The sequence below is a fragment of the Serratia sp. MYb239 genome (assembly GCF_002966855.1).
Taxonomy (GTDB): Bacteria; Pseudomonadota; Gammaproteobacteria; order Enterobacterales; family Enterobacteriaceae; genus Serratia_B; species Serratia_B rhizosphaerae.
Window position 1 is genome coordinate 4,237,789 of record NZ_CP023268.1, and the last position, 57,671, is coordinate 4,295,459.

The following is a 57,671-nucleotide window of genomic DNA, read 5'->3' on the forward strand; positions in this document are numbered from 1 at the left end:
CCAGCAGCGTGGTTTTACCGCAGCCGGCACCGGCAAACACCCCAACCCGCTGGCCGACGCCAAGGGTCAGCAGCCCGTCGATGGCGCGCACGCCGGTAGGCAGCGGCCGGGCAATACGTGGACGCGCGGTCGGCGGCGGCGCATCGCTCACCACCGGCACGGTATCAACCCCCATTCCCGGCAGCGCAAAGGCGCCGACGCTCTGTTCATCCAACGGGCGGCCGAAACCGTCCAGCACGCTGCCGAGCAGCGCATCGGACACACTGATGCTGTGTGGCAGCCACAGCGGCGTCACCCGCGCGCCGCGCGCGATGCCGTCCAGCGGCCCCAGCGCCGACAGCAGCGTATGCTGCGGATTAAAGCCCACCACTTCCGCCAGCACGCTCTCCTGCGCACTGCGCGTGATACGGCACAGATCGCCGATGCGCGCGCGCGGCAGGCTGCACTCCAGCAGGATGCCGCTGATGCCGGTCACCCTGCCGTAGGCCGTTACCGCATCCGCCTGCTGCAGACGCCGCCGTTGACCATCGGCCCAGGCGGCGATCTCGCGAGAAAAATCCGTCATCACCATTTCACCGTCAGTGGATCGCGGCCGCTAAATTCAATCCGATCGTCGGTGATCGCCGCCAGCCGCAGGCCGGCAACCTCATCGCCAATAAATACCCGCTGGCCATCTTCGGTGACGATATTGGCCCGCTGGCCGGTGGTGATTTGTACAATGCGGAACGGCAGTTTCTTCTCCTGCGGCCGTACCGCGGTTTTCACCGGCGCCGCCGCGCCGTAGTGCGCGTAAAAGCGCGCCATCATGCGTTCGAACACCGCCATCTGCGGCTTGCTTAATTCGCCGCTCAGCAGCAGACCATCGCCCTGCTTGCTGATGCGGACCTGTTTGAGCAGTTCGCGTTCGCGCAGCTGTTGCTGCAGCGGCGCGCGCAGCTCCTCCACGCTGTTCCAGCTGGCGGTGCGCCCCTCGCCGGCGGAGGTCTGCGCCATCGTCGGCTGCAGGATCCAGCTGGCGACCGTGATACTCAGCAGCAGAAACAGCCCCAGTACCAGCCCGCGCATCGCGCCGGACAGGCGGCGACGGGCAACGGGCGGTGGCGCGGGGTTTTTCTCCGGCGGGGCGGGCAGCGCCGCCGCCTCATGCCACGGCGTTTCGGCGCGGGCCACGCACAGCCAGACGTCGGCCAGCTGGAACGGCGTATCCGCCTCCAGCGTCCGGCTCTCCTGCGACGCCGGCTCCGCAGCCAACCGCCACTGCTCATCGTCACGGCTCAGGAGGTAACTCAGGCCGGCCAGATCCACGCCGTCAAGGCGCAGATCGGCCTGCGGATCGCCGCCGATGCGCCACAACGCGCCGCTGAGGGGCAAGGCGGCGCCGCAGTGGTAACCGGACAGTACGCGCAGCTCAAACATCCGTTAATCCTCCCAGGGGGTGAGTGAATAAAATGCCGGATCGACATCGAGACGCCCCAGCACTTGAACCGCCAGTGCCGGCTCCAGCTCAGCGAATGAAAGCACCGGCACCGCATGGAAACGCTCCTGGATCAGCGCCCGCAGCGGCCCGCGCAGATCCTGCGCCGCCAGCAGCACCGCCCGCCTGTCCTGCCCCGGCGCGTAGGCCTGCTTCACCTCCTGATGAATCAGCTGGATCTGCTGCTGGCTCAGGGCAAAGAAAATATCGTTCTGGGTCTGGCGCAGGCTGTCGCGCAATGCCTCTTCCAGCTCCGGCGTCAGCAGCCAAGCGTGAATACCGTCCGGCTGGCCGTACTGATGGCAAAGGTGGGTTTTTAGTGTGATACGCACCTGCTCCGTCAGCAGGTTGACGTCGCGTTCGTGCTGGCCGTGTTCGATCAGCGCCTCGCCGATGGCGCGGACGGAGCGCAGCGGGATGCGCTCCGCCACCAGTTTTTGCAGCACGCCGGAAAAACGCGTCAGCGGCATCACCCGCTGCAGCTCCTGCGCCAGCTCCGGCTGTTCGGCATCCAGCCAGCTCATCAGCGCCCGCGTCTCCTGCAGGCCGATAAAGTGCGGGCTGCTGGCGTGGATGGCGTCTTCCATACGCGTAAGCAGCAGCTCACCGGCGCTGTGGCGCGCCAAGTCTTCACGCGCCAGCAGCGGATGGTCTGCCGCCAGCCACAGATAATCTTCCTCACCGCGCGCTTCATCGCCGGGGATCGCCCCTTCGCGCTCCGCCTCGCTCAGACTTTCCAACTGACGCACGTCCAGCGCCGTTAACGCGGTATTGAAGGTGCCGACCACCTTCGGGATCTCATACACCGAAAAGCGAAATTCATCGGTCGGCTGCTTATCGGTAAATTCGATATCAAACGCCGGCAGGGTAAAGCCGAAGTGGTAAACAATGCGGTTGCGCAGCCGGCGGATCTCCTGTACCAGATCCAGCGTCTCCGCCGTACCGCGCCGCGAAGTATGGAACTGGATTAGCCAAGGGCGCGTCGGGTTGAACTGGCGCAGGTCCTCGCGGCCGTTCAGTTCCGGCGGGATCACTTCGTTTTCGATCTGCGGCTTCGCCAGCAGCATTTCCTGCCGCGCGCGCCACACCTGAAAACCGCCGCCGCCGAGGGTGATCAGCGCCAGCAGCGAGAACACCACGCCCGGCATGCCGGGCACCAGCGCAAAGCCGATCATCCCCATCGACGCCAGGATCCACGCCTTGGGCTGGCTGGTCAGCTGCTCGGCGATCTCGCGGCCGACGTTCGGCGTTTCCGTGCTGTCGCTCTCCGAGGAGACGCGGGTAATGATCATGCCGGCGGTCAGGGAGATCAGCAGCGCCGGGATCTGGGCGATCAGGCCGTCGCCGATAGTCAGGATCGAGTAAGTATGCATCGCGTCGCCGGGCGCCATATCCAGCTGCAGCACGCCGATGCTGAAGCCGCCGATCAGGTTGATGCACAGGATCACCAGCCCGGCGATAGCGTCGCCTTTGACAAATTTCATCGCCCCGTCCATCGCCCCGAACAGCTGGCTCTCTTTCGCCAGCTCGTTGCGGCGGTTACGCGCTTGGTGCACATCAATCAATCCGGCGCGCAGATCGCTGTCGATCGACATCTGCTTGCCCGGCATCGCGTCCAGCGTAAAACGCGCCGCTACTTCCGCTACACGCTCCGACCCTTTGGTGATCACCAGAAAGTTCACCACCGTCAGGATCAGAAACATCACCATCCCCACCGCCAGGTTGCCGCCCACCACAAAGTTGCCGAACGCCTCAACGATATGGCCGGCGTCCTGCTGGATCAGGATCTGGCGGGTGACCGAGATCGACAGCGCCAACCGGAACATGGTGGTCAGCAGCAGCACCGCCGGAAAGGTGGAGAACGCCAGCGGTTTGGGCAGATACATCGCCAGCACGATCAGCAATGAAGAGAGACAGATGTTGACGGCGATCAGCATGTCGATCAGCCCCAGCGGCAGCGGGACAATCAGCATAAACACCAGCGCCAGGGCGAACGCCGCGCCGACGATCTCCGAGCGCTGCATCGCGCTGATGGCGATTTTATTGAGGATGGCAAATAGGCTGTTCATCACGCTTCCTTACAGCTTCGACGCGCGTCTGGCCTGCTGACGCTCGTTCTTCAGCAGTTCCGTATTGTGGTTTTCCAGCAGTTTCAGCGCCGTCTGCCGCCCGTCCTTGATTTTCCACAGCCCGATCGGCAAATCGCGCACCAGAGGCAGTACACCGTTAAAGAAAATGGAGAGGTGGCGCGGCTGGGCATCAGTCACCACTTCGTGTCCGAGCTGGCTGAAGTCCTGCTGGAAAGCGCCGTTGTGGCAGATATGCAGCAGACGCCGCGCCAGTTCCACATGGTCCATATCGCCCAACGCCATTTTGCCCGCCATGCGATCCAGCAGCGTCCGGCTCTCTTCCAGGGTGTGATTGACCTGTCCGGCCTCGAACAGCCCGGTCTGAATGTGGCGCAGCGCCCCAGCGCCGATTGACGAGGCCAGCGCGGCGATGTCGTCGGCCAGCGCGCGCTGCAGCGTGCGCAGCCCGATGCTGAAGTCCTGCGGCGCAAAATGCCCCAGCAGCAGATCCACCATCGCCATCGCCGACTGCTGATGCACGATGCTGTCATAGTAAATATTGCGCAGGCTCTGTTTATGCTGCGGATTATCGGTCAGTTCGGCGATCGACCAGGCGGTATTCAGCCCGGCCCGCAGCCGTTCGCCGTGGTGTTGTTCCAGCGCCTCCAGATGCTGCTCCACCGTCTGGCGCAGCTCCTCATCGCCGTCGCTGCGCGCCTCGCGCTCCATCACCCGCAGCAGCAGATCACAGCGCGCCGGATCGTCGTCCAGCATGGCAAGCAGATCGTCGGTTTCCGCCTTGCGCTTCAAGGCGTCCCGCAGCCGCTGCAGCGATGCCTGCTGATGTCCGGCGTCGCGCGCATCAAGCATCGCGTACATTTTATGCAACTCGACCTTGTTCAGCAGATGGCGGTGACGCACGTGGTGCTGGTTCTGACGGCGCTGGTCCGCCTTCTTTTTACTTTCCGCCTTCTCGCCAAACATCAGTCCGGCTTCTTCTTTGATATCGTCGGCGCTGGCCGCGCCCGCAGCGACATGACCGGCGGCCCTGCCGCTGTTTTTATTCTGTCCGACCTCTCCCTGCTTCAGCAGGGCGCGCAGCGGGTTTGGCGTAAAAGCCAGGCTGGAGGATTTCAACATTGCCGGTTCCTCATCAAGATGACTCTCTTTCTGTGGAGCCGGCAGGCTTCAGGTTCCGAAAAAAATAAAAGAATTGAGTTATTGGAAATTCAAATAATCACCAGATGAAATTAGTGCCACTCTTTGCACAAATAATTTTGTTTTTTTGCGGCTTTTTTCTCAGAACATTCTGAACACAAAAATAAAGACAAATAAAAACAACAAATTATTTACAAAATAAGAGTGGCACAGCGCTTGCTATTTAACAGTGAACTCACTGCGATTTTATTTAAGGAGAAATAAAAATGATGAATTCATTCACTGCCAGCGCAATGCCGACCAACGCCATAGATATACCGGTGGACTGGGAAGGTATTTTCAAGCAATCGAACAAAAAGCTGATTAATTTCATTCGAAGGAGAGTCGCCAGTACGGAGGATGTGGAAGATATCGCGCAGATGACCTGCCTGGAAGTGCTGCGCAACCGGCATAAATTTACCGGCGCCTCACTGCCGGAAACCTGGATGTTCGGCATCGCCATCAACCTGATCCGCAACCACTACAAGCGTCAGCAGCACCGTTATCTGTTTGATACGCTGAATGATGAGGTGCTGGAAAATCTGCTGCATGACGACGATCCGAGCGCGCTGACCGAGCATCAGCGGCTGCTCACCACCGCCCTGACCTCGATTGACCGGCTGCCGGAAGAAATTAAACGGATGCTGACGATTTTAATCGACGATGACGGCAGCTATCAGGATATCGCTCAGCAGCTGAATATCCCGATCGGCACCGTGCGCTCCCGTCTGTCGCGCGCCAGAGAAACGCTGAAAAGCCAGGTATTCCGCTGATTGTCGCCGACGCGCCAGGGAAAATAGCCGGTAAAAATAACGTTCAAATAAAAATAATGAAAATCCGAACTAAAATAAATAACCACCGCGCGCCGGTTTAAAAGGGTGTGTATGGCGCGGCAGACCCTATTTTTTCAGAAACTGCTACGTTACTCTGCGTTTTAATACACGGCATTAGCCGCGCTTTCGTCATTACGGCAACGGCGCAATAACAAGGAGATGATCTATTGCAGCGTTTTTTCCACTGGCTCGATCCCTCGCTGACGGCAACGGAGTCTTTATCATCCATCGCGCTTAATCGCATTCACGATGCGATTTACCTGCTCGATCAGGATTTAACCGTAAAATACGTCAATGAACGTGCCTGCAATCTGATGGGATATAGCAAAAAGGCGCTGCTCAGCAGCAACTTTGCCGCCATCGCCCCCGAACTGGCGGATAAAGACGTCGCCGCGCTGTGGTGGAAACTGACGATGCGCCCGGAGGGCATCACCTTTACCTCCCAGCACCGGCATCGCAACGGCGAAATCATCGCCGTCCAGGTCAGTTCCAGCCGCTATCAGCACGGCGGCCGCCCGCATGCGCTGTGCATCGTCAGCGATGTCCGCGAACTGAAGAAGAAGGAGGCGATACAGCACCTGCGGGAGAAGCAGTTCCGCGCGCTGGTCGAGAACTCGCCGGATATGGTGGCGCGCTTCGATCTCTCCTTCCGCTGTATTTACGTCAATCCGCGCGTGCTGACGTGGTTTAACCGCACGGAGAGCCAGATTTCCGGCTGGCAGCTGACCGAAAGCGTGCCGCACCACAACGCCGGCATGGAGCTGCTGCGCCTGATCGCCCACACCATGAGCAGCTCCACCCCGACCGACGGGGAAATCGCGTTAGAGCATCAGAATCAGCAACGCGTGCTGCACGTGCGCAGCGTGCCGGAGTTTAATCTGGAGGGCGAACTGGAGAGCGTGCTGGCCATCGGCCGCGATATCACCGGCATCCGGCTGGCGGAGAAAGAGCTGCGCGACGCACACCAGCAGCTGCGCCTGCTGGCGCGCAATCAGGAGGCGCGGCGCGAGGCGGAACGCAAATATCTGGCCAGCGAAATCCATGACGAACTGGGCCAGCACCTGACCTCGCTGCGGGTCGGGCTGTCGCTGATCCGCATGCAGTCGCCGGAAAATAACGCCGCCGTGCATCTGCAGGTGGAAAATCTGATGCGTCTGGTGGACAGCACCATTCAGGTGGTGCGCGACGTCTCCACCCGCCTGCGGCCGAATATGCTCAATATGGGCCTGCTGCCGGCGCTGGAGTGGCTGCGCGATGAGTTTAACCGCCAGCAGAAGTGCCGCTGCATTCTGATCGCCACCACGGAGAAAAAACTGCAGCTGGATGACCCCAGCACCACCGCCGCCTTCCGCGTGGTGCAGGAGTCGCTGACCAACGTCACCCGCCACGCCAGGGCCAGCAGCGTCTATATCTTTGTGCGCCAGCGCGGCGAAAAGCTGGAGATCGAAGTGGTGGACAACGGCCGCGGCTTCGATCAGCAGCGCGTGCGCTCCAACGCCTGGGGGCTGCCGGGCATGAAAGAGCGTGCGGAAATGCTGCAGGGCTGGCTGACCATCGACAGCAAACCGGGCGAAGGCACCCGCGTACGGCTCAACTTCCCGCTCAACCGACAAAATTTTAATGAATAATAAAGCGAGAAATACATGACCCAGCCAATACGTTTAATGATTGCCGAAGACCACGCCATTATGCGTGAAGGCCTGAAGCAGCTGTTCCTGCTGGACGCCGGCATCAAGGTAGTCGCCGAAGCCGCGGACGGCGGTCGGGTGCTGGAACGCCTGCGCGCCGGCGATGTCGATCTGCTGCTGCTGGATATCTCCATGCCGGGGATCAGCGGCGAGGATCTGATCAACCGCATCAGCAGCCAGCACCCCGGGCTGAAGATCCTGGTGCTCAGTATGTTTAATGAGCCGCAGATCGCCCAGCGCATGCTGGAGCACGGCGCGCTGGGCTATATCACCAAAGATCGCAATCCGGAAGCGCTGCTGAACGCCATCCGCAGCGTCGCCAGCGGCGCGCGCTATATCGATCACGAGCTGGCGCAGAAGATCGTATTCGCCCAGTATCAGAGTAACAGCGCGCCCCACGAGAACCTGACCCTGCGCGAACGGCAGATTATGATTATGCTGGCCCACGGCGAATCAATTAACGCCATCGCCGACACCCTGGCCATCAGCAATAAGACGGTCAGCACCTACAAATCGCGCCTAATGAAGAAGATGGGCTTCACCGCCAATGCCGATATCGTCAAATACGCCATCAGCTACAACCTGGTGCAGTAGGACGCGGCAGAAAAAAATAAGGCACGCTGTCGCCAGCGTGCCTTTTGTTTGCCGTTATTGCCGGGTTCAGTGCCCGTCCGCCTGACGCAGCGGCGGCGTAAAGCGGCGCAGCCGCAGCGCGTTGCTCACCACGAACACGCTGGATAACGCCATGGCGCTGGCGGCAAATACCGGCGACAGCAGGGTGCCGTTCAGCGGATACAGTATGCCCGCCGCCACCGGAATCAACGCCACGTTATAGGCAAAGGCCCAGAACAGGTTCTGTTTGATATTCACCAGCGTGGCTTTCGACAGCGCAATCGCGCTGGAGACGCCGCCCAAATCGCCGGACATCAGCACCACGTCGGCAGCCTCGATGGCGATATCCGTCCCGGTGCCGATGGCGATGCCCACGTGCGCGGCGGCCAGCGCCGGCGCATCGTTGATGCCGTCGCCGACGTAGGCCACCGGCCCATACTCGGCGGCAAGGCGCTCAATGGCCGCGACTTTGCCGTCCGGCAGCACCTCGGCCACCACTTCATCAATCCCCAGCTGACGCGCAATCGCCTGCGCGGTGCGGCGGTTGTCGCCGGTGATCATTGCCACCTTCAGCCCCAGCTCGTGCAGCGCCTTAATCGCCGGCAGGGTGGTGTCTTTGATCGGGTCAGCCACCGCGATCATCGCCGCCAGCCGGCCATCGATGGCGACATACAGCGGCGTTTTGCCCTCATCGCCCAGCCGCGCGGCATCTTCCGCCATCTGCGCCACGTCCAGCCCCAACTGCTGCATATAGCGATCCGCGCCCACCGCGACGGTTATTCCCTCGATATCGGCGTTCACGCCAAAACCGGTAACCGACTCAAAGCGCGTAATGGTCGACAGCGGCACGTTTTCCTGCTGTGCGGCATCGACAATGGCACGGGCGATAGGGTGTTCCGATTTGTTTTCCACGGTCGCCACCAGCCCCAGCACCTGTGCGCGCTCAAAGCCGTTCGCCAACACCAGATCGGTCAGCTCCGGGCGCCCTTTGGTGAGGGTGCCGGTTTTATCTACCGCCACCACGGCCGCATCCCGCAGCGACTGCAGCGCTTCCCCTTTGCGGAACAGCACGCCCAGCTGTGCGGCACGCCCGGTGCCCACCATAATGGAAGTCGGCGTCGCCAGCCCCATGGCGCACGGACAGGCAATAATCAGCACCACCACCGCATTCACCAGCGCAAACGACAGCGCTGGCGACGGCCCGAAGAACAGCCAAACCAGAAACGTCAGCAGCGCCACGGTCATCACCGCCGGCACAAACCACATGGTGATGCGATCCACCAGCGCCTGGATCGGCAGCTTGGCGCCCTGCGCCTGCTCCACCATGCGGATAATCTGCGCCAGCATGGTGTCGCTGCCGACTTTGGTCGCCTTAAACGTCAGCGAGCCATTCTGGTTGACGGTGCCGCCGACCACTTCGGCGCCGCTTTTTTTCTCTACCGGTACCGGTTCGCCGCTGATCATCGACTCGTCGACAAAGCTTTCGCCCTCCAGCACTTCGCCATCCACCGGGATGCGTTCGCCGGGACGGACTTCAATAATGTCCTCACGTTTGACCTCAGCGATATCCACCTCCGCCGCCTTACCGTCACGCAGCACGCGGGCGGTTTTGGCCTGCAGGCCGATCAGCCGTTTAATCGCCTCCGAGGTATTGCCCTTGGCGCGGGCTTCAAAGTAGCGCCCGAGTAAAATCAGCGCGACGATCACCGCCGCAGCTTCGTAGTAGACGTTGACCGTGCCGGCCGGCAGCCACTGCGGCGCAAAGGTAGCCACCAGCGAATAACCGTAAGCGGCGCTGACCCCGGTCGCCACCAGCGAGTTCATGTCGGGCGCACCGCGCAGCAGGGCCGGAATACCCTTCTGGAAGAAACGTAAGCCGGGGCCGAACAGCACGATCGTGGTCAGCACAAACTGCAGGTACCAGCTGTTCTGCGTGCCGATGGTGCGGTCGATCAGGGCATGCATGCCCGGCACCAGATGCGAACCCATCTCCAGGATGAAAACCGGCAGCGCGAAACAGACGGCCACCAGCAACGCCTTTTTCAGCGAGCGCAGTTCTGCCGCCTGACGCACCGCCTGATCGGCGGTATCGCTCTTATCGGCGGCGATCGTCTGCGCCTCGTAACCCGCCTGCGCGACGGCGGCGATCAGGTCGTCGGGATTCACCCCGGCGGCCACCTGCACCTGCGCCCGTTCGGTCGCCAGATTGACCGTGGCCTGCTCCACGCCGTCTACCGCAGCCAGCGCGCGTTCAACCCTGCCTACACACGATGCGCAGGTCATGCCGGTCACCGACAGGTTGATGGTTTCCAGCTCCACCGTGTAGCCCGCGTCATTAACCGCCTTGACCGCCGCCGCCACATCGGGCACGCCGTTAAAGGTGACGAATGCGCGTTCGGTGGCCAGATTGACGCTGGCATCGGCAACGCCGGGCACCGCTTTGAGCGCGCGTTCCACGCGCCCCACGCACGAGGCGCAGGTCATGCCTACGACGGGGAAATTGATTGCCGTTGACGCTTTAGACTGGGATGCCGTCGAATGCGTGTTCATAAAAACTCCTCCTGCGACAGCGCCCTGTCATACCACAGGGCGCTCCTTTTACTGTTCAGTCAGACTCGACGCTGGCGTGGAAACCGGCCGCGGCCAGCTCGGCCATCAGTTCGGCGTCGTCAACGCGGCTTGCGATAATCACCCGCTTCGTCGCCGGATCGGCATCGACCTGCGCCTGCGGATCCCGCGCTTTGACGGTTTTGGCGATCGAGGCGGCGCAGCCGCCGCACTTCATCGTCGGAATATGCAGCTGTAGATGATTCATAAATGGCTCCTTGCGTAAGTTGATCTCCATCGTCAACCTTGACCTAACGTCAAGGTCAATCCTTTTTTACAACGTATTTCTTTTTTTATTTGACGCGGCGGCGCTCAGAGAAATCAGCGCCGCGCGGGAGAGTGGCGTTACCAAACGATCCGTTGTTCGGCCGCAGCGATGTGCTCCTGCACTGCGGCCCATATTATTGAATGGATTAAACGTCAGCGGGCGTTATTCCCGCAGGTACTGCGCGTTTCTCAAGGCAATAATAGCATCTCTGACTCTGGGCAAAGCGTTTTCTATCTGTTCCGGCAGCACGGCGCATACTGCAGCCCTGAACCACCATTCGGCGCGCGTCATGCCAAAATAGCTAAAAGGCACAACCGCCAGGCCCGCATGGTCGATAAGATACCGGCTCACATCCTCAGGCGTGCGCAGTACCTGACCTGCAGGCGTAACCCGGCCCGCCAGGTTAAACTGCATCGACAGATAAATGCCCCCCATCGGCGCCATAGCGTCTACCGGCAGCCCTTCCTCTTTCATCCGTTGCATGCCGCCATGCAGTAACTGCAGAGAGTTAAATATCCGGGTTTTAAACGTTGCCAGGTGATCCTGCAACAGCGCGTGATTATGCAACAATGCCGCCATGGCCAATTGTTCCGCCTTTGGTGCAATAGCGCCGATATGCTCAATCATTAATTTCATTTTATCAATGACGTCCGCCGGCCCCATGCCCCACCCCACGCGCAGCCCCGTCGCGGCGAAGGCCTTGGAACCGCCGTCGACCACGATCGTATACTCTTTTAACTCGGGCCTGAGCTGCGCCGGCTGATAATGCGGCAACGCCTGATAGGTCAGCATCCAGTAGACCTGGTCAAACACCATGTACAGCGGCTTCTGCCGGCCGCGGCGCCGTCGGTTTTCCGCCACCACCAGATCGCAAATCTCCTCCAGCGCCTGCCGGGAGAACATCGTCCCCACCGGGTTTTGCGGCGAACACAGGGCGATCGCCCGCGCATCCTGTATATGGGGCGCAAAATCCTGCGCCGTCGGCAGGAACTGATTTTCCGCCGTGGTTTCCACCGCCACGCCCCGAGCGCCGCACAGGGTCGCATAGTACATATTGTTCCAGGAGGGCGCGGGATAAATCACCGTGTCGCCGGGATCGGCCACCGCCAACAGCGCCAGATACAGTAAAGGACGCGCGCCGCCGGAAATAATAATTTCACTGTCGGGATCATAATCGACCTGGAAACAGCGTTTGGTCAGGCCGGCGATCGCCTCACGCAGCGGCAGTACGCCTTCTAACGGCGGGTAATCATGCTGATTATCCGCGTAGGCCTGATAAATGGCCTGACGCAAGACGCCGGGCAGCGGGAAGCGCGCGGGGTCAAAATCGCCGATAATCAGGTCGCAGATCGGCCGGCCGTCGTCAATCTGCCGCTGCACATAGGACGCCAGCTTGATAATGCCGGAATAGTCCAGCTCCAGCGCCAGACGCGACAGGCGCCCGGCGGACGCTTCGCACAGCCCCTGCCCGCCGGCGACATCGTCAATATTCGCGGGTTGGCTTAATATCTCATTCATAGATATGACCTTTATACTCGTGACAACCAATGACTCTTATTGCCTGATACGGGAGTGTGGAATTAATCGGCATAGGCTGACGACAGCATGCGCAGCGCCTGATTAACCGCCGCCAGAGCGACGTCGATATCTTCGTCCCTGGTAGGCCAGCCCAGACTGAAGCGCAGGGTAGCCTGAGCCAGCTCTTCTGACAGCCCCAGCGCGGTCAGCACATGGCTGGGTGACAGGCTGCTGGATGAACAGGCCGATCCGGTACTGACCGAAACGCTCTTTTTCAGAAGATTAAGCAGCCTGGCGCCGTCCACCTGTTTGAAAGAGATATTCGAGACGTGGGGCAGACGGGGAGAGCTTCCCCCGTTTATCTGGACGTTCTCCCACTGCGCCAGCGCCCTTTCCAGCCGGTCACGCTGGGACTGCGCCTTTGCCATCGCCTGCGGCAGACGCTCGGCCGCCAGTTCCGCCGCCTTGCCAAACCCGACGATGCCCGGCACATTCAGCGTGCCGCCCCGAATACCCTGCTCGCTATTGCCGCCGGTAATCTGCGGATGAAGGTCGACAATTTTTTTGCCGTTTTTCCGCCGCAGATATAACGCGCCGATCCCTTTCGGCCCGTATATCTTGTGCGCGGAACAGGTAAGAATATCGATCGGGCACTGCTGCACATCGATCGGGATTTTGCCCGCGGCCTGCGTCGCATCTGACATAAAGAGAATGTTGTGCCGTTCGGCGATGGTGGCAATGTCTGCTATCGGGTTAATTACCCCCAGCTCATTATTGGCGTACATCACGCCGATCAGGATGGTTTCCGGCGTAATCAATGCCTCGAGCGCAGCGAGGTCGAAACGGCCATCCTGCAAAGGCTTGATTAAAGACACCCGGGCGCCTTCACGCTCCAGATCCTTCAGGGTTGCCAGCGTTGCAGGATGTTCTATCGAGGAGGAAATAATATGATTGCCACGGGATTTGCAGGCCGCATACGCGCCGCGCAGCCCCAGATTATTACTTTCGGTGGCGCCGGAGGTAAAAATAATCTCGTTCGCCCGCGCATGAAGCAATTTCGCAATCTGCTCACGGCTGCGCTCGACCGCCAAGTGCGCTTTAAACCCCTGCTGGCTGGAAATACTGGCGGCGTTGCCAAAGTGATGACAAAAAAACGGCAGCATTTCCGCCAGGACTAACTCATCGCAGGGCGTGGTCGCGTTGTAATCGAGATACAGCGGCATATTCTGTGGGTGTGGTTTGTTTACAGACATCGACGTTTCCTTTTATTGATTATCGGGTGAAACGATCACGCTTCTGCCGCCAGCCGTTCGGCGCAGTGAGACGTCGAGTGGATGATGTAATCGTCGTCATCAAACGATGAAAGGAAGATGTTGGTAATTTTCACCGCTCTGTCGCCGATGCGCTCATTACGCAGAAACAGCTTCATCGCCACGTCTGCGCCGTTGATCACTTTGTTGTAGTCATCGGTTTCCGAAAAATCGATAATATGCAGCGCGTGGGCCTGCGGATGCAGTTTTGCCACGCGGTCATAAACGTCGCTGTAGTGCTGGGCCATGATCACCGGGCACTTTGCCGTCCATACGTCTTTTGATTTCGACTCGGCAAGCAGTACGCGCTGCCCTTCCTGATTAACAAAAAAGATTTTCGTCAGCGATTCCGCCTCTTCTATCTCCAGTTCAGGCAACGGCGTGGTTCGATGAAGATCGAGAATACGCCTTAGCGTCTGTATGCCGCGGTTTTTACAGGTTCTTTCACCCTGTATCATCATCCGTTCACGCTTGACGATTTTAGACTGCGCCAAAATAGCGTCCAATTCCTTGGGTAACTCCCCGCTTTCCTCCGCATCATCCGTATTATTTAACTGCGTCGGGAGTATTTCACATGACTCGGCGCCGCATTGCAGCCCAAGGTCGTCGATTAAAATACCAAGAGAGATCTTCAAATTCTTTTTATGATTGACGATCGCATTACTGGCGATATCTAAAGCATGATGCAATGATTTTTTTGCGAACTCATTAACAGGGTAGCGGGGATCGTAATGGCCGCCTTCGAGATAAAATGCCGGTATTTTCGGCGTATAGTGATTAACTTCACGATGAATAACGCCAAGGATCTTATCTTCTAAATCACTTAATGTAAGATCGTTCATTTTCATTACCTTGCCCTTAATAAATTTAACGACACCCCCTGAGACAGCAAGCATATTGCCGCTGACGAATAATATAAAATCCATATCAAAACAATGATTTCCATTCATATACCAAATAGTAAATGACAGATATATCATTGACATACATATCGCATAGCGAATGTAAGTTTTAGCTTCCCTTTCTACGCGCCAACGTAAACCTTCCCCCTAGTGGAAGGTCAACAGGTTTAATCTTATGGAATCTAATATCATTAACCATTTGAAAGCCAAGGGGATATTAAAAAAATAAAAAATGACTCTTAAAAATATGTGATCAAGGCCAAATTAAATGCGTAATAAATTCATTGGGTCTACAAATTTTTTAACTCACAAAAAATCAAATAAAACCGTTAGTTAGATTAACACTCACCGCATAGCGATTGTTTTTTACCCTTTTATTAGGAATATTCGTAATTTTTATATCTTTAACGATCTTCTATCCATAAATACGGAAAGATCGCCGTCGGATAGATCAGGAATGGGGAGATAATGAAGACGCACAGCAAGACGGGTAAACCAATTCCGACGGGGCATAAATACATTCGGCATACAGAACGCAAACAGCGGGCGACAGCTTCGCCCGCTCACTACAAACGCCGCTCTTCAGGCGCTTCAGGGCAGACCGCTTAGCGGTTGTTAATGATCATCTGCACCGGATAGTGATCTGAATATTGGTCGGTAAACGCATCGCGCAGCACTTTTACCTCCGCCACGTCGTTCTTCAACGCCGGGGAGACGTAAATGTAGTCATAGCGCAGCGGCGTCTTGGCCTGGTCATAGAAAATTTTCGTCGGCGCGGTGGCGATGAACGTATCCGGATACTTCTGCTTCAGCACGTCAATAAAGCCGCGCGACAGGATATTTTGCTGCACGGTGTAGTCCATTTTGCCGTTCACCAGGTTTTGCAGCACCGGCCGTTTGGCCTCTTTGTCCTGCAAATCCTTCACCATCTCGCTCTCGTTATAGCCGCTTTTATCCAGCGGTGAGAAGGCGTTGAGGTCGCCGGCGATAATCCACTTTCCGTTCGGGTCCGCACCGTATTTGATGGAATCCAGAATCAGGTTCATCTCATCAATCCGCTGTGAGGTGCGGAACGGGTTCATATGGGTGACCACAAAGTGATAGTGACCCACATCAGCAAACAGCGCGCCGTGCCAGAGGTTATCCACCACCTTGCGTACGTTGACGATCGGGTATTTGGCGGTGATCGCCGTCGGGAAAAATTCATCGTCGCCCGCCACCTTCGGCTCTTTCAGCAGCACCGCATAGCGGTGCCCGTAGCTCTGGGCGAAGGCTTCCAGCGTCTCGCGGGTAAAGTGGTTCATCTCCTGCCAGGCGATAATATCGGCATCCTGCTGCCTGGCCCATTCGGCAAACTTCTGTTTCCCCTTCGAGGTGTCGGACTTCATCCCCCAGTAGGCGTTATAGCTGATAATTTTCAGCTGCTGTTGCTGCTCCAACGTCTGCGCGGCACAGACCGGCAGTGAGCCGCCGAGTAAACCCAATGCGACCGCTGCGCTGATTATCGTTCTCATACTACGCTCCTTGTTGTTATATCAACATCACATTCCGTTAATGCCCACCTTCAGAAAGGCGATGATTTTCCACTCTATATACCACGCTACGTCTTTTTGTTTTGTGATACGCATTACTCTTGCCGCGTTTCTGCGGCCGTATCCAGCCGCATAAAATCAACAAACGCCCGCATCTGCGGCGTCATAAACCCATTACGCGGGTAGTACAGGTGAAACCCCGCGACCGGTTTACACCACTGCGGCAGCACCCGCACCAGCGTGCCCCGGTGCAGCGACGGCGCCACGCACTGCGCCTCCAGTAACGCCAGCCCCGCGCCCTGCTCGGCGGCAGCCAGCAGCAGATCGATATCGTTGGCCGTCAGGGCGGGGTCAATGTCCACCTCGACGTGCTCGCCGGCGCGACTGAGACGCCAGCGATACTGAGCGCCGTTGCCGCTCCAGCGGTAGTTGATGCAGCGGTGGCGGACAATCTCCTCCGGCGTCGCCGGCGGCGGCTGGGTCTGAAAACAGCCCGGCGCGGCCACCACCACCATCTGCAGATCCGCCGTCAGCCTGACCGCGATCATATCCCTCGGCACCCGGTCGCCCGAACGGATGCCGGCATCGAATCCCGCAGCGACAATATCCTGCAGGTTGTCATCCAGCAGCATCTCCAGCCGGATATCCGGATAGCGCGCCATAAAGCGTTCAATCGCCGGCACGATCGCCAGATGCCCGGCCAGACGCGGCATACTGATGCGCAGCGTACCGCGCGGCGTCAGCTGCGTCTCTCCCGCCCCCTGCACCGCACTTTCCAGCGCCGCCATCGCCGGCTCCAGCTGCGCCATCAGCCGTGAACCGGCCTCCGTCAGCGCGACGCTGCGCGTGGTGCGGTTAAACAGCCTGACGTGCAGCCGCTGTTCCAACGCGCGGATCGCATGGCTCGCCGCCGACGGCGACAGCCCCAGCCGCTGTGCCGCCCGACGGAAACTCCTCTCTTTAGCCACCGCCATAAAGACGGCCAGTTCAGCGTAATCGGCCCCTTTCATATTGCTGTGCCTTATTCATCAGTTCATGCGGATTATAGGGTATTAATTCACCTTTCTGTCTGCGACACAATGAATGCCTCAATCATCAGAGGAGGAAACAACTTGTGAACACTATGCGACGTTGGGAAATGAACGGCTTCGGGCGCCAGTCGCTGACGCTGCAGACGGCGGCAGTGCCCCGCCCTGCAGACGACGAGGTGCTGGTGCAGGTGATGTCGGTCGCCCTGAATCACCGCGATAATTGGGTGATCGGCAGCGGACGCGGCTTACCGCTGCGCTTTCCGTTTACTCCCGGCTCCGACCTTTCGGGGCGCGTGGTGGCGGCCGGCAGCCAGGTCAGCCGCTTCGCGCCGGGGGATGAGGTCATCTCAGTCTTTGCCCCGGAGTGGCTCGACGGCGCTCGCCCCGGCAACGCGCGCGAGCTGGCTTACCGCACTCTGGGCGGCTTTTACCCCGGCGTACTGGCGGAATATGTGGCGATGAAAGCAGACTGGCTGGTGGCTAAACCCGCCTCGCTCAGCCACGCTGCCGCCAGCACGCTGCCCTGCGCGGCGCTGACCGCCTGGTTTGCCCTGGTGGAGCGCGGCAACCTGCAGCCGGGAGACAGCGTGCTGATTGAAGGCAGCGGCGGCGTAGCGCTGTTTGGTCTGCAAATCGCCAACATGCTGGGCGCCAAAACCCTTGTCGCCACCAGCGCCGGCAAAATGGCGGGGGTAAAACAGCTGGGAGCCGATGCGGTTATCGATCGTAACGCGCAGGGCATGGTCGACGCCGTCCTGCAACTGACCGCCGATCGGGGAGTCGATCACATTCTTGAGCTGGCGGGCGGCGCGCATCTGGGACAGGCGGCGGCGATGTGTGCCATCGGCGGAAAAATCCATCTGATCGGCGCGCTGGAAGGCTTTACCGTGTCGTCGCCGCTGGAGCCGATTCTGTTTAAGGATCTGGCGATTTACGGCATCGGCACCGGCCATCGCCGGGCGTTGAGCGAAATGTGCGCCGCCTTCGACGCCAACGGCCTCACGCCGGTTATCGACAGCGTGTACCCGCTGGAAGCATTGCCTCTGGCGCTGGCGCGTGTGGAAAGCGGCGCCTTCGGTAAAGTAGTGGTAAACATTGGTGAGGTGGCGTAGGGCGCCCGTATTTTTCGTCCCTGATGGCCGCGTGCTTAAACATGGCCAATTCAGAAAAACCGCTGCGGTTAATCCTTGAATATATGTCATCGGTAAAAGTCAGCGTAACACTGAAACCGCAGCTCTGCCTGCGGCTTTCATATCCAACAACCAAGATAATTCCCAACTTATAATACAACTAACAATAACACGTTACACAAACTACTCCTTTTTAATGAGTAAGAAATCCCAAACATCATACTTAATAGAAATATGAGATAAATAAAATTAAGAAATAACCAAACAAAAGATCACGCTTTATTCAAAATAAAATCAAATATTTTTTATTTCGACAATGAATTTAAAAGCCAATAAAACAAAAAATCATAAAATATAAAACCAACAAGTGATTGTAACTCAGAATAAAACACTGCATCATCAATAAAATAAAGAACTAACAGCCATTGTTAATATAAAAAATAGCACAATAATTAATAGGGGATATAAATAGAAAAGTAAAAAAAAGGATCGCGCAACCAATTAATAGATATAGGAAAAATGAAAAGACAAAATTATTTTACAAAGAAAAAAAACGTTCAGGTAACAAAACAGGTTAAAAACCGTAAAGTTGCAAGGATAAATCTTAGTCAATATAATCTCGCTCACTCGAAAAAAAGAAAAAAACACAAACAAATATCATGAATACATATAGATAGATAAATAATAAGACAAATACGACAAATCCCACTATCACCATATGGGTATCTAGGAGAAATCTAATTCATCGGTCGATAATTAGATAATGTATAAAACGGCGTTTATAAAAACGACGCAGGGAATTTGTGCCTATCAGCCAGGAATGCATGCTGATGCGCTGCCACAAATAAATATCTCTCTTACCGCTGCCCGGCTGCGAGATATTTACCTGTGGGAGTGCCAACCCGTGCGGTTAGCACATTTATAAAAAGGAAAAGGAAGTTAAACATGAAATTATCACACATCTCTCTGGCTGCTCTGATGGCTGCAGCAACCCTGTCTTTCGGCGCAAACGCTGCTTCTTACGAAGGTAACTCCGGTAAAGTTACGTTCCACGGCCAGGTTGTTGATGCCCCATGTAACCTGGCGCCAGGCCAGGACGGTATGGACGTTAAGGTTGATTTCGGCCAGCTGTCTCAGTCTCAGCTGAACAAAAACGTAACCACCGCTCAGACTTTTGAACTCAAACTGCAGAACTGCAGCCTGGCGAACGATGACGGTTCCAAGAAAACCGCTGAAATTACCTTCAACAGTGCCGACCAGATCGCCAATAAAAACCTGCTGAAAACTAACGGTCTGGCTACCGGTCTGGCCATCGGTATCAACAACATTACCCTCGGCACCCCAGCGGCTATCGCCGGCCTGGTTGACGGCGACAACACCCTGGTTTACACCGCGGTTGCTCAGAAAGCTGACATCGCCACTGACGTTACCCCGGGTGACTTCAGCGCATCAACCAACTTCCTGATTAGCTACAAATAATAGTCAGGTATAGCCGGAGGGCTCGGTCTCCCCTCTGGCTATCTCAAAGGGGGATCCTATGCAACGCTGGTTGGGAAGTTTTGTACTGTTGCTCGCCGCATCCAACGGTTATGCCGATGTGTTGGCGCTAAGCCGGCAGGATGACGGTTACCTCCTGCCTCTGCGCGGGCGGGCAACGCTCAGCGGTACCGTATTGGCTGCAGGATGCACCATTGCATTGGATACCCCATCCCAATCGCTGGATTTAGACCCGCGCCCATTAGACAACCGCCAACGATCGTTAATTTATCATTTATCTATTCGTTTCGATCATTGTGCGCTCCCGGGACAAAACAGTGGGTACGGTGAAGATAAAGCAATCAAAATCAACTTCAAAAACAAATCAGCATCAGGGAATATTTTTATTATTAAAGATGCGGACAATAAAACGCTAAAAAGCGGGGAAGATCACCCGATCAATTATCGCAAAGCGGAGCAAAACAGTGCCCATCCGGCAACCGCAGATTACCGCGTAGAACTGACGCCGAAAGCGCCACCCTATTACGCCATATTGGGGCTGAACATGCGCTACGAATAACGCCGGCCGGGCGCTGAATGGAAGAGTGACGCCCGCTTCAGAAAATCGTGAATGCCTACCGGAATCCCGCTATTCCCCTGCTAACAACGCCCGCGATTTTCGCTTTTTAATCAGGATGATTAATTATGTCTCAGCAACGTTTTATCATCAGTCGCATAGCATCCGCCATCATTGCCGTTTTGGTAAGTTGGGAAGCTAACGCTGTTGAGTTTAATACGGACGTATTAGATCTGGAAGATAGAGCGAATATTGATTTCTCCCGCTTTTCGCAGGCCGGCTATATTATGCCCGGCGTTTATCATATGACGCTGCGAATTAACGGTGAGAGCGTCGGTTATGAGGGGGATATTCCGTTTTATCCACGCGATTACGCACCATCAGACAATAACACCTCCCCCGCACAGCCTGAAGCCTGTCTGCCGCAGGAGGTTGTCGACCGCCTGGGATTAACGGACAAAGCAGCCCAACAGCTGGCCCGCTGGCATAACGGCCAGTGCGTGGATTTCAGCCCGCTGCCCGGAGTGGCGTTAACGCCAAACCTCGGCAGCGCGGCGCTGAATATCAACGTCCCTCAGGCGCTGCTGGAGTATACCGACGCGTCCTGGCTGCCGCCTTCCCGCTGGGATCACGGCCTGCCCGGTTTTCTGCTGGATTACAACATCACCGGCACCTTTACCAGCAACCGTCACTCGGGGCGTCGGCAGACCCTCAGCGCCAACGGCACGCTCGGCATGAACCTGGGCGCCTGGCGCCTGCGCGGGGATTATCAGGGCCGTTTCAGCCGTAGCAGCTCGCAGCAAAAAAGTCGTCATACCCTCGATTTTAGCCGCGTCTATCTGTATCGGCCGATTCCCAGCCTGAGTTCAACGCTGACCATCGGTGAAAACTACGTCAACTCGCCGATGTTCGATTCCTGGCGCTATGCGGGCATCGCCATGGCCAGCGACGAACGTATGCTGCCGCCGCGACTGCGTGGCTACGCGCCGGAGATCATTGGCATCGCCAAAACCAACGCCAAAGTGACCGTTACGCAGCAGGATCGCGTTATCTATGAAACCACCGTCGCAGCCGGGCCGTTCCGCATTCAGAATCTGGACAGCGCTATCCGCGGCACGATGGACGTTAAAGTCACCGAGCAGGACGGCGAAGAGCACACCTTCAGCCTCTCCACCGCGGCGGTGCCTTATCTGACGCGTCCGGGCCAGCTGCGCTACCAGGCGATCGTCGGCCGCCCCACCACCTGGGAACACGATCTGGAAGGGCAGCTGTTTGCCTCGGGCGAAGCCTCCTGGGGGCTGTCCAATATCTGGACGCTGTACGGCGGCTCAACGCTCTCCGCCGATTATCAGGCGCTGGCGCTGGGCAGCGGGCGCGATCTGTTCGGGCTCGGCACCGTGGCCGTCGACGTCACCCAGTCCGTTGCCAAGGTACGCGATAACAGTAAGAAACAGGGGAAGTCCTGGCGTCTGAGCTACTCCAAATTCTTCGACGAGATGAAAGCCGACGTCACCTTCGCCGGCTACCGCTTCTCGGAAAAGAACTATATGAGCATGCAGCAGTTTCTCGACCAGCGCCGTCTCGATTACGACCCTAACCACCAAAAAGAGCGCTACCAGATCAACGTCAACAAGAGCTTTGACAAAGTCTCTCTGGGGCTGAATTACGAGCATCAGACCTACTGGGATCGCGGCAGCACCAAACAGTATGGCGCCAATATCGGCACCACGTTTGATCTGCCGGCGCTGAAAATGCGCAGCGCTTCGCTGACCGCCACGGCCATGCGCAGCCAATACCGCGGGCAAGATGAGAACAGATTCAGCCTGATGCTATCGCTGCCGATGGGCACCGGCACCGTCAGCTACAACAGCAGCTATAACCGGGGGCAATACGGGCACCGGATCGGCTATTACGACCGGCTGGGGCTGGACAGCTACAACATCAACGCCGGCGTCGATCACGGCGGTAACCAGGAATCACGCGCCCAGGTCAGCGGTATGTATACCCATAACGGCGCGCGCAGCAAGCTGAGCGTCAACGGTGCGATCGACGGCGCGCAGTACCGTTCGCTGGGGCTCAGCGCCACGGGCGGCATCACCGCCACGCCGCGCGGCGTGGCGATGCACGCCGGCGGCAACAACGGCAGCACCCGGCTGATGGTGGATACCGACGGCATCGGCGGCGTACCGATCAACGGCGGTCGCGTGGTCAGCAACGCCTGGGGGATCGGCGTGGTGAGCGACGTCAACAGTTACTACCGCACCACCACCCGCATCGATGTCAGCACGCTTGCTGACGATGTCGAAGCGAAGAAAAGCGTGGTGGAAACCGCGCTGACCGACGGCGCCATCGGCTACCAGCGCTTTGGCCTGCTGCACGGCAGCAAGGCGTTTGCCACCTTCCGGCTGGCAGACGGCGGTTCGCCGCCATTTGGCGCCGTGGTGCGCAATAGCAAAAACCAGGAAGTCGGCATTGTCGGTGACGCGGGCATCGCCTGGCTGAGCGGCATTACGCCGAAAGAGACGCTGAGCCTGGTCTGGAACGACAGCGTCCAGTGTCTAGCGGTTATGCCGTCTGCCATTAACGAGCAAAACCTGTTGCTGCCCTGTCGGCGGACTGCCGCCGCTGGCGCTGTAACCAAATAATTTATTTACGGTTTTTACCGTCAACCCATGGAGTAAAGAAGTCAATATGCAAACACTGAACAAACAGGTTGCCGGCATCACCCTGATTCTCGGCCTTTTATTTACCACGGCTAACGCGCAGGCCGCCGTCGCTCTGGACAGAACCCGGGCGGTGTTTAACGGCGATCAAAAGGCCATCAGCCTGAACATCAGCAATGAAAACAAAAATCTGCCTTACCTGGCTCAGGCCTGGCTGGAAGATGAGCAGCAGAAAAAGATGACCACCGGCGCGCTGGTGATGACGCCGCCGGTACAAAGGCTGGAGCCGGGCGCCAAAAGTATGCTGCGCATCTCCGCCACGCCATTGGCACAGCAACTGCCGCAGGACCGGGAGTCACTGTTCTATGTGAACCTGCGTGAAGTGCCGCCGCGCAGCGATAAGCCCAACGTACTGCAGATCGCGCTGCAGTCGAAGATCAAACTGTTCTACCGCCCGAAGGGGATCATCACCGCGCCGAACGCGGTCTGGCAGGAAAAACTGGTGCTGCACGCCGAAAGCAGCGGCTACCGGGTTGAAAACCCGACGCCGTACTACATCACGATTATCGGCCTGGGCGGCTCTAAAGAACAGTCCGTCAAAGGCGAATTCAAATCGGTGATGATCGCGCCGAAAAGCAGCGTCAAGGTCGCCGGCCAGCACTACGCCACGCCTTATCTGACCTATATCAACGATTACGGCGGCCGCCCTACGCTGACATTCAGCTGCAGCGCCGCGCAGTGCACGGTGAAAAACAGTTAACGATCGCGGCGGGATCCCCGCCCGGCAAGAGTGTAAGGAGGACCGGCCATGAACCGGTATCTGGGAATATGTATCGCGCTGTTATCTGCTATCGGTTCTATGGGGGACGCAATGGCGAAAAACCCAATCGATCTGACATTCAGCGGCACGCTGCTGGAGAAACAGTGTATCCACGACTCGGCGGAGGACGCGCAGCTCGTCGAGCTGCCGCTGCTGTCGATCAAATATTTCCAGCACTACGGCCGCGGCCCGGCCACCCGCTTCGCCCTACGCTTCAAAGACTGCAGCGCCGCGACGCTGAACAAACAGGTGCAAATGGTGTTTCACAGCCCGCAGACCGTGAATATCGACGGCCTGACCATGCTCGCCACCGACGGCGGCACCGGCCTGGTACTGGGGCTGAATAATGCCGACGGCCAGCCGATCGTGCCGGAAGTGCCGTTCAAGGCGGGCGTTATTACCCAGACGGGCATCGGCAGCACCAACGAGCTGTTGTTTGATGTCTACCCGCAGGCCGTCGATCGCAACGCCGTCAATCCCGGGGACTACAGCGCCACGGTGACGTTTGAAATGAGCTATCTGTGATGATGGCAAGGAGCAACAGCATGTCAGGAAAGGACAATTCTCGTATCAGGCATCCTCTCGGGTGGTACGGCATCGGGCTGCTTTTCTGGTGCGCCGGCTGCCTGGCAGACGTACCGATTACGGTCAAAGCGACACTCGTCAAACCGGCATGTTACATCATGGCAGGTATGGGGGAATGGACAGAGGGACTGCATGACGACCTGTTAGCCGTCGATTTCGGTGAAGTGCCTACCGCCGATTTGGACACCGCCAATGCGGCAAAAAACGTGAATTTATGGTTTGCATGCAACAACAAAGTCACCCCAGGAAAAATATTGAATCTTTATGTTAAACCAAGCGGTTATGGCGTGCTGTCAGCGATGGGTAGCCATGTGCTGGCAACTTCGAAGGAAAATTTGGGCATTGCCATCCTTGTCGACAGCAACCCCGTCACGCTGAACCAATGGGTGCCCGTTTCCCAATGGCTCCAACAGGGTGATGGAATCGCAGATGCCAAATTGATTCTGACGGCGCAACTGGTCGCTCAGGGCGATAAAAATGAGCTGGAAGGCGGGTATTTCCAAGCCTCGGCCAACGTCATCTTGCACTATTTGTAACGGCCGCGCACAAGCGCAGCGCTAATCAGTTAATTCGCTGGAGTCACCACAATCTATGCCATTGTTTAATCCTCGCGCCGCCGTTGCGCACGCCCTGCTGCTGGGTGCCAGCTTCACCGCCGGCGCCGCCTACGATGTTACCGCCATTGACGCTGCATCCAACGTGACCATTGACACGACGGGCGATGTAACACTAGGACATATCGCCAGCTTTGCTATCGATGCGACGACTGTCACCGGTACGGTGCATTGCGGCGATCGCAACTTGCATAACGCCTTTGGCAGACAACGGATATTCATCGACTTACCGCAAGACTCCGCGACCGGGCGCTTCAAAATAAACAACAACCTCTCGGTAGAGGTAAGCTCCACCGTGCCTACATCAAACTGGGGAGACGGGCTTACAACTGTTTGTGATCTGAATTCACCGAATGATGCCTATCCCGCCAGCTCTCTGACCAATGCTTTTCCAATAAAGCTGGATTTTTACTTGGACAGGGAAACCATTGACGGGGTAATTACGATACCAGCCTTTCAATTGGGGGGATACTCACGCCGATTTGACACCACCGAACCTGGGAATTACAAGCCGGCAAAATATACTATTCCGATAAACTTAACCGGCGGTCAAATTACCATACCAGCGTATTGTAATACCTACCCAAACGCGATAGAATTAGATCACGGAATGTTGTCTTCGGATAATACTTACGATAAAGCGTTTGCCGAACTTACCTATACCTGCTTAAACCCGGTTAATACGACAATAACCATCAACTATCAAGAAAATGCCGACGGAGATTTAAATCTCTTTCATACAGATGGCAGCGTTGGCGCCAGCAGTAAATTAACCATTAGCGATACCAGCAGCGGATTGCAGGGGAAAGAAATCTCCACAAATATCGATACCAGTAAAACTTTCCGTATCACCAGTGAACTGAGTAACCTCAGCGGTGAAGGAACGATAAAAGGTACGGCCTGGATTATCGCCTATCTGGATTAAATGGAAAGCATGAATTAAAGGACTACGCCAGTGGTAAAGCCACGGCGTGGTTTCCCGTATGTCACAGACAGGACGTGACATATTTATCAGTTTGTTAATTTAATGATATGGAGCAAATTCCACGATGAAGAATATCTTAATCTTTGATGAGAACAGTTACTTCCGGCAAGCCGTCAGGCAATTATTATTAGCCAAGGGAACCATGCCGCAATCTATTCTGGAAGCCGGCAATAAAACAGAACTGGAAAATATTCTGGCGACGACCAACGTCGATACGCTGCTGCTCTCACCGGCCGGCAGCCAGGCGGATATTCAGGACAGTTTTATCCTGATCAGAGAGTGCCTGAAGCATTGCCGCAGGCTGAGCATCGACCTTTGGCTGATGGTGGAACAAGCCACTGATTTTTATCATCAACTTTGCTGCAGCCACCCACACTACAAAGGGGTTATCAGCAAACGGCAGCCGCTGGAGCAGCTAAGCTACTATATTTTCAATACGCTGAAAGAGGAACTGAGCTGGAAATCACCACCGAAAGGTACGCTGTCTTACCGTGAAAGCCAAATATTGCTTGATGTGCTGTGCGGTGATTCCAGTAACAGGCTGACAATACGCTATGGCATTCAATCTAAAACCATCAGCGCGCATAAACTTAATGCGTTAGCAAAACTGGGACTGAAAAATATCAGTGACATTTTCAAAAGAATGAAAGGCGTTCAAGAACTGCCGGTAAAAGGTGAACTAATAGGCGTATATTAAATACGCCTAATATAAAAAGGATTTTTCTAACCGAACCGATAAATCTATATCAGCTGATATACCACCTGTAATTACAGGCGTGCAATAACACATAACAATCAGAAAAAAAAAGCGCCCGATAGTATCGCGCGCTCAGAGAAAGCAAAAGATATTATTTACTGTTTAAACGATGCTCTGCTTGTACTTTACAGGCTTCAATCTGCGAAACCAGTGCGCGATTAAACTCGTCCTGTTGATTATGATAGGCAGACTTATTATCACGCACGCCGGCAATGGCCGTTTTCACGTCACGCGTATATTCTTCCTTATCAATACCAAAATCCGCTAACTGATAACCCTTCTGTTCCAGCTGGGCGATAGAGCGTGCAATATTTTCATCGTCATTGCTCTCCGACCAGGCACTCTTTACCACTGTAAATTGCGCATCGCAATAAGCCGCCGCCGCGTCCTTGTTTTTTTGCAATGAAGAAGCCGAAGACATTGCCAGAGAAGAAAACGGTAATAACAGTGCACACGTCAATAAAACATATTTCCTCATACAACCTCCATGACTGATGTATTCCGAGAAAGTGAAGCGGCGTCAGTCAACAGCCGCCCTGCCAACATAGCACACCGCATATTATTTCACCGACTCATGGCCGCGATTTATCTTTCCTCTTCGGATAAACAGCCTTCGTTCAACGACGCCGCTGCCGTGGTATCAGCCTGTGCCAAACAGCGATCGCGCCCGGCCAGGTAGCCCACCAGCGCCATCACCAGCGCCAGCGCCGCGCAGATCAACAGCGGGCCATGCCAGCTGTGGGTGGCGTCATACAGCAGCCCGACGCCGGGCGGCCCGCCGACGGCCAGCAGGTAACCGACGCACTGCGCCATACCGGAGAGCGCCGCGGCCTGTGCTGGCGTGCCGGAACGCAGACCGATAAACGCCAGCCCCAGAATAATGGTACTGCCGGCACCGATACCGAATAACACCACCCACAGCGTCGCGAAAGCAGGCAGCGCCAGCAGCCCCAACAGACCGGCAGCGGCCAGCAGCGATACCGTGACGGCAATCGCCCGCTGGTCCTTCATCCGCGCCAGCAAATGACCGGTAAACAGCCCCGGGACGGCAGTCGCCAACTGCAGGACACCGTGCAGCGATCCCGCCTGCTCAGCACTGAAGCCCTGATAACGTAAAATCGACGGCAGCCAGGCGACCACCACATAATAAATCAGCGAGTTAAGCCCCAGGAACAGCGTCACCTGCCAGGCCAGCGCGGCACGCCATACCCCGCCGGACCGCTGCGGCGGCTCCCCACCGCTCTGCGCCAGCCGCGCTGCGCCGTGGGAAAGCTGAGGAAACCAGACCACCACCGCCAACAGCGGGAACAGCAGCATGGCGAACAATGCGCCGTTCCAGCCCAGCGCCGGTACCTGCGACAGCGGCACCACGGCCGCCGAGCCTAACGCGGCGCCAACTCCCATAATCAGGGCGTACAACCCGGTCATGCTCGCTACCCGCTGGGGAAAATCGCGTTTTAACAGGCTGGGCAGCAATACGTTGCCCATGGCGATACCCAGACCGATCAGCACCGTGCCGCCATACACGCCGAACAGACCGCCGTAAGAACGGTAACCGATACCGGCGGCAATCAGCAGCAGCGCCGCAAAAATCACCCGTTCAATGCCATACTTAACGGCAATGCTGCCGGCCAACGGCGAAAACAGCGCGAATGCCAGCAGCGGCAGGGTTTGTATCAAGCCCGCCTGTACCGCACTCAGGGAAAAATCGAGGCGGATGGCGTCCAGCAACGGCGCCAGGCTGGTGAAAGGCGCCCGCAGGTTGGCGGCCACCAGCAGTATGCCCACTAGCAGAAGATGGGACTTTTTCACACGAAAGGATAATAATTTCATAATGTTATTCGCTGAGTTGATTTCCAGCATGACGTCTTGCTCGCGTAACGCATCGCTAGGATTACAGGCCCTGTAACTGGAGTAGAAGTATTATAAAATTTTGATAATGAGTGGTGATATTTATATAACTGCAATTAATCTCTAAATTTGGCCATTTACCATGTCGCTACTGCAAAGCTACGAAGAGTTCGATCCTGACACCAACACCAGCCAGGCGGTGGCGCTCCACATCTCCGCCACGGAAACGCGTCGGGCTATGCCGTTTCATCATCACCGCAAGGGCCAGTTGATCCTGCCGCTGCGCGGCGGCCTGGTGTGTGAGGTCGCCAAAGCCTACTGGATGGTGCCGACCGGCCACGCCGTCTGGATCCCTGGCGGGATGGAGCACAGCAACCGGGCAATGGGCGATGTAGATATTTACCTGCTGTTCGTCGAGCCAAACTATCCCGGCATGCCGGACGAGTGCTGTACGCTGCAAATCAGCCCGATGCTGCGTGAAATCATCAAACACTTCGCCACACTACCGGCGGACTACGTCACCGACAGCCCCACCGGCCGTCTGGCGGCGGTGATGATGCACGAACTGGCGCAAATGCCGGTCGGGCATCTGCATGTGCCAATCAGCGGCAATGCCAAGATCAAACAGCTGGCGGATGAAATCATGCTGGCGCCCGGCAGCCGCAGTACGCTGCACGAGTGGGCGCAGAAGATGGCGATGAGCGACCGCAGCTTTGAGCGGTTTATTCGGCGGGAAACGGGCATGACGTTCGGCAAGTGGCGCCATCAGCTGCAGCTGATGGTCGCCGTACGGATGCTGGTGCTGGGAGAATCGGTACAGAACGTCGCTTATGAACTCGGTTACGACTCCCCCACCGCCTTTATCACCATGTTTAAAAAAGCGTTAGGTAAAACGCCGGGGCGTTACCTGGTGCAGGATTAGCGCCGGCTTTCACGCCAGAACGCGTAGCCGCAGGCTGCAATCGTCAACGCGACGACCAGCATGCTGCTCAGCCAGCCGATATTCAGCATGCGCAGCATCATGGCCGACAGCCCCTCGGAATACGGCGGTACGTTGCCGCTTTTCACGGCGATAAAATAGAACAGTACAATCAGTATCACATGGCTGGCCAGCCAGGCGACCATCGGCAGGATAACCACCGCCAGCCAGCGCTCCGCCGCCGTCGTGCGTAATGCGAGAAAGCAGCCCAGCGGCGCCAGCGCGGGCAGCAGCGGCATCAGCACACTGACGACCAGTTGCATCACCGGAATGTCATACTGCCGGAAAACCTGCCACGACATCATCACACCCGCCGGCAAGGTGCGATAGAGCAGGATGGCGCACAGACCTCCCCACACCAGTGCAGCTTTTGTCGACTTATTCATCCCGCTCACCTCCCTCAGCCAGAGTGCAGCAACGCTGCACCATGGCGATAATCACCTGAAACAGCTCATCTTTGGCCTGCTGCTCGCTCACCACGCCGTTCACCACGGCATCGGACAACCCTTCCGCAGCGCCGAGCATCCCCCGCAGCGCCGCGTCGCGCAGCGGCTGACCGTCACAGAATGGGGCAAACAGTGCACGGCATTTTTCCGTAAAGCCGGCGGCGTATTCCTGCCGGATCTGCGCCAGCTCCGGCGTGCCGGTCAGCGCCGCCATCACGCTGGGCATCTCACGCCCCTGCTGCAGGACGCACTCGATGTAGGACGCGGCGACTACCGCCGCCCGCGGTTCCAGCGTCGGTGCCGCCCGGCAGATATTATCATCCATCAGCGCCGTCTGACGGCGATCGAACTCTTTGTACAACATGGCGAACAAACCGGAACGGTTGGTAAAATGGTCGTAGACCACCGGCTTGGTGACGCCGGCCTGTTGCGCCAGATGACCGAGGGTCAGCGCTGCCGTCCCTTCTTCACGAATAATCCGCCATGCCACGTCTATCAGCTGGGCGTGACGCTCTTCCCGCGATAGACGCCGGCGTGCAGGCTCTGTGGCCATACGGTGGCTCCTGTTGTCGACGGCACTATATACTAAAAGTAACTTACCATTGGTAGGTTACCGTGAGACTTCAACACTACGACCGTTCCCGTTTCATGGCAACAGGAGTCTTCCTATGCATGCACTGATCGTCGTTTCTCACCCTTTGCAGCACTCCCTGACGCACGGCAGCGCCGCCGCCATTGCCCAGGGCATCACCGCGGCCGATCCGGCGCACACCGTTGACATCGCCGACCTGACGCAGGAAGGCTTCAACCCGACGTTTTCCGCCGCGGATATGGCGGCGTTTCAGCAAACCGGCGCCGTCCCGCCCGACGTGCTCGCCGAACAGGCGCGTATCGACCGCGCCGATGCGCTGGTACTGGTGTTCCCCGTTTACTGGTGGTCGATGCCGGGCCTGCTGAAAGGCTGGATCGATCGCGTATTTACCAACGGCTGGGCCTATGACGACACCTCCGGCGACACCGTGGTGAAGAAACTGACGCACCTGCCGGTGCATCTGGTGGCGTTGGGGGCGGTTAACCGGCAGACCTTTGTCAAACGCGGCTACGCCGACGCTTTCAACACCCAGATAGGCCACGGTATTTTCGATTATTGCGGCGCGCCGCTGCTGACCCGCGAAGTACTGCTGATGCCGGAAATGGGCAGCCCGGAAGCCTGCCTGGAAAGGGCGCAGGCTATCGGCCGCGCCATTTTCCGCTAACTCATGTTATCAACCTGCCAGCGTGGCGTGCCGCGCCGGCGGGTTATTCAAACATTTTCCGTAAAACGCGCCAGCCGCTGCCGCAGCTGCAGATTCTCCCTGCGCAGCTGTTCGACTTCATCCAGCAACGTCAGCGCCACCGCAATCCCCGGCCAGTCCAGCGCCAGTTCGTGATGCAGCCGCTGCGCGCGATGAAATTCCGCCAGCGCGCCATCGTCAAACAGCCACTCGTCGTCGGCCGGCTGACAAGGTTCGATCACCCCCAGCCCGACGATTTCGACCAGTTCATCCTGCGATACGCCGGCGTGCAGACAAAACTCCGTCAGCGTAAACGTGATATTTACTTTGGTCATATTACTTACCCCACTCTTTACGCGGATCGAAATCTGACTGCGCTTCCGCCAACTGCTGCCACAGCGCTGCGCTCTGCGCGTCCGGCTTCGGCGGCATTACCACTTTCACCACCGCGTACAGGTCGCCGCTCGCCGTCTGTCCTTTGCCCGGCAAGCCTTTGCCTTTAATGCGCAGACGCTGCCCGCTCTGCGTGCCGGCGGGAATAGTCAGCAGAATCTGCTGCTGGACGGTCGGCACGGAAACTTTGGCCCCCAACGCGGCTTCCCACGGCGACAGCGGCAAGACGATTTCCAAATTGTCGCCGACGATATCAAAGCGCGGATGCGGCGCGATACGTACGATCAGATAGAGATCGCCGCTCGCACCGCCATCGATCCCCGGCGATCCCTGCCCCTTCAGGCGAATGCGCTCCCCTTCCCTGACCCCGGCCGGTATTTTCACGTTGAGCGTTTTCGGGATCTCCTGCTCGACCAGACCAAACACGTTATATACCGGCACGTGATAGCTGATAGTGCGTGTCTGTTCGGCAAAGATATCCTCCAGGAATACCGCCACTTCAATCTCCAGATTCTGGCCGCGCATGGCATGGTGCTGGCGCTGCTGACGCGCGCGCGCACGTTCGCCGAACATTGAGGAGAAGATGTCGGAGAAGTCTTCTGCGTTGTAATTGTCGTTGTGCTGCGCCTGCCGGCCGAAATGCGGATCGTTACGGTGCTGGCGCAGTCGATCGTATTCCGCGCGGCTTTCTTCGTCCTTCAGCACCTCATAGGCTTCGGCAACTTGCTTAAACTTTGCCTCGGCGTCCGGCTCTTTGCTGACGTCAGGATGGTATTTGCGCGCCAGGCGGCGATAGGCCGTTTTTATCGCCTTGAGATCGTCTTCAGGCTTAACGCCCAAAATGGCATAATAATCCTTGAATTCCATAATATTATCATCTCGTTACGGTCTTTTATCAGACACTGTGGCAGCTTCTTGTTACCGCTGATATTTGCTCACCTGGCGCTGAAACGGCGGGTGACCATAAACAGGCCAAAGGCGCTGAACAGCATTTCAATCCCGACAATGGTGGTCACCAGCACCACCGAGGTGGCCGCATCGGCGCTCAGCAACATCCAGGCGATCGCCAGATCCAACACGCCGATCGCGTACTGGATCCCGTTGCCCGGGAGCGCACGCAGCTGATAACCGGCCAACAGGCGGAATACGCCCCCCAACGCAAACAGCGCCGCCAGATAAACCGCCATGGTAAAGATGCCGACGGCAGGGCTGGTGATAAACACGTAGCCAATGATCAGATAGGCAATACCCAATAGAATACCGCCGATCATCGGCCAGGTATTTTGCGCTCGGTTAACAATCATGCCGACGATCATGCCGATCCCGCTCAGCAGCAAGAAGATCCCCATCACCACGCTGAGCGCCGCGCCAGACGCAAAAGGACTGAACAAACAGAACAGCCCCGCCACCAGCAACAGCAGCGAGAGCGCCAGCAGCAGCCGGCGCTGTTTTTTCACCAACAGCGGATCGAGCGCGGATAAATGATTATTTCCTATATTCAACATAGGCTAACTCCTTTTTATCGATGAGGTTTCAAGCAACCCCTGAAATTATAGCCGGATAACACCGCCCATGATGAACGATCCGGGGCGTTGGCGCACCGCGCTGTCGTTATGGATAAATCACATGCCGCCCTTCTCTTTTTCACCGATAAAAAACGCACTAAAACCAGAAACAACCCATCACAACGCGTAAGTGACAATAAACAAAACAAATATAAAAACAGAAATAGAACGGATTTTTCTTATGAAAAATAAGAGCTTTACGGTTAAAAGTGCAGGTTATTGACAGCGTTGTTTTTTTAGTATTATTCTCTGCGCAACAAATCAGTAGAACACACTGAAAATAAAACAAAAATCAGCAAGCCGCCTTTATCAACGGCGGAGATGCTCGCATGGCTTGAACATATTTAAAATATTTATACATAACACGATAAATATCAATCAATTTATTAATAAGCGTTTGGCAAGACGTTAATTTCATGACCAAAGCAACGTCGGCGCGCTTATTTTCTCTATTTATCTCATTCGAATGAATATCTTCGGTGATTACTTAAATCTATGCACGGACTGCACGATTAACATGGACTACGATATGCATTTAATCAAAGGATTGTTCCGCCTTAAACCGCTGTTATTGGCTTCCGCTTTATTACCCTTCGGCGTGAGCGCCACCACCCTGCTGGAGGCCATCCGCAACGCCGGCGCCGTCAACCCGGAACTGCAGGCGGCAATGTATCGCCAGCTGGCGGGTAATGAAAAAAGCAGCCAGGGCCTGGCCGGCCTGTTGCCGACCATCCAGCTGGACGGCGGCTACAACCAGCAGGACCAGCCTAAAGCAACCTACGCCGCCAAAGTCTCGCGCCATAATTACGCCATCTCACTCAATCAGCCGCTGTTCGACCTGTCCAAATATGCCGACTACCTGCGCGGCAAGGCAATAGCCGACAGCGCCGATATTGAGCTGCTGCGTGCGCAGGAAACGCTGGCCTATGACGTAGCGGACGCATATGCCGCCGTGCTGTATCAGAACGAGGTTTATCAGGCCGCGCGGGCGGCCACGCAGGTGTATGAAAACGAGCTGCAGCAGACCACGCTGGCGGTATCGCTGGGCAACGCCACCCGCGTCGACGCCGATGAAGCGCAGGCTAACCGCGATCTGTTCCGCGCCAAGGAAATTGAGGCGCACAATAATCTGAGCGCCGCTGCCACCAAGTACCGACGACTGACCGGCCTGGAGCACGACGCCATCGCCCCGATTAGCGCCGCCTGCCTGCTGCAGGGCGCGCAGACGGGGAAAGAGCCGGATCTCTACCAGCACGCGCTGGCCCGCAACAGCCAGATCCGCAGCGCGCGCGCCCAGTGGGAAATCGCCAAAACCGGCGTCTATCAGGCGCACAGCGCCCATATGCCGACGGTCAATTTCCAGGCTTCTTACGGCACCAACTGGAGCCGGGCCGAAGACAGCAACCTGCTCGACGAGATGTTCGGCAGTACCTCAAAAACCACCAATACCAACCTCGGTATCTCCGTCTCCGTGCCGATTTTCAGCGGCGGCCGGCAGATGTCGCAATCACGAGAGGCGGTCTATACCCGCGAGCAGGCGCGCTACAGCCTGATCGATGCCCAGCAGAAAGTGAAGGAAGAACTGCACAACGCCCTGTTGAACGTGACCAACAGCCGCTCGCTGGTGACCTCTACCCAGCGGATGATCCAGTCGGAACAGAGCAAAATCCGCTCTACCGCCACCGGAAAAAAACTGGGACTGCGCACCAAAATGGATGAACTGAACGCCTACCAAAGTTACTACGAAGCGGTAAAAAACAACGCCGAGGCGCGTTACAAACTGCTGATGGCCAAGGTTGCTCAGGCCAGGGCAACCGGCGAACTCGGCCATAACGCCATCGCGCAGATTAGCTGCTCGCAATAACTTTTCGCCAGGATTCAGGATGACACAGTCACTTTTTCGCCAGGAAGCGCTGGATGCCAATAACAACAAGGTCATGGGGACCGTTTCTCTCTATTCACCGCCATACCGCTGGCTGGTTATCTCCCTGGCGAGCTGCCTGGTTACCCTGATCGTCCTGTTTATCGTGTTCGGCAGTTACACCAAGAAAGAGACCGCGATAGGCAGCCTGCTGCCCAGCAAAGGTATTTACAACATTACCGCGCCGGTTGCCGGTACCATCACCGACATGCAGGTGGAAAAAGGCAGCGAGGTCATCCAACACAGCGTATTGATGACCATTTCCTCGGAGCTGTCCACCGCCATGGGGCAGACCCGCCTGTTCGTTCACGACCAGCTGACGCTGCAAAATGAACGGCTGCAGTCTGAACGGGAGAGCGAATACCGCATGCATGCCGAAACCATGGGCGGCCTGAAAAAACAGCTGGGCTCGCTGGAGTCGCAGGTCGAGCTGTTGCAAAAGCAGCAGGCCAAGCGCAGGCAGCAGTTGAACCTGGCCAGCAGCCAGATGCATAAGCTGCAGCAGATGCGCAATCAGGGCTTTGCCTCTAACCAGCAGGTGGATGAACAGCAGAACACCGTGCTGGAAGTCGGTGCCCGGCTGCAGGCCAGAATCATGGTCAGTAGCCGCGCCATCGGCTTTATCAATCCGGGGCAACAGGTGATGTTGCGCTATGAAGCCTACCCCTATCAAAAATTCGGCGTCCAGCGCGGGCGGGTGCTCGAAGTGTCGACCGCTGCGCTCTCTCCGCAGGAAGTGATGGCCATCACCGGCGACTCAAACGTGCACGAGCGGCTGTATCAGGTGGTGGTCGAACTCGACAAACAATCCATCAACCTGTACGGCAAGGACGTTGCGCTGCGCTCGGGCATCAAGCTGGAGGCAGATTTTTTGATTGAGAAGCGACGGATCATCGAGTGGGTATTTGAGCCTCTCTACGCTTTGGGCCACCGCTTGTAATCACTGCGCTTTTTAACAGGGAGTCATATTTTTCCAATGGAATTTTTAAAGAACCTTCACTTCGGCTTCGGCCGACGGCTGCCGGTGATCCAGCAGTCGCAGGCGGCCGAATGCGGCCTGGCCTGCGTCGCGATGGTGGTGAATTACTATAAATACAACATCGACATGATCAGCCTGCGCCGTCGCTTCTCTACTTCAATGAAAGGCGCCACGCTGGCCGACGTGATGCGCGTTGCCGGCAGCCTGGGCATGGCCGGCCGCGCACTGCGTCTGGAGATCGAAGAGCTGGATAAGCTGCGCCGCCCCTGCATTCTGCACTGGAACCTGAACCACTTTGTGGTGCTGAAAAAGGTGAAGAAAAACGCCATCATCATTCACGACCCCGCCAGCGGGGTGCGCGTGGTTTCAATGAAGGAGGTGTCCAACTGCTTCACCGGCGTGGCGCTGGAACTGTTGCCGTCCGCATCGTTCAAGCCGGCGGTGGAGAAACAGTCGCTGTCGATGTTCCGCCTGATCGGCAGCGTCACCGGCATCGGCGCCGCGTTAACCCAGATATTACTGCTGTCCGTGGCGCTGGAGGTGTTCGGCGTGATTACGCCGTTCTATATGCAGTGGGTGATGGATCAGGTGCTGGTCTCCGACGACCGCGATCTGCTGACGCTGCTGAGCGTCGGCTTTATTTTCGTCTTCCTGTTCCAAAACCTGATCACCGCCCTGCGCTCCTGGGTGATGACCTGGTTCTCCAGCCTGCTGAACGTACAGTGGACCACCAACGTTTGCTCGCATCTGCTGGGGCTGCCGCTGTCGTTTTTCGAATCGCGCCACGTGGGCGATATCATCTCCCGCTTCGGCTCGGTCAGCACTATTCAAGAGACGCTGACGACGCGCTTTATCAGCTCGGTGCTGGACGGCATCATGGCGATCGTCACGCTCGGCGTGCTGTTCACCTATAACAGAATGCTCACCGCGGTGGTGGTGCTGCAGTTCCTGCTGTATGCCGCCATCCGCTGGATTGCCTATCGCCCGTTTCGCAACGCCAACGAAGACCACATCATCACCGCCGCCAAGGCGCAGTCGATCCTGCTGGAATCGGTGCGCGGTGCCAAAACCCTGAAGCTGAATAACCGGCAGGATATCCGCGTCAGCAGCTACGCCAAACCACCAACAAGAATATCGTCGTGCAGCGTCTGAGCATCGGCTTCAGCACCATCCACGGCATTATCGCCAGCATCGGCCGTATCGCGCTGGTCTGGCTGGCCGCGCTGCAGGTGCTGGACGGCAACTTCTCCGCCGGTATGCTGATAGGCTTTATGTCATTCGCCGACCAGTTCATCTCACGCGGCTCTGGCCTGGTGGACGCCTGGATCGATTTTCGCATGCTGCGGCTGCACGGCGAACGTCTGGCGGATATCGTGCTGACCGAGCAGGAAAAAGATGGCCGTCACGAGGCGGAAGGTCCTGGCAACGTCTCACCCCAGCCACCGACGATCACGCTGGATAATGTGTCGTTCCGCTATGCCGAGACCGAACCGATGATTCTGGATAGCTGCTCGTTCGAAATCGGATCGGGGGAATCGGTCGCGCTGATCGGGCCGTCCGGCCAGGGTAAAACCACGCTGGCCAAGCTGCTGCTGGGGCTGCTCCAGCCGGTCTCCGGCCGTATTCTGATCGATGGCGTCGATATTCAGGACGTCGGGCTGTACCAATACCGCGAACGCATCGGCTGCGTGATGCAGGATGACATTCTGTTTGCCGGTTCGATCGCCGATAATATCTGTTTCTTCAGTCAGGAAGCCGATCAGGAACGCATCGAACAGGCGGCTAAAATTGCGCAAATCCATGATGATATTATGAAAATGCCGATGACCTATCAAAGTCTGGTCGGCGACATGGGTTCATCGCTGTCCGGCGGGCAAAACCAGCGCGTACTGCTGGCGCGAGCGCTGTACCGTAATCCGTCGATACTGGTGCTGGATGAGGCCTCCAGCCACCTGGATGTAGAAAGGGAAATGCGCATCAACGACGCCATCCGCAATATGGCGATCACCCGCATCATCATCGCCCACCGTCCGGAAACCATCCGCAGCGCCGGGCGCATCGTGATGCTGTCTGACGGTAAGGCGCAGCCGGTCAACCCGGAAACGCTGGCGCCGTTTTAACCCCCGTCCTCTCTGTGCGGTGCGCGGCGACGCGCACCGTCACAATTTTGTCAAAAAAACAACACTTCCCTTTATTAATCAGCAGATAAGCTAAACTTACCACCGATAGCCCAGCGCCGGCGCCGCTGATGTCGTCAGCCCGTCATGCCGCCAGCAAATACCGGCCTTACCGTCACTTTCAGGGAGTCTACTGACGCATGCCCACCCTTTCGCGCAGAAAACTGTTACAGGCGGCAGCCGTTGGCTCGGCGTTTTCGCTGCTGCCGGCCTCGATTCGCAAAGCGCTGGCGATCCCCGCCAATAACCGCACCGGCAGCATTCAGGATGTGGAGCACGTGGTGATTCTGATGCAGGAAAACCGCGCCTTCGACCACTATTTTGGTACGCTGCCCGGCGTCCGCGGCTTCAGCGACCGCTTTACCATTCCGCTGCCGGACGGCCGCAGCGTGTGGCAACAGCAAGGGACGGAGCGGCTGGTGTTGCCTTATCATCTCGATGCACAACGCGGCAACGCCCAGCGCGTCAGCGGGACTCCGCACACCTGGCCTGACGCGCACGCCGCCTGGGACAGCGGCCGGATGCGCGCCTGGCCCAGCCACAAAACGCCAACGTCAATGGGCTATTACCGCGAGCCGGAACTGCCGTTTCAGTTCGCGCTGGCCAACGCCTTTACGCTGTGCGATGCCTATCACTGCTCAATGCACGCCGGCACCAACCCTAACCGGCTTTTCCTGTGGACCGGCAGCAACGGCCCCGGCCCGGATAACAGCGCCGTCGTGGTAAACGAGTGGGATCATCCCGGCAGCGCAGACAAAGGCTACCGCTGGAAAACCTACCCGGAACGTCTGGAAGAAAGCGGCGTCAGTTGGAAGGTCTATCAATACCTGCCGGATAACTTCGGCGATAACCCGCTGGTCGGTTTTCGCCAGTACCGTGCTGCCAGCATCAAGGCCGGCAATCCGGCCAACCCGCCGAAAGAATTCACGGATTTTGCGCCGTACAGTGAACAACTCAATGCTGTCGCACCGCTGTATAAAGGCAATGGCAACACCCTGCCGGCCGGCGGCAGCGGCGATCTGGAGGCGATGCTGGCCGGGTTCCGCAACGACGTACAGCAGGACAAACTGCCGCAGGTAAGCTGGCTGATCGCGCCGGCGGCCTACTCTGAACATCCCGACCCTTCCAGCCCGGTACAGGGCGGATGGTTTACTCAGGAAGTGCTTAATGCGTTAACCGAACGGCCGGAGGTGTGGAGCAAAACCGTGCTGTTCGTCACCTACGATGAAAACGACGGCTTTTTCGATCATATGCCTTCCCCGTCAGCGCCGTCGCTGCGCAGCGACGGCAGCTTTGCCGGTAAATCCACCGTGCCTTTTGAAACGGAAATCTTCCAGCACCCGGCGCCGCCGGGCAGCACGGATCAGCCACCGCCGGATGCCGGCATTTACGGCCCCGGCCCGCGGGTGCCGATGCTGGTGCTTTCGCCGTGGAGCCGCGGCGGCTGGGTGAACTCTCAGGCCTTCGACCACACCTCCGTGCTGCAATTTCTGGAAAAACGCTTCCAGGTGCATGAACCCAATATCAGCGACTGGCGACGGGCGGTCTGCGGCGACCTGACCTCAGCCTTTAACTTTATCGATCCCAACAATGAAAAACTGCCGGCGCTGCACACCACCACCCGCCATGCTGCCGACGCGCTGCGTCTGCGACAAGAGAAACTGCCCCAGGTGCCGCTGCCCGCCGCCGAGCAGCAGCAGCAGCCACAACAAAAACGCCAGGCCCGCCCGTCACGCGCGCTGCCCTATCAGCTACAGGTGGAGGCAAGCGGCTATCCCCGCCAGCAGTTGCTGACGCTGAATATGATCAATAACGGCAGTCAGGGGGCGGTGCTCCACGTTTACGACCGACAACGTCTGGATGAAATACCGCGCCGCTTTACCATCGAGGCGGGCAAAGCGCTGAGCGACGACTGGCACGTTGCGGAGGATTACGATCTGTGGTTGCTGGGGCCGAATGGGTTTCACCGTGCGCTGCGCGGCAACCTGCAGCGTTCACAGGCGGAGGTGCGTCTAGAGGCAGTACCGGAGACAGTGAGCGCCCGCCTGGTCTTACTCAACCCCGGAACACAGCCGCAGAACGTGACGCTGGCGCGCTGCCCCTATACCCACCGGGAAGCGCAGCATATCTCGCTGCCGGCCGGCGCAACGCGCTCGCTGTCGCTTGACCTCAGCCGCAGCGGCGGTTGGTATGATATTAGCGTAACGGATGAACAAGGCTGGCTACGCCGGCTGGCCGGGCGGCTTGAGAATGGCCGACATAGCATCAGCGATCCGCTGATGGGCCAGCCCTGAGATACGCTGCTTCTTCTAGTTTATCGCCAGGCTCACGCTCAGAAACGGTAGCCAACGCCGACGGTAAACAGATTGACGTCACGGTTCAGGCCGCCGATATCAATCTGTGAGCCTTCATAACCCACGTCCAGCACGATATTTTCTCTGGGGGTAAACAGCAGGCCGGCGCCGTAGGCAAAGGCCGAGCCGGAGCTGGCACCGCGGCTGCCGCGCCGGCCGCCGTTACTCTGCTCCACCACCCAGGCGGCGGAGTTTTTCACATTGCTGTGGCTTAGCCCCACCAGCCCGTACATCACTATATAACGGTTTAGGTAGTAGGCCGGCCCTACGCTGTAGGCATAATAATTCAGCTCGGTTTTACCGCCGTTCACGCTGTGGTTATCGCCGCCCAGCGCGGTGAAAGAGTTCATCAGGCTCAGGGCGGACCCCCACTCGTAACGATATTTAATATTAATGCCGTCCAGGTCGCTGAAATTATCAAGCTGAGCGCGCGCATAATCAAAAATCACGGTGTGACGTTCTGCCTGCGCCGGCATAAGCGTAGATAAAGCGACAACGATAGCGCCAAGCAATGCTGATTTTTTCATTCCATCATCCTTAAATAACCATTCGCTACCTGACCAATGTCATTTTTCCATTCAATCAGACAAATAGCGGTTGGCGAACGGCCATCACGGCACGAAAACGCCCTATACCTATCAGCCTGAAGGGTCAGCAAAGGGGATGATAGCCAATCAGCGCCCGGATTTCATGCGGGTAAACGCTAAAAGAAAGGGACAAAGCAACAAACGAGAATATTCATGAAAAATAAAAAGAAATCACTTAGATTAATAACAAGGCAATGTCTAAAAAACGCGTCACAGTAAAGATAAAAACCTATAAGCCATCACGAAATAAATACGAGAAGCACACAAAATAGATAAACACCCAAAACAACGCATAAAAACAGAAAATAAAAATAATGAATCACAGGGAAATTTATATTTTTCTCACTTAAAATTAAAAATACCTCTTTATTATCCTCACAGATGCGTCACATTTTATTTTCATCCTTACGGCTTGCGGCAAACGGGTTTGACGCCACCCGGTCGTTCTCACACACGCTTTCACTGCCCCGCTACCTCCCTCTGCAGCGGGCGTTCCGGCACGACATCGATTTTTTCTGTTGCATAGCTAAACCGGTTCTTCTATTTTAGCTCGCCATCAACCACAGCAATAACGGGGTAAAACATGGCAAACCGTGTCTGGGTTCTGGGAGATGCCGTTGTCGATCTGGTTCCTGAAAATTCAAACAGTTATCTTAAGTGCCCCGGCGGCGCACCGGCCAATGTCGCCGTCGGCATCGCCCGCCTGGGCGGCGACAGCGGTTTTATCGGCCGCGTCGGCGACGACAGCTTTGGCGCATTTCTCCGCCAGGTGCTGAGCAGTGAAGGGGTGGATACCACCCGGATGTTCGCAGACGCCGAGCACCATACCTCAACCGTGGTGGTGGATCTGACCAACGACGGCGAGCGCTCCTTCACCTTTATGGTCACCCCCAGCGCCGACCTGTTTTTACAGCCGGCCGATCTGCCGGCCTTTCAAGCCGGCGAATGGCTGCACGCCTGCTCGATCGCCCTGTCGCAGGAGCCAAGCCGCAGCACCACGCTGGCGGCCATGGCCGCCATCCGCGCCGCCGGCGGCTGGGTCAGCTTCGACCCCAATATCCGCGAAGACGTCTGGCGACAGCCGGAGGAATTACGCCCCTGTCTGATGCAGGCGCTGTTGCTGGCCGACGTGGTGAAAATCTCGCTGGACGAGCTGTTCTTTATCAGCAATCTCAATGAGATGGATGCGGCCATCGACTGGATACTCGCCCACTTCCCCCTGCGTCTGCTGTTGGTGACGCAGGGCGGAGACGGCGTTTGCGTCCATGACGGCCGTGAACTGCGCCACTTCCCCGCTACGCCGGTAGTGCCGGTGGACACCACCGGCGCCGGCGACGCCTTCGTGGCCGGTTTGCTGGCCGCGCTGTCCGCGCTCGGCCGCCTGCCGCAGGCAGACGAATGGCCGGCAGTTATTGCCCAGGCGCAGGCCTGCGGCGCGCTGGCGACCACCGCTAAAGGGGCAATGACCGCCCTGCCGCACGCCGGTGAACTGGCCGCTTTTCTGTTACAACCCGCCTGACGATCGCGGGGTGGGCACACGCCCGCCCCCGCATCCCGTGATAAATGCGCGCTCGATCACAATAGCTGAATCGGGTTAGCCAACTTCATTGCCATCCTCTCCTCTTCTCGATTATCGTTCCGCCAGAAAAACCGGTTTAGCAATTTAGCAAACAATAATAATGACCTTTCTGGATGATAGAACCCATGAAAAACCTACGCTATCTGGCTGTAACGACAGGATTATTCATCGCCGGCCCGGCGCTGGCCGCCAACGACAGTATTGAGGCCCGCCTCAACGCACTGGAGCAGCGCCTGCAACAGGCGGAACTGCGGGCTACGCAGGCCGAAAAACGCGCCGCCGCCGCCGAGCGGCAAGCCCAGCGCCTGGAGCAGCGCACCGAACATGCCGAGCGGCAGGCCCGGAGCCTGGAGCAGCGCACCGAACACGCCGAGCGGCAGGCCCGGAGCCTGGAGCAGCGCACCGAACACGCCGAGCGGCAGGCCCGGAGCCTGGAGCAGCGCACCGCGCACGTCGAGCAGCAAAGCACACAGCTGGCGAAGCGCAGCTCCGCAGTGCAGGAGGACGCTACGCCGCCGGCCGCCGGCCTCCAGCTCACCCATTTCAGCGATCTGAAACTGTACGGCGATGTGGAGTTCAATCTCGACGGCGCCAGCCGCAGCGGCCAGCTCACCTCGCTGAAAACCCGCGACAACAAAAACTGGAAGCCCGGCGATCACGAGCGCTGGGATATTAACGGTCGCATTCTGGTCGGGCTGGACGGCTACCGCCGCAACCCGGACGGCCGCTTCTCCGGCTTCCGCGTCCAGCCGCTGGCGGATATGAGCGGCAAAATGAATCTGGACGACGCCGCGTTCTTCTTCGGTAAAGAACAGAACTGGCAGGCCAAGGTCGGCCGTTTTGAAGCCTACGATATGTTCCCGCTCAACCAGGACACCTTTATCGAGTATTCCGGCAACACCGCCAACGATCTGTACGCCGACGGCTTCGGCTATATCTACATGATGAAAGAGGGACGCGGTCGCAGCAGCAGCGGCGGCAACCTGATGCTGAGCAAATACGCCGGCGACTGGTATTTCGAGCTCAACACCCTGGTGGAAGACGGCACCTCGCTGTTCCAGGAAAACAGCTATCACGGCAACACGCTGGAAAACAAAAAGAACGTCGCCTATCTGCGCCCGGTCATCGCCTGGAAAAAAGATCGCTTCAGCGCCGCGCTGGCGATGGAAAGTAACGTGGTCAACAACGCCTACGGCTACCAGAACGCCCGCGGTCAGTGGGTCGACCAGTCCAAGCGTAACGGCTACGGCATGACGCTCAGCTGGAACAGTCTGGCGGACGACGCCGAAAACGGCATCGTCGCCAACCTCAGCACCGCCTATCTGGATGCGGCCGGCGAGCAGGACTTCTCCGCCGGCGCCAACGTGCTGTGGCGCCGCTTCGAGCTGGGCTATATCTACGCCCATAACAATATCAAAGAGTTTTCCACCGACGGCATGACGGCGCAGATCGACAACCCGCTCAGCGAACCGGGACGCTATGACATTCACACCATTCATGCGTCGTACCAAATCCCCAACGTCATGAACATGCCGAACTTTAATCTGTATCTCGGCGCCTATGCCTCCATGCTGGAGGCCGACACCGACAACAAGATCGCCAACGGCGATAACGACAAACGCTACGGCCTGCGCGCCAGATTCAAATACTTTTTCTGAACCACCGGCCGCGCGGCGGCCGGCATTGTTAGCATTTAAACGGGAGAGAACATGAACGTCACCGCAACCGCACAGGCGCTGTTGCCATTACTCGGCGGCAAAGACAATATCGCCAGCGCGGCCCACTGCGCCACGCGTCTGCGCCTGGTGCTGCTGGACGACAGCAAGATAGATAAAGCCGCCATCGAACAGCTGGAAGGGGTGAAAGGCTGCTTTAGCAACGCCGGGCAGATTCAGGTGATCTTCGGCACCGGCCTGGTGAACAAGGTGCATGCCGAATTTATCAAGGCGGCGGGCGTCAATGAATCCAGCAAAGCGGAAGCCGCCGATATCGCGGCGAAAAAACTTAACCCGCTGCAGCGCATCGCCCGCCTGCTGTCGAATATTTTCGTGCCGATCATTCCTGCCATCGTCGCCTCCGGTCTGCTGATGGGGCTGCTCGGCATGATGAAAACCTACGGCTGGGCCAGCCCCGACAATGCGCTGTTTGTGATGCTCGATATGTTCAGCTCGGCGGCGTTTATCATTCTGCCGATCCTGATCGGCTTCACCGCCGCGCGCGAATTTGGCGGCAACCCTTACCTCGGCGCCACGCTGGGCGGTATTCTGACCCATCCGGCGCTGACCAACGCCTGGGGCGTGGCCGAAGGCTTCTCCACCATGAACTTCTTCGGGCTGGAGATCGCCATGATCGGCTATCAGGGCACGGTATTCCCGGTGCTGCTGGCAGTGTGGTTTATGAGCATGCTGGAAAAACAGCTGCGCAAAGTGATCCCCAACTCACTCGACCTGATCCTGACGCCGTTCCTGACGGTGATTATCTCCGGTTTTGTCGCCATGCTGTTTATCGGCCCGGCAGGGCGCGCGCTCGGGGACGGCATTTCGCTGCTGCTCAGCACGCTGATCGCCCATGCCGGCTGGCTAGCGGGGCTGCTGTTCGGCGGTCTGTATTCGGTGATCGTTATCACCGGCATCCACCACAGCTTCCACGCCATTGAGGCCGGGCTGCTGGGCAACCCGAATATCGGCGTCAACTTCCTGCTGCCGATCTGGTCGATGGCCAATATCGCGCAGGGCGGCGCCTGCCTGGCGGTGTATTTCAAAACCCGCGACGCCAAAATCAAGGCGATCGCCGTGCCTTCCGGTTTCTCCGCCATGCTCGGCATCACCGAAGCGGCGCTGTTCGGCATCAACCTGCGCTTTGTCAAACCCTTCCTCGCCGCGCTGGCCGGCGGCGCGCTCGGCGGCGCCTGGGTGGTCGCCAATCATGTCGGCATGAGCGCCGTCGGTTTGACCGCCATCCCCGGCATGGCCATCGTGCAGGCTAACGCGCTGCTCAGCTATGTCATCGGGCTGGCGATCGCCTTCGGCAGCGCCTTTGTCATTTCCCTGCTGCTGAAATACCAAACGGACGATAAATAATGGACGCGTTAAGCCTGATGAAACACACCGCACTGGCGCTGATGCAGGGCCAGACGCGCGCCGCCGCGGATCCCCACCGCCCGCGGTGGCACCTGGCGCCCAGCGTCGGGCTGCTCAACGACCCCAACGGCTTTATCCAGCACAACGGCGTGTACCATCTGTTCTATCAGTGGAACCCGCTGGCCTGCGACCACAGCCGCAAATGCTGGGGCCACTGGCAGTCCCGCGATCTGCTGCACTGGCAGCACCAGCCGGTGGCGCTGCTGCCCGACGCCTGTTACGACAGCCACGGCTGCTACTCCGGCTCGGCGGTGGCGACGGACGACAAGATCATGCTGGTCTATACCGGCAATGTGAAATTCCCCGACGGTTCGCGCACCGCCTATCAGTGCCTGGCGCAGGAAGATGAGCGCGGTGAATACCGCAAGCTCGGCCCGGTGCTGCCGCTGCCCGACGGTTACAGCGGCCACGTGCGCGACCCGAAGGTCTGGCGCCATGGGCAGCACTGGTACATGGTGCTGGGCGCGCGCGATCTGCAGGATCGCGGCAAGGTGCTGCTGCTGCGTGCCGATGATTTACGTCAGTGGACGCTGCTGGGGGAGATCGCCGGCTCCCAACTGAACGGCCTGGGCGACTTCGGCTATATGTGGGAGTGTCCGGATCTGTTCCCTCTTGCCCAGCGCGACGTGCTGATCTGCTGCCCTCAGGGGCTGGCGGCGCAGCAGGAGCGCTATCTGAACGTCTATCAGGCCGGCTACTTCGTCGGCGAGCTGGATTACTCGACGGCGCGCTTCAGCCACGGCGAGTTTCACGAACTGGACGCCGGCTTCGAGTTTTATGCGCCGCAAACCACGCTGGCGGCAGACGGCCGCCGGCTGCTGGTGGGCTGGATGGGCGTGCCGGATCAGGACGAACAACAACAGCCGACGACGCGCTACGGTTGGCTGCACACCATGACCTGCCTGCGCGAGCTTACGCTGCGTGACGGCAAACTGTATCAGCAGCCGGTCGCCGAACTGCAGCAGCTGCGCGGGGAACTCAGCCGCTGGCAGGGTGCGGCTGACGATGCGCCGCCGCTGGCGATTGACAGCGCCGAACTGCGGCTAACGCCGCACGGCCCGTTCCGCGCCGGCTTCGGCGACGCCATGCAGCTGACGTGGGACGGCGAGCGTTTGACGCTGACGCGCAATAACCTGCGCAGCGGCGCGCCGGAACACCGCTACTGGCGCGGCGGACTCAGGGAACTGCAATTGCTGTTCGACCGCTCCAGCGTGGAGATTTTTATCAACCAGGGCGAAGCGGTGATGAGCTCGCGCTACTTCCCCGGCGAGCCGCCGATCCTGCAACTGCACGGCGACGCGCCGCTGGCGCTGCAATACTGGCCGCTGCGGCCATGCATGTTAGAATAAGGCATCCTACGATGAACATAGATGCCGTTAGTGAAAAAGAATAAACGCATAACCATCAGTGATATTGCCGGGCTGGCAGGCGTGTCGAAATCGACCGCCAGCCTGGTGCTTAATGGCCGCAGCAAGCAATACCGCGTCTCTGACGATACCCGCGATCGTATTTTGGCGCTGGCTAACGAGCACCACTACCAACCCAGCATTCACGCCCGCTCGCTGCGCTCTACCCGCAGCCATACGCTGGGATTGGTGGTGCCGGAAATGACCAACTACGGCTTTGCGGTTATCGCCCGCGAACTGGAAACCCTGTGCCGCGAAGCCGGTTTGCAGCTGTTGATTGCCTGCTCGGATGAAAACCCGGCGCAGGAGATGATGGCGGTGAACAATCTGGTACAGCGCCAGGTCGACGGGCTGATCGTCGCCTCCAGCCAGTTGAACGATGCGGAATACCAGAAGATTAACGCCAGCCTGCCGGTGGTGCAGATGGACCGGGTCATTAACGGCTCGTCGCTGCCGCTGGTGATCACCGACTCGGTGTCATCGACCGCGCAGCTGGTGGAGACGGTCGCCCGACAGCATCCCGACGAGTTCTATTTTCTCGGCGGCCAGCCGCGCCTGTCGCCGACGCGCGATCGCCTTGCCGGCTTCCGCCAGGGCCTGGAAAATGCCGGCGTCAGCGCCCGGGACGCGTGGATAATCAGCGGCAACTATCACCCCAGTTCCGGCTATGAGATGATCGCCGGCCTGTGCGCACGCCTCGGCCGTCCGCCGAAGGCGCTGTTTACCGCCGCCTGCGGCCTGCTGGAGGGGGTGCTGCGTTACCTCACCCAGCATCAGCTGATGGACAGCGATATCCACCTGTGCAGCTTTGACGACCACTACCTGTTCGACTGCATGACGCTGAAAATCGACACCGTGGCGCAAGACTGCCGCGGACTGGCGCAACACAGTTTTGATCTGGTGACGCAGTTGATCGACGAACGGCCGCCGGAACACAACGCCCTCTACCTGCCCGGCAGCATTCACTGGCGCCACGCCGGCTCGCTGGCGCTGCTCGGCCAACGCTAATCACCAAGGAGCGCTCCATGCCGCAAAACATTAATAAAGATACCCAGCTGTGCATGTCGCTGGCCGGCCGTCCCGGCAACTTCGGCACCCGCTTCCACAATTACCTGTATCAGGCGCTGGGGCTGAACTTCATCTACAAGGCGTTCACCACCAACGATATTCAGGCGGCGGTCGGCGGCGTACGCGCGCTGGGCATCCGCGGCTGCGCGGTATCCATGCCGTTCAAAGAGAGCTGCATCCCGTTCCTGGATGAGCTGGATCCCTCCGCCACGGCCATCGATTCGGTCAACACCATCGTCAACGACGGCGGCTTTCTGCGTGCCTATAACACCGACTACATTGCCGTCGCCAAACTGCTGGCGCAGCACCAGGTGTCGCCGGACACCTCGTTCGCCCTGCGCGGCAGCGGCGGCATGGCCAAAGCGGTGACCGCCGCGCTGCGCGACGCCGGCCTGCGTAACGGACATATTATCGCGCGTAATGAGACCGCCGGCCGGGCGCTGGCGCAGCAATACGGTTATGAGTGGCAAGCAGAGATGGGTAGTCTGCAGCCGCAGATGCTGATTAACGTCACGCCGATCGGCATGGCGGGCGGCGCCGAAGCGCAGCAGCTGGCTTTTGAGCCGGATTGTATCACCGCCGCCGAGCGGGTATTTGACGTGGTGGCGCTACCGGCGGAAACACCGCTGATTCGCCACGCCCGCCAGCAGGGTAAAGCGGTGATTACCGGCGCGGAAGTGATTGCGCTGCAGGCGCTGGAGCAGTTTGTTCTGTACACCGGCGTGCGGCCGAGCGATGAACAGGTCGCCCGCGCGGCGGCGCATGCGCGCGGCTGAGCGCCGCAGATAGCAGATAAAAGAAAGGCCGGGCAATGCCCGACCTTTTACGCTTTCTCAGGAAGTTACTTGGCAGCCCCTTCCATCCCCACCAGCCCCACCTTCAGGTAGCCGGCGTTGCGCAGCGTATCCATCACGCTCATCAGCGTGGCGTAATCCACACTCTTGTCCGCCTGGAAGAAAATGGTGGTTTCCTTGTTGGACTGGGTGCGGCTGTCCAGTACCGAGGTCAGCTGCTCCGCCGTCACCGGCTGGTCGCCGACGTACAGCTGTTTGTCAGCCTTCACCGACAGGAATACCGGTTTTTCCGGACGCGGCTGCGGCTTGGCCGTCGAAGCCGGCAAGTCGACACGGATATCCACCGTAGCCAGAGGCGCCGCCACCATAAAGATGATCAACAGCACCAGCATAACGTCGATAAACGGCGTTACGTTGATTTCGTGCAGTTCGCCGCTGTCGTCCAGATCTTCATTTAAGCGCATCGCCATAGATCACCCCGCCCGCAGCTGGTGTGCGTGCTGTGCGCGTTTGGCTTCCGCCGTCGCCGCCAGATCCAGGTCACGGCTCAGCAGCAGCAGCACCTGCGCCGCCACGTCGCCAACCTGCGCACGGTGGCCGCCGATCACGCGGGCGAAGATGTTGTAAATCACCACCGCCGGGATGGCGGCAACCAGGCCCAGCGCGGTAGCCAGCAGCGCTTCTGCGATGCCCGGCGCGACCACCGCCAGGTTGGTGGTCTGCGAGTGCGCGATGCCAATAAAGCTGTTCATAATGCCCCAAACGGTGCCGAACAGGCCGACAAACGGCGAGATTGCACCGATGGTGGCCAGGAAGCCGTTACCTTTGCCCAGCTGACGCCCGTAGGCCGCCACCCGGCGTTCAAAGCGGAAGCCGGCGCGCTCTTTAATGCCGTTGTTGTCGTTGGATTCCGCCGACAGCTCCAGTTCGTTCTGCGCGTCATTCAGCAGTACGGCGCTGATGCTCTCCGGCTGGAAGCCTTGCGCCATCTGGCTGGCTTCATCCAGCGAGCGGGCCTCGGCCAGCTGCTGATGCTCACGGCGCAGGCGACGCTTGGCGCGCGTCAGTTCGCTGCCTTTGGCAAACAGAATGGTCCAGGTGATGATCGATGCCAGCACCAGGCCGATCATTACGGTTTTCACCACCGCATCGGCGTGCTGATACATGCCCCAGACGGACAAGTCCATGCCGCGCGTTTCCGGCGGCTGGACGGTCGGCGCCGGGTTGACCGGCGTCACTGACTGCGGCGCGGCGCTCGCCGGAGCCGGCGTTGCCGGCGCAGAGGCGCTCTCGGTAGCGGCCGGCTGAGTTTCCGGCGCGGCCTGCGCGCTGCCGGCCAGCCCGGCCACCAGCACCATGGACGCGATCAAACCGCGCCCGAATACGGCGCCCCACTGTCCCCGGCCAGCGCCGCGGGCTCTTTGATTCATAGTCTTGCCAGCCGTTTTCACGCTGCGCCTCCAACCATTACCGATCAAAATTAAACGAGAATTCAGCGTGCGATCATATCAAACAAATCACGGATTGATAGTAGTTATCATTATTATTTACTCAATAACGCATCCCTGGTCCAAAAAACCGTTAACCCGCGCCAGCCGCAGCTTTATCAGACGCCGCTGTGTAACATTTACCCAGTCAAACGCCAACAAACCCGTCACCGTTCAGCCGTTTTTTTAACCTCATCACGAAACACGACGGCTTTTACGTCATCACAGTGATGGCGATCAATTATTTTTAAAACGGCTTTTCAATTATGTAGCAAGCAGGTTTCAACTGTGTTTATCTTTTGTACTGACGCAGCGCGAACCCGGCCTGACGCGCCCCTTTCTGTTCACGCTGCGTGCCTGGGATGATGAACAACAATAACCCCGATGCCCGACACTCTGGAGATCCGCGATGAAACTGCCCCACGCCCTATCAGGTTTGTGCCTCTCCCTCTGCACATTGCTGTGCAGCCAGGCCGCACTGGCGCAACAAATCAAAGCCGCCGACGTCCACCCGGAAGGTTACCCCAATGTCGTGGCGGTGCAGCATATGGGAGACAAGCTGAAAACCGCCACGCAGGGCCGCCTGGAGCTGAAAACCTTCCCCGGCGGCATGCTCGGCGACGAAAAGCAGATGATCGAGCAGGCGCAGATCGGCGCCATTGACGTTATCCGCGTATCCATGGCGCCGGTGGCGGCGATTTTACCGGAGATCGATGTGTTCACCCTGCCGTACATCTTCCGCGACGAGGCGCATCTGCATAAGGTTCTGGACGGTGAAATCGGCAAGGAGATCGGCGACAAAATCACCAACGACCCGGCCTCACGGCTGGTGTTTCTCGGCTGGATGGATTCCGGCACCCGCAATCTGATCACCAAAAAACCGGTGGTGAAGCCGCAGGATCTGCAGGGGATGAAAATCCGCGTTCAGGGCAGCCCAATCGCGCTGGCAACGCTGAAAGCCATGGGCGCCAACGCCGTCAGTATGGGCGTCAGCGAAGTGTTCAGCGGCCTGCAGACCGGCGTTATCGACGGCGCGGAAAACAACCCGCCGACCTTTATCGCCCACAACTATCTGCCGGTAACCAAAAACTACACCCTGAGCCGCCACTTTATTATTCCTGAGCTGTTTCTCTATTCCAAAGTCAAATGGGACAAGCTGACCCCGGAAGACCAGCAGCTAATCCTCAAACTGGCGAAAGAGGCGCAGGCCGAGCAGCGCACCCTGTGGGCCGCCTATAACCAGCAGGCGCTGGAAAAAATGAAGGCCGGCGGCGTGCAGTTCCATGAGATCGATCGTGAGGCGTTCTATAAGATGACCCAGCCGGTGCGCGACCAGTACGGCAAGGCGCATCAGGCGCTGATCGACCGCATCAACGCGGTGCAGTAACCCGCTCTTTTTCCCGTTTTCTCGGAGGTTGGTTATGGCACATGCTTATCATCAGGCAATGGATCTGCTGTACCGTATCGCCATGTGGCTGGCCGGCGCGGCGCTGCTGGTGATGGTCGCCGTCATACCGGTCGGCATCTTCAGCCGCTACGTGCTCAATGAGGGCGCCGCCTGGCCGGAGCCGATCGCCATCTTGTGCATGGTGACCTTTACCTTTATCGGCGCCGCCGTCAGCTACCGCGCCGGCGCGCATATCGCCGTCAATATGCTGACCGACCGTCTGCCGCCGGTCTGGCAGCGTCTGTGCGGCCGGCTGGCGGACCTGCTGATGACGGTGATTAGCCTGTTTATTCTTTATTACGGCTACGGCCTGTGCAGCCAGCTGTGGCAGCAGCCGATGGCGGAATTCCCGCTGCTGAGCGCCGGCCAGGCCTACCTGCCGCTGCCGCTGGGCTCGGCCGTCACCCTGCTGTTCGTGATTGAGCGGCTACTCTTCGGCCCGCAGCACCACCGCCCGGTGGTGATGCTCGGCAATACCTGACGGAGCCCGTGCTATGGACGCCTTTATCCTGCTTGCTTCTCTCGCCCTGCTGCTGGCCATCGGCGTGCCGGTGGCCTACGCTGTGGGGCTGAGCGCCATCGCCGGCGCGCTGTGGATCGACCTGCCGCTGGAAGCGCTGATGATCCAGATGACCAGCGGCGTCAACAAGTTCTCCCTGCTGGCGATCCCGTTCTTTATCCTGGCCGGCGCCATTATGGCGGAAGGCGGCATCGCCCGCCGGCTGGTCAGTTTCGCCTATATCTTCGTCGGCTTTGTACGCGGCGGCCTGTCGCTGGTCAATATCGTCGCCTCCACCTTCTTCGGCGCGATCTCCGGCTCTTCGGTGGCGGATACCGCGTCGATAGGCTCGGTGATGGTGCCGGAAATGGAGAAAAAGGGTTACCCGCGCGACTACGCCGCCTCGGTCACTGCCAGCGGTTCGGTGCAGGCGATTCTGATCCCGCCAAGCCATAACGCGGTGATCTATTCGCTGGCCGCCGGCGGTACGGTGTCGATCGCCTCACTGTTCGTCGCCGGCATCCTGCCGGGGCTGCTGCTGTGCGTCTCGCTGATGGTGATGTGCGTCGCTTTCGCCCACAAGCGCGGCTACCCGAAGGGAGAAGTCATACCGCTGCGTCAGGCGCTGAAAATCTGCCTCGACACGCTGTGGGGTCTGATGACCGTGGTGATCATCATGGGCGGCATCATGTCCGGCATTTTTACCGCCACCGAGTCCGCGGCGGTGGCCTGCCTGTGGGCGTTCTTCGTCACCATGTTTATTTACCGCGACTATCGCTGGTCCGAACTGCCCAACCTGATGTACCGCACCATCAAGACCGTCACCATCGTGATGATCCTGATCGGCTTTGCCGCCTGCTTCGGCGCGGTAATGACCTATATGCAACTGCCGCTGCGCATCACCGAGTTCTTCACCGCCATTTCGCAGAACAAATACGTCATTCTGATCTGCATCAACATCATGCTGCTGGCGCTCGGCACGCTGATGGATATGGCGCCGCTGATTCTGATCCTCACGCCGGTGCTGCTGCCGGTGACCAACGCGCTGGGCATCGATCCGGTGCATTTCGGCATGATCATGATGGTGAACCTGGGTATCGGCCTGATCACTCCGCCGGTCGGCTCGGTGCTGTTCGTCGCCAGCGCGGTCAGCAAGCAGAAAATTGAGGCGGTGGTCAAAACCATGCTGCCGTTTTACTGCGTGCTGTTTATGGTGCTGCTGCTGATTACCTATATCCCCGCTATTTCGCTGTGGTTGCCGCATCTGTTTGGCGTAATGGGCGGCTGAACTGCGTCTCTGCCGTCTTTTTCACGTTGCCTGTTTGCCCGTTTGCCGATAAACGGGCTTTTTTTCGCCGTTAGCACAGCGTATTCCACCTTGCGGTAGCGCAAAGGCAGTGAATAACCGTCACTTTCAATCATAGAAGTAAAAACGTCTGGATGGCTATTTCGCGACATGATACCGTAATACGCATCAACTTTTCGCAGTGAACAACCCGCAGGTAAGCCGTATGACGTCCAAAAATCTCGATACCGCGCTGATCGGCGCCGGCCGCAGCAAACGCTACACCCACGGCGCGGTCAACCCGGTGACGCAACGCGCCTCCTCGCTGGTGTTCGACACCGTGGCCGATAAAAAACACGCGACGGCACAGCGCGCCCACGGCGAACTGTTTTACGGCCGCCGCGGCACCCTGACCCATTTTGCCTTCCAGGAGGCGATGACCGAGCTGGAGGGCGGCGCCGGCTGCGTTCTTTATCCCTGCGGCGCCGCCGCGGTCTCCAACGCCATCCTGTCGTTCGTCAGCGCTGGTGACCACGTGCTGATGACCGGTTCCGTGTATGAGCCGACGCAGGATTTCTGCACGCATATTCTGGGCCGGATGAATATCGCCACCACCTATTTTGACCCGCTGATTGGCGAGGCCATCGCCGAGCTGATCCAGCCGAACACCCGCGTGGTGTTTCTGGAGTCGCCTGGCTCAATCACGCTGGAAGTGCAGGATATTCCGGCCATCGTGCGCGCCGTGCGTGCGGTAAACCCGGAGATTGTCATTATGATCGACAATACCTGGGCCGCCGGCGTACTGTTCAAGGCGCTGGAGTTCGACATTGATATTTCCATTCAGGCCGGCACCAAATACATTATCGGCCACTCCGATTACATGCTCGGCACCGCGGTTGCCAACGCCCGCTGCTGGGACCAGCTGCGTGAGTACTCCTACCTGATGGGCCAGATGGTGGATGCCGATACCGCCTATATGGCAGGCCGCGGCCTGCGCACGCTGAACGTACGGCTTAAACAGCATGAACAGAGCAGCATCGCCGTCGCCCGCTGGCTGGCCGAGCGGCCGGAAGTCGCCCGCGTCAACCATCCGGCGTTGCCTGAATGTAAAGGGCATGAATTCTATCAGCGCGATTTCAGCGGCTGTAACGGGCTGTTCTCCTTTATCCTGAAACAGCGCCTGAGCGAGGCGCAGCTGGCCGACTATCTCGACCACTTCAGCCATTTCACCATGGCCTACTCCTGGGGCGGCTATGAATCCCTGATCCTGGCGAATCAGCCGGAGGAACTGGAGGCGATCCGTCCGGCCGGCGGCGTCGACTTTTCCGGCACGCTGGTGCGGCTGCATATCGGTCTGGAGAACGTACAGGACCTGATCGACGATCTGGCGGCGGGTTTTGCGCGCCTGCAGGCCGGCTGATTTACCGGCAACCGATAAAAATCGGGCAGACAATGGGGAAAATTCTCCATCGCAAGCATATTTCTATGCGTCATTTAATGTCCGGTTACGCTAATAGAGGTACACTAATCACCATCATATTTGCTTCGTAAGGTGAACCTGGCGCAACGGGACAGAAAATGGATGTATTGAAAGAGATTGTTCACGCGCTTTGGCAACAGGATTTTACGGCTCTGGCCGATCCCAGCGTGATTTGGGTGGTTTATGCGGTGCTTTTTATCACCCTGTTTTTGGAAAACGGACTGCTGCCGGCGTCTTTTCTACCCGGCGACAGCCTGCTGCTGCTGGCGGGCGCCTTAATCGCCAAAGGCGTGATGTCCTTCGTACCGACCCTGATTATTCTGACGCTGGCCGCCAGCCTCGGCTGCTGGCTCAGCTATCTGCAGGGGCGCTGGCTGGGGCATACCAATCTGGTCAAGGGATGGCTGCTGCAACTGCCCGCGCAGTACCACCAGCGCGCACACGTGCTGTTTCACCGTCACGGTCTGACGGCGCTGCTGGTCGGGCGATTTCTGGCGTTTGTCCGCACGCTGCTGCCCACCATGGCGGGCATCTCCGGCCTGAGCAATATGCGCTTTCAGTTTTTCAACTGGCTGAGCGCCCTGCTGTGGGTGGTGTCGGTGGTCGGCCTGGGTTACGCCTTCAGCCAAATCCCCCTCGTCAAACGCTATGAAGACCAGGTGATGGCCGGCCTGATGATCCTGCCGCTGGCGCTGCTGGTGTTCGGGCTGCTCGGCGCCATGCTGGTGATTTGGCGTAAAAAACGTCAGGCCTCCTGAACCTCGCCTGACGGCCGCGCAGCCGGCCGTCAGGCGGCGTAGTTATCCCGCACCCGCGCCACTTCATCGCTCGGCGTCACGCCGAAGAAACGCTTAAACTCACGGCTGAACTGCGAGGCGCTCTCATAGCCCACCCGCATCGCCGCCGTACTGGCCTTCAGACCGTCGTGCAGCATCAGCAGCCGCGCCTTATGCAGACGGTAGGATTTCACGTACTGCAGCGGCGAGGTGTTGGTCACCGCCTTAAAGTTATGGTGGAACGCCGACACGCTCATATTCACCTCGCTGGCCAGCGCCTCGACGCTCAGGCTCTCCGCATACTGCTTTTCAATACGCCGCAGCGCCTTGGCGATCTGGCTGAAGTGCGTATGCCGGCTGACCAGCTCCTGCAGCGAGGCGCCGCTGTGGCCGCACAGCACGTAATAGAGAATTTCACGCACGATCTGCGGCCCCAGCACCCGCGCATCCAGCGGCTTGCTCATCACGTCCAGCAGCCGCTCGGTGGCGCACAGCATCTCGTCATGCAACGATGCGCAGTTGATGCCGCTGCTCTCGCCGTGCGGCGCCGTCAGATAGTCATCATCGCCGATATCAATCAGCAGATCCTGCAGCATCTGGGTATCAATGCGCACCGAGATCCCCACCAGCGGCTGCTCAGGGTTGGCGAAGGTTTCGCACTCAAACGGCAGCGGCAGCGTCATCAGCAGATAGTTGCGCGGATCGTAACGGAACACCTTGCTGCCGCAGAAGCCGACCTTGTGCCCCTGAAAAATGATGACAATACTGGGGTCATACATCACCGGCTGGCGCGGATAATGCCGGTCAGCGTACAGAATGTTTACCTGCGGCACCGGCGACGGCGTATAGCCGTTACCCACGGCAAAGCGCGCCGCCTGCTGCGCCATCCGGTACCGAAGCTCGTCAATGTCGCTCATCCCGCCTCCGATTTGGTTAAGATTTACGCCTCACAAATAGTAATAAAACAGCGCTTATTTCTACAGAGTTTTGTAGAAATAGGCAAACACCAGGCAGAAATGTGCATTGTTAAGCCGCCGGGCGTCGCTGACAATAGTCCCTACAAATTAGCGGGCGCCATCTTCCCTATAGGTTTAGGCAAGCCGTCGCCTCGTCGTCAATCTGAAACGCCCCTTCTTCTTCTCAGCAATCTTCGTTTTCTCCGGCCCGTTAAGGCACGGACGACGGCGCAATGCTGACCAGAAGCAAAACCGGATAAGGCAGCATGACCATGAACCAGACCATTGACCTGCTGACGTCGCATCGCAGCGAGCGCAGCTATCTCGACCAGCCGATCGCCGATGAGGTGCTCGACAGCATTATCGCCGCCGCCCATCTGGCGCCGACGTCGGTCAACTCCCAGCAGGTTTCGCTGGTTGTCACCCGCGACCCTGCCCAGCGTGCGCGCATCGCCGAGATTGCCGGCGGGCAGGCGTGGATCGCCAAAGCGCCGGTGTTTATCACCGTGGTGCTGGATATGCACAAAACCCGGCTGGGCATCGCCATGGGCGGCCAGCAGCAAACCGCGCACCAAAGTAT

The 57,671-nt window shown here is 58.2% G+C and carries 53 protein-coding genes (2 of these 53 only partly in view); 31 read left to right on the forward strand and 22 right to left on the reverse strand.

The genetic code is table 11. The features are described from left to right. The 4 genes in view from sctN to sctW are tightly spaced (at most 9 nt apart) and all read right to left on the reverse strand, a layout consistent with a single transcriptional unit that may run on beyond the window. Positions 1–565, reverse strand: the start of a protein-coding gene (gene sctN / locus CLM71_RS20275) for a type III secretion system ATPase SctN (protein ID WP_370446960.1). 803 nt of this gene lie to the left of the window's left edge; only the first 565 of its 1,368 coding nucleotides appear in the window; it begins with the start codon at positions 563–565; the stop codon falls past the left edge of the window. After that, positions 565–1,416 carry an EscD/YscD/HrpQ family type III secretion system periplasmic domain-containing protein gene (locus CLM71_RS20280; RefSeq protein WP_105232600.1) on the reverse strand — a complete coding sequence of 284 codons (852 nt, stop codon included), beginning with the start codon at positions 1,414–1,416 and terminating at the stop codon, positions 565–567. The genes sctN and CLM71_RS20280 overlap by 1 nt, the downstream gene beginning before the upstream one ends. Before the next feature lie 3 nt (positions 1,417–1,419). Next, positions 1,420–3,543, reverse strand: coding sequence for a type III secretion system export apparatus subunit SctV (gene sctV / locus CLM71_RS20285; protein WP_105232601.1), 2,124 nt, complete (start codon positions 3,541–3,543; stop codon positions 1,420–1,422). Positions 3,544–3,552: 9 nt separating this feature from the next. Beyond that, on the reverse strand, positions 3,553–4,683 hold the full coding sequence (gene sctW / locus CLM71_RS20290; protein ID WP_105232602.1) for a type III secretion system gatekeeper subunit SctW: 1,131 nt from the start codon (positions 4,681–4,683) through the stop codon (positions 3,553–3,555). Positions 4,684–4,967: 284 nt separating this feature from the next. Here sctW and CLM71_RS20295 point away from each other — a divergent pair, with 284 nt between their 5' ends. The 3 genes from CLM71_RS20295 to CLM71_RS20305 all read left to right on the forward strand — a co-directional run bounded on the left by CLM71_RS20295 (position 4,968) and on the right by CLM71_RS20305 (position 7,855). Continuing rightward, on the forward strand, positions 4,968–5,513 hold the full coding sequence (locus tag CLM71_RS20295; protein ID WP_105232603.1) for an RNA polymerase sigma factor: 546 nt from the start codon (positions 4,968–4,970) through the stop codon (positions 5,511–5,513). 227 nt (positions 5,514–5,740) lie between these two features. Continuing rightward, positions 5,741–7,201 (forward strand): PAS domain S-box protein, encoded by a 1,461-nt coding sequence (locus CLM71_RS20300; protein ID WP_105232604.1) that lies wholly within the window; start codon positions 5,741–5,743, stop codon positions 7,199–7,201. A 15-nt stretch (positions 7,202–7,216) separates the two neighbouring features. Next, on the forward strand, positions 7,217–7,855 hold the full coding sequence (locus CLM71_RS20305; RefSeq protein ID WP_105232605.1) for a response regulator transcription factor: 639 nt from the start codon (positions 7,217–7,219) through the stop codon (positions 7,853–7,855). Positions 7,856–7,921: 66 nt separating this feature from the next. Here the strand turns inward: CLM71_RS20305 and CLM71_RS20310 are convergent, their stop codons facing one another. From CLM71_RS20310 to CLM71_RS20340, 7 genes are all read right to left on the reverse strand, one after another. Then, the gene (locus CLM71_RS20310; protein ID WP_105232606.1) at positions 7,922–10,423 is read right to left on the reverse strand and encodes a heavy metal translocating P-type ATPase; all 2,502 of its coding nucleotides are present in this window, start codon (positions 10,421–10,423) and stop codon (positions 7,922–7,924) included. A gap of 55 nt (positions 10,424–10,478) precedes the next feature. Next, complete coding sequence (locus CLM71_RS20315; RefSeq protein ID WP_105232607.1) at positions 10,479–10,688, reverse strand: heavy-metal-associated domain-containing protein; 210 nt, start codon at positions 10,686–10,688, stop codon at positions 10,479–10,481. A gap of 222 nt (positions 10,689–10,910) precedes the next feature. Beyond that, on the reverse strand, positions 10,911–12,266 hold the full coding sequence (locus tag CLM71_RS20320) for a pyridoxal phosphate-dependent aminotransferase (RefSeq protein ID WP_105232608.1): 1,356 nt from the start codon (positions 12,264–12,266) through the stop codon (positions 10,911–10,913). A 62-nt stretch (positions 12,267–12,328) separates the two neighbouring features. Next, complete coding sequence (locus tag CLM71_RS20325; RefSeq protein ID WP_105232609.1) at positions 12,329–13,519, reverse strand: cysteine desulfurase family protein; 1,191 nt, start codon at positions 13,517–13,519, stop codon at positions 12,329–12,331. Positions 13,520–13,554: 35 nt separating this feature from the next. Next, positions 13,555–14,424: a hypothetical protein gene (locus CLM71_RS20330; RefSeq protein WP_105233523.1), complete on the reverse strand. Its 870-nt coding sequence runs from the start codon at positions 14,422–14,424 to the stop codon at positions 13,555–13,557. A 659-nt stretch (positions 14,425–15,083) separates the two neighbouring features. Next, entirely contained in the window at positions 15,084–15,992 is a 909-nt protein-coding gene (locus CLM71_RS20335) for an endonuclease/exonuclease/phosphatase family protein (RefSeq protein ID WP_105232610.1), read from the reverse strand. 113 nt (positions 15,993–16,105) lie between these two features. After that, positions 16,106–17,020, reverse strand: a complete 915-nt coding sequence (locus CLM71_RS20340) for a LysR family transcriptional regulator (RefSeq protein WP_105232611.1) — start codon at positions 17,018–17,020, stop codon at positions 16,106–16,108. A 104-nt stretch (positions 17,021–17,124) separates the two neighbouring features. Between CLM71_RS20340 and CLM71_RS20345 the strand changes: the two genes are divergently transcribed. The 9 genes from CLM71_RS20345 to CLM71_RS20385 all read left to right on the forward strand — a co-directional run bounded on the left by CLM71_RS20345 (position 17,125) and on the right by CLM71_RS20385 (position 26,588). After that, on the forward strand, positions 17,125–18,153 hold the full coding sequence (locus CLM71_RS20345) for an NAD(P)-dependent alcohol dehydrogenase (protein ID WP_105232612.1): 1,029 nt from the start codon (positions 17,125–17,127) through the stop codon (positions 18,151–18,153). 963 nt (positions 18,154–19,116) lie between these two features. Beyond that, complete coding sequence (locus tag CLM71_RS20350) at positions 19,117–19,650, forward strand: fimbrial protein (protein WP_105232613.1); 534 nt, start codon at positions 19,117–19,119, stop codon at positions 19,648–19,650. Between the two features lie 58 nt (positions 19,651–19,708). Further along, entirely contained in the window at positions 19,709–20,227 is a 519-nt protein-coding gene (locus CLM71_RS20355) for a hypothetical protein (RefSeq protein ID WP_105232614.1), read from the forward strand. Positions 20,228–20,352: 125 nt separating this feature from the next. Next, positions 20,353–22,869: a fimbria/pilus outer membrane usher protein gene (locus tag CLM71_RS20360; RefSeq protein WP_105232615.1), complete on the forward strand. Its 2,517-nt coding sequence runs from the start codon at positions 20,353–20,355 to the stop codon at positions 22,867–22,869. A gap of 46 nt (positions 22,870–22,915) precedes the next feature. Continuing rightward, complete coding sequence (locus CLM71_RS20365) at positions 22,916–23,647, forward strand: molecular chaperone (RefSeq protein ID WP_105232616.1); 732 nt, start codon at positions 22,916–22,918, stop codon at positions 23,645–23,647. A 111-nt stretch (positions 23,648–23,758) separates the two neighbouring features. Beyond that, on the forward strand, positions 23,759–24,232 hold the full coding sequence (locus CLM71_RS20370; protein WP_158684849.1) for a fimbrial protein: 474 nt from the start codon (positions 23,759–23,761) through the stop codon (positions 24,230–24,232). A gap of 20 nt (positions 24,233–24,252) precedes the next feature. Next, on the forward strand, positions 24,253–24,828 hold the full coding sequence (locus CLM71_RS20375; protein WP_158684850.1) for a fimbrial protein: 576 nt from the start codon (positions 24,253–24,255) through the stop codon (positions 24,826–24,828). A 55-nt stretch (positions 24,829–24,883) separates the two neighbouring features. Beyond that, positions 24,884–25,831 (forward strand): hypothetical protein, encoded by a 948-nt coding sequence (locus CLM71_RS20380; protein WP_105232619.1) that lies wholly within the window; start codon positions 24,884–24,886, stop codon positions 25,829–25,831. Positions 25,832–25,955: 124 nt separating this feature from the next. Next, entirely contained in the window at positions 25,956–26,588 is a 633-nt protein-coding gene (locus tag CLM71_RS20385; RefSeq protein ID WP_105232620.1) for a LuxR C-terminal-related transcriptional regulator, read from the forward strand. Positions 26,589–26,739: 151 nt separating this feature from the next. On the opposite strand, the gene CLM71_RS20390 is transcribed toward CLM71_RS20385, so the two are convergent. Beyond that, positions 26,740–27,126 carry a hypothetical protein gene (locus tag CLM71_RS20390; RefSeq protein ID WP_145961090.1) on the reverse strand — a complete coding sequence of 129 codons (387 nt, stop codon included), beginning with the start codon at positions 27,124–27,126 and terminating at the stop codon, positions 26,740–26,742. Positions 27,127–27,233: 107 nt separating this feature from the next. Next, a complete protein-coding gene (locus CLM71_RS20395; RefSeq protein WP_105233525.1) occupies positions 27,234–28,481 on the reverse strand; it encodes a CynX/NimT family MFS transporter in 1,248 nt (415 codons plus the stop codon). A gap of 160 nt (positions 28,482–28,641) precedes the next feature. On the opposite strand from CLM71_RS20395, the gene CLM71_RS20400 reads away from it, so the two are divergent. Further along, the gene (locus tag CLM71_RS20400; RefSeq protein WP_105232622.1) at positions 28,642–29,421 is read left to right on the forward strand and encodes a helix-turn-helix domain-containing protein; all 780 of its coding nucleotides are present in this window, start codon (positions 28,642–28,644) and stop codon (positions 29,419–29,421) included. On the opposite strand, the gene CLM71_RS20405 is transcribed toward CLM71_RS20400, so the two are convergent. Both CLM71_RS20405 and CLM71_RS20410 read right to left on the reverse strand, forming a co-directional pair. Beyond that, positions 29,418–29,864: a hypothetical protein gene (locus CLM71_RS20405; protein ID WP_145961089.1), complete on the reverse strand. Its 447-nt coding sequence runs from the start codon at positions 29,862–29,864 to the stop codon at positions 29,418–29,420. The genes CLM71_RS20400 and CLM71_RS20405 overlap by 4 nt on opposite strands. Beyond that, positions 29,857–30,477, reverse strand: a complete 621-nt coding sequence (locus CLM71_RS20410) for a TetR/AcrR family transcriptional regulator (RefSeq protein ID WP_105232624.1) — start codon at positions 30,475–30,477, stop codon at positions 29,857–29,859. The genes CLM71_RS20405 and CLM71_RS20410 overlap by 8 nt, the downstream gene beginning before the upstream one ends. 115 nt (positions 30,478–30,592) lie before the next feature. Between CLM71_RS20410 and CLM71_RS20415 the strand changes: the two genes are divergently transcribed. Further along, the gene (locus CLM71_RS20415) at positions 30,593–31,180 is read left to right on the forward strand and encodes an NAD(P)H-dependent oxidoreductase (protein ID WP_105232625.1); all 588 of its coding nucleotides are present in this window, start codon (positions 30,593–30,595) and stop codon (positions 31,178–31,180) included. Positions 31,181–31,227: 47 nt separating this feature from the next. On the opposite strand, the gene cbpM is transcribed toward CLM71_RS20415, so the two are convergent. The 3 genes from cbpM to CLM71_RS20430 all read right to left on the reverse strand — a co-directional run bounded on the left by cbpM (position 31,228) and on the right by CLM71_RS20430 (position 33,096). Next, entirely contained in the window at positions 31,228–31,533 is a 306-nt protein-coding gene (gene cbpM / locus CLM71_RS20420) for a chaperone modulator CbpM (protein ID WP_105232626.1), read from the reverse strand. Between the two features lies 1 nt (position 31,534). Then, entirely contained in the window at positions 31,535–32,458 is a 924-nt protein-coding gene (gene cbpA, locus CLM71_RS20425) for a curved DNA-binding protein (RefSeq protein ID WP_105232627.1), read from the reverse strand. A 68-nt stretch (positions 32,459–32,526) separates the two neighbouring features. Beyond that, positions 32,527–33,096: an HdeD family acid-resistance protein gene (locus tag CLM71_RS20430; protein WP_105232628.1), complete on the reverse strand. Its 570-nt coding sequence runs from the start codon at positions 33,094–33,096 to the stop codon at positions 32,527–32,529. 589 nt (positions 33,097–33,685) lie between these two features. Between CLM71_RS20430 and CLM71_RS20435 the strand changes: the two genes are divergently transcribed. From CLM71_RS20435 to CLM71_RS20450, 5 genes are all read left to right on the forward strand, one after another. After that, positions 33,686–35,020, forward strand: coding sequence for a TolC family outer membrane protein (locus CLM71_RS20435; RefSeq protein WP_158684851.1), 1,335 nt, complete (start codon positions 33,686–33,688; stop codon positions 35,018–35,020). A gap of 19 nt (positions 35,021–35,039) precedes the next feature. Continuing rightward, a complete protein-coding gene (locus CLM71_RS20440) occupies positions 35,040–36,017 on the forward strand; it encodes an HlyD family efflux transporter periplasmic adaptor subunit (RefSeq protein WP_105232630.1) in 978 nt (325 codons plus the stop codon). A gap of 36 nt (positions 36,018–36,053) precedes the next feature. Continuing rightward, complete coding sequence (locus CLM71_RS24485; protein WP_370446961.1) at positions 36,054–37,208, forward strand: peptidase domain-containing ABC transporter; 1,155 nt, start codon at positions 36,054–36,056, stop codon at positions 37,206–37,208. Then, positions 37,196–38,176, forward strand: coding sequence for a peptidase domain-containing ABC transporter (locus CLM71_RS24490; RefSeq protein ID WP_370446962.1), 981 nt, complete (start codon positions 37,196–37,198; stop codon positions 38,174–38,176). The genes CLM71_RS24485 and CLM71_RS24490 overlap by 13 nt, the downstream gene beginning before the upstream one ends. Positions 38,177–38,373: 197 nt before the next feature. Then, complete coding sequence (locus CLM71_RS20450) at positions 38,374–40,527, forward strand: phosphocholine-specific phospholipase C (protein WP_105232631.1); 2,154 nt, start codon at positions 38,374–38,376, stop codon at positions 40,525–40,527. Between the two features lie 38 nt (positions 40,528–40,565). Here CLM71_RS20450 and CLM71_RS20455 read toward each other — a convergent pair whose 3' ends face one another. Next, positions 40,566–41,114, reverse strand: coding sequence for an Ail/Lom family outer membrane beta-barrel protein (locus tag CLM71_RS20455; protein ID WP_105232632.1), 549 nt, complete (start codon positions 41,112–41,114; stop codon positions 40,566–40,568). A 643-nt stretch (positions 41,115–41,757) separates the two neighbouring features. Between CLM71_RS20455 and CLM71_RS20460 the strand changes: the two genes are divergently transcribed. The 6 genes from CLM71_RS20460 (at position 41,758) to CLM71_RS20485 (ending at position 49,143) form a co-directional block, all read left to right on the forward strand. Further along, entirely contained in the window at positions 41,758–42,693 is a 936-nt protein-coding gene (locus CLM71_RS20460; protein ID WP_105232633.1) for an aminoimidazole riboside kinase, read from the forward strand. A 185-nt stretch (positions 42,694–42,878) separates the two neighbouring features. After that, positions 42,879–44,411: a carbohydrate porin gene (locus CLM71_RS20465; RefSeq protein WP_105232634.1), complete on the forward strand. Its 1,533-nt coding sequence runs from the start codon at positions 42,879–42,881 to the stop codon at positions 44,409–44,411. Between the two features lie 51 nt (positions 44,412–44,462). Further along, the gene (locus CLM71_RS20470) at positions 44,463–45,833 is read left to right on the forward strand and encodes a sucrose-specific PTS transporter subunit IIBC (protein WP_105232635.1); all 1,371 of its coding nucleotides are present in this window, start codon (positions 44,463–44,465) and stop codon (positions 45,831–45,833) included. Further along, on the forward strand, positions 45,833–47,242 hold the full coding sequence (locus CLM71_RS20475) for a sucrose-6-phosphate hydrolase (protein WP_105232636.1): 1,410 nt from the start codon (positions 45,833–45,835) through the stop codon (positions 47,240–47,242). The genes CLM71_RS20470 and CLM71_RS20475 overlap by 1 nt, the downstream gene beginning before the upstream one ends. Before the next feature lie 21 nt (positions 47,243–47,263). Further along, on the forward strand, positions 47,264–48,307 hold the full coding sequence (locus tag CLM71_RS20480) for a LacI family DNA-binding transcriptional regulator (RefSeq protein WP_105232637.1): 1,044 nt from the start codon (positions 47,264–47,266) through the stop codon (positions 48,305–48,307). A 17-nt stretch (positions 48,308–48,324) separates the two neighbouring features. Next, positions 48,325–49,143, forward strand: a complete 819-nt coding sequence (locus CLM71_RS20485) for a shikimate 5-dehydrogenase (RefSeq protein ID WP_105232638.1) — start codon at positions 48,325–48,327, stop codon at positions 49,141–49,143. Positions 49,144–49,208: 65 nt separating this feature from the next. On the opposite strand, the gene exbD is transcribed toward CLM71_RS20485, so the two are convergent. Both exbD and exbB read right to left on the reverse strand, forming a co-directional pair. Continuing rightward, entirely contained in the window at positions 49,209–49,631 is a 423-nt protein-coding gene (gene exbD / locus CLM71_RS20490; protein WP_105232639.1) for a TonB system transport protein ExbD, read from the reverse strand. A 3-nt stretch (positions 49,632–49,634) separates the two neighbouring features. Then, complete coding sequence (exbB, locus tag CLM71_RS20495) at positions 49,635–50,612, reverse strand: tol-pal system-associated acyl-CoA thioesterase (RefSeq protein ID WP_105232640.1); 978 nt, start codon at positions 50,610–50,612, stop codon at positions 49,635–49,637. Between the two features lie 445 nt (positions 50,613–51,057). Here exbB and CLM71_RS20500 point away from each other — a divergent pair, with 445 nt between their 5' ends. The 5 genes from CLM71_RS20500 (at position 51,058) to CLM71_RS20520 (ending at position 56,117) form a co-directional block, all read left to right on the forward strand. Next, entirely contained in the window at positions 51,058–52,035 is a 978-nt protein-coding gene (locus CLM71_RS20500) for a TRAP transporter substrate-binding protein (protein ID WP_105232641.1), read from the forward strand. 34 nt (positions 52,036–52,069) lie between these two features. Beyond that, entirely contained in the window at positions 52,070–52,576 is a 507-nt protein-coding gene (locus CLM71_RS20505) for a TRAP transporter small permease (RefSeq protein WP_105232642.1), read from the forward strand. Between the two features lie 13 nt (positions 52,577–52,589). After that, the gene (locus CLM71_RS20510; protein ID WP_105232643.1) at positions 52,590–53,882 is read left to right on the forward strand and encodes a TRAP transporter large permease; all 1,293 of its coding nucleotides are present in this window, start codon (positions 52,590–52,592) and stop codon (positions 53,880–53,882) included. A 223-nt stretch (positions 53,883–54,105) separates the two neighbouring features. Then, positions 54,106–55,299 carry a cystathionine beta-lyase gene (gene metC / locus CLM71_RS20515; protein WP_105232644.1) on the forward strand — a complete coding sequence of 398 codons (1,194 nt, stop codon included), beginning with the start codon at positions 54,106–54,108 and terminating at the stop codon, positions 55,297–55,299. 158 nt (positions 55,300–55,457) lie between these two features. Then, complete coding sequence (locus tag CLM71_RS20520) at positions 55,458–56,117, forward strand: DedA family protein (RefSeq protein ID WP_105232645.1); 660 nt, start codon at positions 55,458–55,460, stop codon at positions 56,115–56,117. Between the two features lie 29 nt (positions 56,118–56,146). Here the strand turns inward: CLM71_RS20520 and CLM71_RS20525 are convergent, their stop codons facing one another. After that, positions 56,147–57,052, reverse strand: a complete 906-nt coding sequence (locus CLM71_RS20525) for an AraC family transcriptional regulator (RefSeq protein ID WP_105232646.1) — start codon at positions 57,050–57,052, stop codon at positions 56,147–56,149. A gap of 311 nt (positions 57,053–57,363) precedes the next feature. Here CLM71_RS20525 and CLM71_RS20530 point away from each other — a divergent pair, with 311 nt between their 5' ends. Next, positions 57,364–57,671 carry the 5' end (the start) of an NADPH-dependent oxidoreductase gene (locus tag CLM71_RS20530; RefSeq protein ID WP_105232647.1) on the forward strand. The gene runs 433 nt beyond the window's last position, so the window shows 308 of its 741 coding nt (coding positions 1–308); it begins with the start codon at positions 57,364–57,366; its stop codon lies beyond the right edge, outside the window.

Excerpts from the sequence above, each read along its gene's own strand:
- CLM71_RS20305 (WP_105232605.1), top strand. The coding sequence starts at position 7,217 with ATGACCCAGCCAATACGTTTAATGATTGCCGAAGACCACGCCATTATG.
- CLM71_RS20405 (WP_145961089.1), bottom strand. The coding sequence starts at position 29,864 with ATGAATAAGTCGACAAAAGCTGCACTGGTGTGGGGAGGTCTGTGCGCC.
- cbpM (WP_105232626.1), bottom strand. The coding sequence starts at position 31,533 with ATGACCAAAGTAAATATCACGTTTACGCTGACGGAGTTTTGTCTGCAC.
- CLM71_RS20500 (WP_105232641.1), top strand. The coding sequence starts at position 51,058 with ATGAAACTGCCCCACGCCCTATCAGGTTTGTGCCTCTCCCTCTGCACA.
- CLM71_RS20440 (WP_105232630.1), top strand. The coding sequence starts at position 35,040 with ATGACACAGTCACTTTTTCGCCAGGAAGCGCTGGATGCCAATAACAAC.
- CLM71_RS20315 (WP_105232607.1), bottom strand. The coding sequence starts at position 10,688 with ATGAATCATCTACAGCTGCATATTCCGACGATGAAGTGCGGCGGCTGC.
- CLM71_RS20505 (WP_105232642.1), top strand. The coding sequence starts at position 52,070 with ATGGCACATGCTTATCATCAGGCAATGGATCTGCTGTACCGTATCGCC.
- CLM71_RS20350 (WP_105232613.1), top strand. The coding sequence starts at position 19,117 with ATGAAATTATCACACATCTCTCTGGCTGCTCTGATGGCTGCAGCAACC.
- CLM71_RS20435 (WP_158684851.1), top strand. The coding sequence starts at position 33,686 with ATGCATTTAATCAAAGGATTGTTCCGCCTTAAACCGCTGTTATTGGCT.
- CLM71_RS20375 (WP_158684850.1), top strand. The coding sequence starts at position 24,253 with ATGTCAGGAAAGGACAATTCTCGTATCAGGCATCCTCTCGGGTGGTAC.
- CLM71_RS20430 (WP_105232628.1), bottom strand. The coding sequence starts at position 33,096 with ATGTTGAATATAGGAAATAATCATTTATCCGCGCTCGATCCGCTGTTG.
- sctV (WP_105232601.1), bottom strand. The coding sequence starts at position 3,543 with ATGAACAGCCTATTTGCCATCCTCAATAAAATCGCCATCAGCGCGATG.
- CLM71_RS20455 (WP_105232632.1), bottom strand. The coding sequence starts at position 41,114 with ATGAAAAAATCAGCATTGCTTGGCGCTATCGTTGTCGCTTTATCTACG.
- CLM71_RS20520 (WP_105232645.1), top strand. The coding sequence starts at position 55,458 with ATGGATGTATTGAAAGAGATTGTTCACGCGCTTTGGCAACAGGATTTT.
- CLM71_RS20310 (WP_105232606.1), bottom strand. The coding sequence starts at position 10,423 with ATGAACACGCATTCGACGGCATCCCAGTCTAAAGCGTCAACGGCAATC.
- CLM71_RS24485 (WP_370446961.1), top strand. The coding sequence starts at position 36,054 with ATGGAATTTTTAAAGAACCTTCACTTCGGCTTCGGCCGACGGCTGCCG.
- CLM71_RS20510 (WP_105232643.1), top strand. The coding sequence starts at position 52,590 with ATGGACGCCTTTATCCTGCTTGCTTCTCTCGCCCTGCTGCTGGCCATC.
- sctW (WP_105232602.1), bottom strand. The coding sequence starts at position 4,683 with ATGTTGAAATCCTCCAGCCTGGCTTTTACGCCAAACCCGCTGCGCGCC.
- CLM71_RS20415 (WP_105232625.1), top strand. The coding sequence starts at position 30,593 with ATGCATGCACTGATCGTCGTTTCTCACCCTTTGCAGCACTCCCTGACG.
- cbpA (WP_105232627.1), bottom strand. The coding sequence starts at position 32,458 with ATGGAATTCAAGGATTATTATGCCATTTTGGGCGTTAAGCCTGAAGAC.
- CLM71_RS20280 (WP_105232600.1), bottom strand. The coding sequence starts at position 1,416 with ATGTTTGAGCTGCGCGTACTGTCCGGTTACCACTGCGGCGCCGCCTTG.
- CLM71_RS20470 (WP_105232635.1), top strand. The coding sequence starts at position 44,463 with ATGAACGTCACCGCAACCGCACAGGCGCTGTTGCCATTACTCGGCGGC.
- CLM71_RS20320 (WP_105232608.1), bottom strand. The coding sequence starts at position 12,266 with ATGAATGAGATATTAAGCCAACCCGCGAATATTGACGATGTCGCCGGC.
- CLM71_RS20335 (WP_105232610.1), bottom strand. The coding sequence starts at position 15,992 with ATGAGAACGATAATCAGCGCAGCGGTCGCATTGGGTTTACTCGGCGGC.
- CLM71_RS20475 (WP_105232636.1), top strand. The coding sequence starts at position 45,833 with ATGGACGCGTTAAGCCTGATGAAACACACCGCACTGGCGCTGATGCAG.
- CLM71_RS20370 (WP_158684849.1), top strand. The coding sequence starts at position 23,759 with ATGGCGAAAAACCCAATCGATCTGACATTCAGCGGCACGCTGCTGGAG.
- CLM71_RS20400 (WP_105232622.1), top strand. The coding sequence starts at position 28,642 with ATGTCGCTACTGCAAAGCTACGAAGAGTTCGATCCTGACACCAACACC.
- CLM71_RS20460 (WP_105232633.1), top strand. The coding sequence starts at position 41,758 with ATGGCAAACCGTGTCTGGGTTCTGGGAGATGCCGTTGTCGATCTGGTT.
- metC (WP_105232644.1), top strand. The coding sequence starts at position 54,106 with ATGACGTCCAAAAATCTCGATACCGCGCTGATCGGCGCCGGCCGCAGC.
- exbD (WP_105232639.1), bottom strand. The coding sequence starts at position 49,631 with ATGGCGATGCGCTTAAATGAAGATCTGGACGACAGCGGCGAACTGCAC.
- CLM71_RS20360 (WP_105232615.1), top strand. The coding sequence starts at position 20,353 with ATGTCTCAGCAACGTTTTATCATCAGTCGCATAGCATCCGCCATCATT.
- CLM71_RS20525 (WP_105232646.1), bottom strand. The coding sequence starts at position 57,052 with ATGAGCGACATTGACGAGCTTCGGTACCGGATGGCGCAGCAGGCGGCG.
- CLM71_RS20385 (WP_105232620.1), top strand. The coding sequence starts at position 25,956 with ATGAAGAATATCTTAATCTTTGATGAGAACAGTTACTTCCGGCAAGCC.
- CLM71_RS20410 (WP_105232624.1), bottom strand. The coding sequence starts at position 30,477 with ATGGCCACAGAGCCTGCACGCCGGCGTCTATCGCGGGAAGAGCGTCAC.
- CLM71_RS20390 (WP_145961090.1), bottom strand. The coding sequence starts at position 27,126 with ATGAGGAAATATGTTTTATTGACGTGTGCACTGTTATTACCGTTTTCT.
- CLM71_RS20325 (WP_105232609.1), bottom strand. The coding sequence starts at position 13,519 with ATGTCTGTAAACAAACCACACCCACAGAATATGCCGCTGTATCTCGAT.
- CLM71_RS20450 (WP_105232631.1), top strand. The coding sequence starts at position 38,374 with ATGCCCACCCTTTCGCGCAGAAAACTGTTACAGGCGGCAGCCGTTGGC.
- CLM71_RS20380 (WP_105232619.1), top strand. The coding sequence starts at position 24,884 with ATGCCATTGTTTAATCCTCGCGCCGCCGTTGCGCACGCCCTGCTGCTG.
- CLM71_RS20395 (WP_105233525.1), bottom strand. The coding sequence starts at position 28,481 with ATGAAATTATTATCCTTTCGTGTGAAAAAGTCCCATCTTCTGCTAGTG.
- CLM71_RS20330 (WP_105233523.1), bottom strand. The coding sequence starts at position 14,424 with ATGAAAATGAACGATCTTACATTAAGTGATTTAGAAGATAAGATCCTT.
- CLM71_RS20340 (WP_105232611.1), bottom strand. The coding sequence starts at position 17,020 with ATGAAAGGGGCCGATTACGCTGAACTGGCCGTCTTTATGGCGGTGGCT.
- CLM71_RS20485 (WP_105232638.1), top strand. The coding sequence starts at position 48,325 with ATGCCGCAAAACATTAATAAAGATACCCAGCTGTGCATGTCGCTGGCC.
- CLM71_RS20480 (WP_105232637.1), top strand. The coding sequence starts at position 47,264 with ATGCCGTTAGTGAAAAAGAATAAACGCATAACCATCAGTGATATTGCC.
- CLM71_RS20295 (WP_105232603.1), top strand. The coding sequence starts at position 4,968 with ATGATGAATTCATTCACTGCCAGCGCAATGCCGACCAACGCCATAGAT.
- CLM71_RS20465 (WP_105232634.1), top strand. The coding sequence starts at position 42,879 with ATGAAAAACCTACGCTATCTGGCTGTAACGACAGGATTATTCATCGCC.
- CLM71_RS20355 (WP_105232614.1), top strand. The coding sequence starts at position 19,709 with ATGCAACGCTGGTTGGGAAGTTTTGTACTGTTGCTCGCCGCATCCAAC.
- CLM71_RS20365 (WP_105232616.1), top strand. The coding sequence starts at position 22,916 with ATGCAAACACTGAACAAACAGGTTGCCGGCATCACCCTGATTCTCGGC.